The organism is Stenotrophomonas maltophilia group sp. Smal13 (assembly GCF_030236855.1).
In the GTDB taxonomy this organism is placed as follows: Bacteria; Pseudomonadota; Gammaproteobacteria; order Xanthomonadales; family Xanthomonadaceae; genus Stenotrophomonas; species Stenotrophomonas maltophilia_A.
This window is the reverse complement of sequence record NZ_JASJSQ010000004.1, coordinates 55,700-113,370: the sequence shown is the minus strand read 5'-3', so window position 1 is coordinate 113,370 and position 57,671 is coordinate 55,700. Positions and strand designations below refer to the sequence as shown.

47 protein-coding genes (2 of these 47 running past the window's edge) are annotated in these 57,671 nt (G+C 66.1%); 9 read left to right on the top strand and 38 right to left on the bottom strand.

Going from position 1 to position 57,671, the window contains the following annotated elements:
* The 3 genes from QRO95_RS02960 to gap form a co-directional block, all read right to left on the bottom strand.
* Positions 1 to 777, bottom strand: the 5' portion of a protein-coding gene (locus QRO95_RS02960; RefSeq protein ID WP_285301631.1) for a DUF3999 domain-containing protein. Its footprint begins 600 nt before the window's first position; only the first 777 of its 1,377 coding nucleotides appear in the window; the start codon lies at positions 775 to 777; its stop codon lies beyond the left edge, outside the window.
* On the bottom strand, positions 774 to 3,449 hold the full coding sequence (locus QRO95_RS02955; protein ID WP_285301630.1) for a DUF2339 domain-containing protein: 2,676 nt from the start codon (positions 3,447 to 3,449) through the stop codon (positions 774 to 776). The genes QRO95_RS02960 and QRO95_RS02955 overlap by 4 nt, the downstream gene beginning before the upstream one ends.
* Positions 3,450 to 3,574: 125 nt before the next feature.
* Positions 3,575 to 4,579 carry a type I glyceraldehyde-3-phosphate dehydrogenase gene (gap, locus tag QRO95_RS02950; protein WP_032127866.1) on the bottom strand — a complete coding sequence of 335 codons (1,005 nt, stop codon included), beginning with the start codon at positions 4,577 to 4,579 and terminating at the stop codon, positions 3,575 to 3,577.
* A gap of 193 nt (positions 4,580 to 4,772) precedes the next feature.
* On the opposite strand from gap, the gene QRO95_RS02945 reads away from it, so the two are divergent.
* The 3 genes from QRO95_RS02945 to QRO95_RS02935 all read left to right on the top strand — a co-directional run bounded on the left by QRO95_RS02945 (position 4,773) and on the right by QRO95_RS02935 (position 7,253).
* The gene (locus tag QRO95_RS02945; RefSeq protein WP_019338734.1) at positions 4,773 to 5,402 is read left to right on the top strand and encodes an OmpW family protein; all 630 of its coding nucleotides are present in this window, start codon (positions 4,773 to 4,775) and stop codon (positions 5,400 to 5,402) included.
* Positions 5,403 to 5,622: 220 nt separating this feature from the next.
* Positions 5,623 to 6,441, top strand: a complete 819-nt coding sequence (locus QRO95_RS02940) for a S1/P1 nuclease (protein WP_010484081.1) — start codon at positions 5,623 to 5,625, stop codon at positions 6,439 to 6,441.
* Between the two features lie 11 nt (positions 6,442 to 6,452).
* Complete coding sequence (locus QRO95_RS02935; RefSeq protein ID WP_285301629.1) at positions 6,453 to 7,253, top strand: MBL fold metallo-hydrolase; 801 nt, start codon at positions 6,453 to 6,455, stop codon at positions 7,251 to 7,253.
* A 57-nt stretch (positions 7,254 to 7,310) separates the two neighbouring features.
* On the opposite strand, the gene QRO95_RS02930 is transcribed toward QRO95_RS02935, so the two are convergent.
* Genes QRO95_RS02930 through QRO95_RS02920 form a run of 3 tightly spaced genes read right to left on the bottom strand, consistent with a single transcriptional unit; the run spans position 7,311 to position 9,431 of the window.
* Complete coding sequence (locus QRO95_RS02930) at positions 7,311 to 7,874, bottom strand: hypothetical protein (RefSeq protein ID WP_032127863.1); 564 nt, start codon at positions 7,872 to 7,874, stop codon at positions 7,311 to 7,313.
* Positions 7,871 to 9,073 (bottom strand): TonB family protein, encoded by a 1,203-nt coding sequence (locus tag QRO95_RS02925; protein WP_285301628.1) that lies wholly within the window; start codon positions 9,071 to 9,073, stop codon positions 7,871 to 7,873. The genes QRO95_RS02930 and QRO95_RS02925 overlap by 4 nt, the downstream gene beginning before the upstream one ends.
* Complete coding sequence (locus QRO95_RS02920; protein WP_014648244.1) at positions 9,066 to 9,431, bottom strand: BlaI/MecI/CopY family transcriptional regulator; 366 nt, start codon at positions 9,429 to 9,431, stop codon at positions 9,066 to 9,068. The genes QRO95_RS02925 and QRO95_RS02920 overlap by 8 nt, the downstream gene beginning before the upstream one ends.
* A 118-nt stretch (positions 9,432 to 9,549) precedes the next feature.
* Here QRO95_RS02920 and QRO95_RS02915 point away from each other — a divergent pair, with 118 nt between their 5' ends.
* Positions 9,550 to 10,107: a flavin reductase family protein gene (locus QRO95_RS02915; RefSeq protein WP_285301627.1), complete on the top strand. Its 558-nt coding sequence runs from the start codon at positions 9,550 to 9,552 to the stop codon at positions 10,105 to 10,107.
* Positions 10,108 to 10,141: 34 nt separating this feature from the next.
* Complete coding sequence (locus tag QRO95_RS02910) at positions 10,142 to 12,094, top strand: acetyl-CoA hydrolase/transferase C-terminal domain-containing protein (protein ID WP_285301626.1); 1,953 nt, start codon at positions 10,142 to 10,144, stop codon at positions 12,092 to 12,094.
* An 88-nt stretch (positions 12,095 to 12,182) separates the two neighbouring features.
* Here QRO95_RS02910 and QRO95_RS02905 read toward each other — a convergent pair whose 3' ends face one another.
* The 15 genes from QRO95_RS02905 to QRO95_RS02835 all read right to left on the bottom strand — a co-directional run bounded on the left by QRO95_RS02905 (position 12,183) and on the right by QRO95_RS02835 (position 29,092).
* The gene (locus QRO95_RS02905; RefSeq protein ID WP_014038309.1) at positions 12,183 to 12,488 is read right to left on the bottom strand and encodes a HigA family addiction module antitoxin; all 306 of its coding nucleotides are present in this window, start codon (positions 12,486 to 12,488) and stop codon (positions 12,183 to 12,185) included.
* 11 nt (positions 12,489 to 12,499) lie between these two features.
* A complete protein-coding gene (locus tag QRO95_RS02900; RefSeq protein ID WP_049422655.1) occupies positions 12,500 to 12,778 on the bottom strand; it encodes a type II toxin-antitoxin system RelE/ParE family toxin in 279 nt (92 codons plus the stop codon).
* Positions 12,779 to 13,085: 307 nt separating this feature from the next.
* The gene (tkt, locus tag QRO95_RS02895; RefSeq protein WP_049461813.1) at positions 13,086 to 15,083 is read right to left on the bottom strand and encodes a transketolase; all 1,998 of its coding nucleotides are present in this window, start codon (positions 15,081 to 15,083) and stop codon (positions 13,086 to 13,088) included.
* A gap of 336 nt (positions 15,084 to 15,419) precedes the next feature.
* Positions 15,420 to 16,739 carry a dicarboxylate/amino acid:cation symporter gene (locus tag QRO95_RS02890; RefSeq protein WP_032127858.1) on the bottom strand — a complete coding sequence of 440 codons (1,320 nt, stop codon included), beginning with the start codon at positions 16,737 to 16,739 and terminating at the stop codon, positions 15,420 to 15,422.
* Between the two features lie 57 nt (positions 16,740 to 16,796).
* Positions 16,797 to 18,500 (bottom strand): BatD family protein, encoded by a 1,704-nt coding sequence (locus tag QRO95_RS02885; RefSeq protein ID WP_285301625.1) that lies wholly within the window; start codon positions 18,498 to 18,500, stop codon positions 16,797 to 16,799.
* On the bottom strand, positions 18,497 to 20,335 hold the full coding sequence (locus tag QRO95_RS02880; protein ID WP_285301624.1) for a tetratricopeptide repeat protein: 1,839 nt from the start codon (positions 20,333 to 20,335) through the stop codon (positions 18,497 to 18,499). The genes QRO95_RS02885 and QRO95_RS02880 overlap by 4 nt, the downstream gene beginning before the upstream one ends.
* Positions 20,332 to 21,336 carry a VWA domain-containing protein gene (locus QRO95_RS02875; RefSeq protein WP_154264293.1) on the bottom strand — a complete coding sequence of 335 codons (1,005 nt, stop codon included), beginning with the start codon at positions 21,334 to 21,336 and terminating at the stop codon, positions 20,332 to 20,334. Before QRO95_RS02875 ends, QRO95_RS02880 begins: the two co-directional genes overlap by 4 nt.
* Complete coding sequence (locus QRO95_RS02870) at positions 21,333 to 21,782, bottom strand: DUF4381 family protein (RefSeq protein WP_285301623.1); 450 nt, start codon at positions 21,780 to 21,782, stop codon at positions 21,333 to 21,335. The genes QRO95_RS02875 and QRO95_RS02870 overlap by 4 nt, the downstream gene beginning before the upstream one ends.
* A complete protein-coding gene (locus tag QRO95_RS02865) occupies positions 21,779 to 22,708 on the bottom strand; it encodes a DUF58 domain-containing protein (RefSeq protein ID WP_285301622.1) in 930 nt (309 codons plus the stop codon). Before QRO95_RS02865 ends, QRO95_RS02870 begins: the two co-directional genes overlap by 4 nt.
* Before the next feature lie 8 nt (positions 22,709 to 22,716).
* Positions 22,717 to 23,742, bottom strand: coding sequence for a MoxR family ATPase (locus QRO95_RS02860; protein ID WP_285301621.1), 1,026 nt, complete (start codon positions 23,740 to 23,742; stop codon positions 22,717 to 22,719).
* Positions 23,743 to 23,938: 196 nt separating this feature from the next.
* Positions 23,939 to 25,909 carry a type IV pilus secretin PilQ gene (locus QRO95_RS02855; RefSeq protein ID WP_285301620.1) on the bottom strand — a complete coding sequence of 657 codons (1,971 nt, stop codon included), beginning with the start codon at positions 25,907 to 25,909 and terminating at the stop codon, positions 23,939 to 23,941.
* Positions 25,910 to 25,930: 21 nt separating this feature from the next.
* Positions 25,931 to 26,464: a pilus assembly protein PilP gene (locus tag QRO95_RS02850; RefSeq protein WP_019659994.1), complete on the bottom strand. Its 534-nt coding sequence runs from the start codon at positions 26,462 to 26,464 to the stop codon at positions 25,931 to 25,933.
* On the bottom strand, positions 26,464 to 27,141 hold the full coding sequence (locus tag QRO95_RS02845) for a type 4a pilus biogenesis protein PilO (protein ID WP_285301619.1): 678 nt from the start codon (positions 27,139 to 27,141) through the stop codon (positions 26,464 to 26,466). The genes QRO95_RS02850 and QRO95_RS02845 overlap by 1 nt, the downstream gene beginning before the upstream one ends.
* On the bottom strand, positions 27,138 to 28,034 hold the full coding sequence (locus tag QRO95_RS02840; protein ID WP_049422632.1) for a PilN domain-containing protein: 897 nt from the start codon (positions 28,032 to 28,034) through the stop codon (positions 27,138 to 27,140). Before QRO95_RS02840 ends, QRO95_RS02845 begins: the two co-directional genes overlap by 4 nt.
* Positions 28,034 to 29,092, bottom strand: a complete 1,059-nt coding sequence (locus QRO95_RS02835; protein ID WP_010484061.1) for a pilus assembly protein PilM — start codon at positions 29,090 to 29,092, stop codon at positions 28,034 to 28,036. Before QRO95_RS02835 ends, QRO95_RS02840 begins: the two co-directional genes overlap by 1 nt.
* A 219-nt stretch (positions 29,093 to 29,311) precedes the next feature.
* On the opposite strand from QRO95_RS02835, the gene QRO95_RS02830 reads away from it, so the two are divergent.
* Both QRO95_RS02830 and QRO95_RS02825 read left to right on the top strand, forming a co-directional pair.
* A complete protein-coding gene (locus QRO95_RS02830; RefSeq protein ID WP_071229171.1) occupies positions 29,312 to 31,735 on the top strand; it encodes a penicillin-binding protein 1A in 2,424 nt (807 codons plus the stop codon).
* A 295-nt stretch (positions 31,736 to 32,030) separates the two neighbouring features.
* Entirely contained in the window at positions 32,031 to 32,675 is a 645-nt protein-coding gene (locus QRO95_RS02825; RefSeq protein WP_010484059.1) for a hypothetical protein, read from the top strand.
* Between the two features lie 281 nt (positions 32,676 to 32,956).
* Here QRO95_RS02825 and QRO95_RS02820 read toward each other — a convergent pair whose 3' ends face one another.
* The 9 genes from QRO95_RS02820 to QRO95_RS02780 form a co-directional block, all read right to left on the bottom strand.
* Positions 32,957 to 33,700: a hypothetical protein gene (locus tag QRO95_RS02820; protein WP_285301618.1), complete on the bottom strand. Its 744-nt coding sequence runs from the start codon at positions 33,698 to 33,700 to the stop codon at positions 32,957 to 32,959.
* A gap of 69 nt (positions 33,701 to 33,769) precedes the next feature.
* Positions 33,770 to 38,851, bottom strand: coding sequence for an ESPR-type extended signal peptide-containing protein (locus QRO95_RS02815; RefSeq protein ID WP_285301617.1), 5,082 nt, complete (start codon positions 38,849 to 38,851; stop codon positions 33,770 to 33,772).
* Between the two features lie 59 nt (positions 38,852 to 38,910).
* Positions 38,911 to 39,618 (bottom strand): pilus assembly protein, encoded by a 708-nt coding sequence (locus QRO95_RS02810; RefSeq protein ID WP_285301616.1) that lies wholly within the window; start codon positions 39,616 to 39,618, stop codon positions 38,911 to 38,913.
* Positions 39,619 to 39,636: 18 nt separating this feature from the next.
* Positions 39,637 to 40,770, bottom strand: coding sequence for a CfaE/CblD family pilus tip adhesin (locus tag QRO95_RS02805; protein ID WP_285301615.1), 1,134 nt, complete (start codon positions 40,768 to 40,770; stop codon positions 39,637 to 39,639).
* Complete coding sequence (locus QRO95_RS02800) at positions 40,767 to 43,499, bottom strand: TcfC E-set like domain-containing protein (RefSeq protein WP_285301614.1); 2,733 nt, start codon at positions 43,497 to 43,499, stop codon at positions 40,767 to 40,769. The genes QRO95_RS02805 and QRO95_RS02800 overlap by 4 nt, the downstream gene beginning before the upstream one ends.
* A 51-nt stretch (positions 43,500 to 43,550) precedes the next feature.
* Positions 43,551 to 44,060, bottom strand: a complete 510-nt coding sequence (locus tag QRO95_RS02795; protein WP_285301613.1) for a CS1 type fimbrial major subunit — start codon at positions 44,058 to 44,060, stop codon at positions 43,551 to 43,553.
* Positions 44,061 to 44,268: 208 nt separating this feature from the next.
* Complete coding sequence (locus tag QRO95_RS02790) at positions 44,269 to 44,415, bottom strand: hypothetical protein (protein WP_285301612.1); 147 nt, start codon at positions 44,413 to 44,415, stop codon at positions 44,269 to 44,271.
* Between the two features lie 34 nt (positions 44,416 to 44,449).
* Positions 44,450 to 44,812 (bottom strand): NirD/YgiW/YdeI family stress tolerance protein, encoded by a 363-nt coding sequence (locus tag QRO95_RS02785; RefSeq protein ID WP_121504454.1) that lies wholly within the window; start codon positions 44,810 to 44,812, stop codon positions 44,450 to 44,452.
* Between the two features lie 109 nt (positions 44,813 to 44,921).
* On the bottom strand, positions 44,922 to 45,689 hold the full coding sequence (locus QRO95_RS02780) for an alpha/beta fold hydrolase (RefSeq protein WP_285301611.1): 768 nt from the start codon (positions 45,687 to 45,689) through the stop codon (positions 44,922 to 44,924).
* A gap of 93 nt (positions 45,690 to 45,782) precedes the next feature.
* On the opposite strand from QRO95_RS02780, the gene QRO95_RS02775 reads away from it, so the two are divergent.
* On the top strand, positions 45,783 to 46,556 hold the full coding sequence (locus QRO95_RS02775; protein ID WP_285301610.1) for a helix-turn-helix domain-containing protein: 774 nt from the start codon (positions 45,783 to 45,785) through the stop codon (positions 46,554 to 46,556).
* 156 nt (positions 46,557 to 46,712) lie between these two features.
* On the opposite strand, the gene QRO95_RS02770 is transcribed toward QRO95_RS02775, so the two are convergent.
* The 8 genes from QRO95_RS02770 to gmk all read right to left on the bottom strand — a co-directional run bounded on the left by QRO95_RS02770 (position 46,713) and on the right by gmk (position 56,053).
* Positions 46,713 to 47,990, bottom strand: a complete 1,278-nt coding sequence (locus QRO95_RS02770; protein ID WP_285301609.1) for a citrate synthase — start codon at positions 47,988 to 47,990, stop codon at positions 46,713 to 46,715.
* A gap of 296 nt (positions 47,991 to 48,286) precedes the next feature.
* A complete protein-coding gene (locus tag QRO95_RS02765) occupies positions 48,287 to 48,529 on the bottom strand; it encodes a type B 50S ribosomal protein L31 (RefSeq protein WP_005418951.1) in 243 nt (80 codons plus the stop codon).
* A gap of 88 nt (positions 48,530 to 48,617) precedes the next feature.
* Positions 48,618 to 49,556 (bottom strand): nucleoside hydrolase, encoded by a 939-nt coding sequence (locus QRO95_RS02760; RefSeq protein WP_285301608.1) that lies wholly within the window; start codon positions 49,554 to 49,556, stop codon positions 48,618 to 48,620.
* A 469-nt stretch (positions 49,557 to 50,025) separates the two neighbouring features.
* Complete coding sequence (gene recG, locus QRO95_RS02755) at positions 50,026 to 52,137, bottom strand: ATP-dependent DNA helicase RecG (RefSeq protein WP_285301607.1); 2,112 nt, start codon at positions 52,135 to 52,137, stop codon at positions 50,026 to 50,028.
* Between the two features lie 7 nt (positions 52,138 to 52,144).
* Positions 52,145 to 52,531, bottom strand: coding sequence for a RidA family protein (locus QRO95_RS02750; RefSeq protein WP_005410875.1), 387 nt, complete (start codon positions 52,529 to 52,531; stop codon positions 52,145 to 52,147).
* Between the two features lie 177 nt (positions 52,532 to 52,708).
* The gene (locus QRO95_RS02745) at positions 52,709 to 54,871 is read right to left on the bottom strand and encodes a bifunctional (p)ppGpp synthetase/guanosine-3',5'-bis(diphosphate) 3'-pyrophosphohydrolase (RefSeq protein WP_019661980.1); all 2,163 of its coding nucleotides are present in this window, start codon (positions 54,869 to 54,871) and stop codon (positions 52,709 to 52,711) included.
* Positions 54,872 to 54,977: 106 nt separating this feature from the next.
* Positions 54,978 to 55,277: a DNA-directed RNA polymerase subunit omega gene (gene rpoZ / locus QRO95_RS02740; RefSeq protein WP_005410877.1), complete on the bottom strand. Its 300-nt coding sequence runs from the start codon at positions 55,275 to 55,277 to the stop codon at positions 54,978 to 54,980.
* A gap of 110 nt (positions 55,278 to 55,387) precedes the next feature.
* Complete coding sequence (gmk, locus tag QRO95_RS02735) at positions 55,388 to 56,053, bottom strand: guanylate kinase (protein ID WP_014038334.1); 666 nt, start codon at positions 56,051 to 56,053, stop codon at positions 55,388 to 55,390.
* A 290-nt stretch (positions 56,054 to 56,343) separates the two neighbouring features.
* Between gmk and fdnG the strand changes: the two genes are divergently transcribed.
* On the top strand, positions 56,344 to 57,671 hold the 5' end (the start) of the coding sequence (gene fdnG / locus QRO95_RS02730) for a formate dehydrogenase-N subunit alpha (RefSeq protein WP_152593489.1). The gene runs 1,741 nt beyond the window's last position; only the first 1,328 of its 3,069 coding nucleotides appear in the window; its start codon is at positions 56,344 to 56,346; the stop codon falls past the right edge of the window.

Sequence of the window (57,671 nt, the reverse complement as noted above, 5' to 3'; positions counted from 1 at the left end):
GCCCTTGCGCTTCGAGGTCGGTTCCAGCGACAACCACTCCCACGGCAGTGTGGCCGGTGCCGGTGGCAGCTCGGCCAGTACGCTGCGCAACGTTGGCAGACGGGCATCGCCCTGCGCCAGCACACGCAGATAGCGCGCTTCACCATCCACCTGCAGACGGCGCTGCAGCAGGCGCTTGCCGGCGCGCTGCAGATCCACCAGCGGAATGTCGCGGCCAATCGCACGCCAGTGCTGCAGGTCGTCGCTGACGTCCAGCTGCACCTGTGCCTGCAACGGCTGGCCACTGTCCGCCCAATCCAGCACCAGTGCCGCCAATGGTTGCTGGCCGAGCACGCTGGCATCGATCAGCCAACCGCCCTGCCCGTTCGCTACCGCACCACCACCCACACGCGCCTCGACCCGGCGTACGCGACCATCGGTATCGCGCTCGGTCAGCAACTGCAGGTCGTTGCGCTGCGCTTCGGCCAGCGGCGGCAACGCGAACCACGGCAGCTCACGCTGCACCGGCGGCTGTGCCAGCGGCTGGTCCGGCGCCAGCAACGCCGACGGCAACGATTGGCCGGCGGCATTGAACACCTGCACATCGCCCAGGTCCGCACTACCGGCGCGACGGTAGATCGCCGGTTCCAGCACGACACGGTAGGCACCCGATTGTGCGCTGGACAACGTCAGCGGCCACTGCTCGGCGTACTGGGTACGGTAATCGGCGGCCTGTGCGGTGACGGCGGCCAGCATGCCGAACATCGCCGGCAGCAGCGCCCTGCTCCACGTCTTCATTGTTTTTCCTCCACGGTCGGCGCCGCGCTCGGCGGTGCCGGCGCCAGATAACCCACGACCGTGCACAGCAGGCCGTAAGCGATGAACGATGCGATGCCCAGCAGGTTGCCCAGGTGCTGGCGATCTACGATGACCAACTTGGCCAGCACCACGCCCATCAGCACGGCACCGACCATCCACAACACGCGCTGGCCGCGGCGCGAGCCCCACACCCAGGCAATCACGCCGAGCACGCTCCACAGCACGGTCAGGCTGGTCTGCGCCAGGCTGAAGCGCATCATCGACGCGTTCCAGGACAGGCCGCCCCACTGATGCACGCCATGCAGCACAACGCTGGTCAACGCGACGAAGGTTGCCAGTGACAGCAGCGGCATGCGGATACCCAGCAGCGCCTGCGGCGCCTGATCGCTGTACAGCCAACGCGCCAGCAGCAGCAGGCTCAGCCACTGCCCGATCTCCGCCGGATTCAGCACCGGCAGCCACAGCAGCGGCGCAGCATCGCCCGGCAGCAGCTGGCCGGACAGCCAGCCGATCGACAACAGGCCGAACAGCACGCACTGCAGCGGCTGGCGCACGCGATCGAACGCTTCACCCAGCGGCCAGCGCAGCGCATTCCAGCGCCACAGCGACAGCGCCGCCATCAGCAGCCACGGCAGGGTCACCAGCAGCGTCGTCCAGCCCTGTGCCAGATCGGCCTCGCCACCGCCCCACAGAGCCAGCAGCGAAAGCAGCGACGGCCACAGCAGCCACCACAGGAACTGCGCGATGCGTGCCACGGTATTGCCGCCTTGGCGCAGGCACAGCAGCGTGCGCACGCCCAGCACCGCGAACACTGCCCAGGCCAGCGCGCCGTAGCCGGCGAACGGCTGATGGTGCGCGTCGCTCTGTATCAGCGCCAGTGGGAAGCCCAGCGCCAGCATCGCGAGTGCGGTCATCCCCAGCGCACGCGCCGGCTGGCGGCGCTGCACCTCGGCGGCCAGCCATGCGGTCACCGCAGCCAGCACCAGCAGTGCATCCACTTCGGTGCGGTACGGGAAGAACCGGGTGATCTCGTGCACCAGGCCACCCAGCCACCACAGCAGGCCCCACAGGTAGTAGACCAGGGCAATCTCGTGGCGCTGCCTGCGCTGGTAGCTCCAGGCCGACGCGAAGCCGGCAACGGCCAGCAGCAGTGCACCGATCGCGGTCGGGTTGAGCAGAAAGCGCAGGTCCTCATGCCAGTGATCGCCACCGGCCACGAAAGCGAACGCCGCGCCCATCTGCAACAACGCACCGGACACCTGCGGCAGCCAGCGTTTCTGGCGAAGGCCCAGCCAGGCCAGGCCTGCACCTTCCAGCGCGAACACCGCGCCGGTGGCACGCGCCGACAAGGCCAGCGGCACCGCCAGCGTGGCGAAGCCCACCGCCAGCACCGCATGCGACTGCGCCAGCACGGTGTACGACGCGCGCGCAATCAGTGCCCGCGCCAGTACGGCGTAGATCGCCGCCAGGCCCAGTGCGCACAGCGCCAGCGTCATCGGCTGCTCGTGCAGCATGCCGGACTGCAGCGAGAAGGCGACCAAGGGCGTACCGAACACCAGGCTGCCGTCGACCAGGTCACGCCGCCCGGCGGGCTCCCGGCGTGCGTACAGCAGCGGGATCAGCAGGTAGAAGGCGAAGAACAGCAGCAGGAACGGCTCGGTGCTGCTGAACTTGTCCGGCGCGTACTGCAGCACGCCCCAGAACGTACCGATACCGAAGGTGAAGGCGAAGCCCAGCAGGTTCAGCGCGCGCCACGGTCGGAACCAGGCAATGGCGAAGATGCCGGCGTTGAGCACCGCGTAGTAGCTGAACAACCCCACGTGGTTGCCGCTGCCGGTGGACAGCCACAGCGGTGCCATGAAGCCTGCGAGGATGCCCAGCACCGCCAGCGTGCGCGAGTTCTGCACCACCGCCAGCACGCACAGCCCGGCCACCAGCGCGATCGAACTGGCGAAGGCAAACCCGGGGTTGAGCAGCTCGAACCGCTTGAATGCGGCGAAGATGGTCAGCAGCAGCACGCCGATGGCACCGCCCTGCAGCGCCAGTGCGAACAAGCGCCGGCGCTCGCGCTGATGCCAACCGAACGCCAGCAGGCCCAGCGCACCCACGGTGACACCGGCCAGGCGCAGCTCGATCGGCAGCACCAGCCAGCCCTGGTCACTGACGTACTTCAACAGCGCGGCAACACCGGCCAGCAGCACCAGCATGCCGATCTTGACCGGCACGTTGCCCTCGGTGAACCAGCGCTTGACCGCTCCGATGCCGCGCTCGATGAAGTTCGGCAGCGTCGGTTCTGAAGGCAACGGCGGCTGCACTGGCACGGAAGGCACCGGCGGTGGTGCGACCGGGCGCAGCGCCTCCGCTGCCGCAGGCACCGGTTCGTGCACCGGCGGCGGCGTTGGCTGGGGGGGAGGCGGCGCGGCAGCCGCCACCGGCCGCAGGAACGGTGGATCGGCACTGGCCGCAGGCATGGGCGCAGCCCGTTCCGGCGCAGGCTCGGCTGCAACCGGGCGGGCGGCCGGCGCGGCGGCCAAGGCACCTTCCAGCGCGGCCACACGGCGGCGCAGGCCGGCAATCATCACCAGCGCTACCACCAGCAGCAGCGGGATGGCCAGCAGAACCAGTACCACCAGGGCTATCAATGCTTCCATTGCATGCTTCCATTGCAATCCCGCGCCCCAGCGGCAGCGGTCGACCGCCCCATGCTACGACAGGGCTGGCCCCATAAACGACGAACCCCGGCCAGGCCGGGGTCCGCGTGCGATCTTGGCCAGCCTTACTTGGCGGCGACGACCTTGGCCATTTCCAGGCACTTGTTCGAGTAGCCCCACTCGTTGTCGTACCAGGTGACCAGCTTGACGAAGGTGCCGTCCAGGGCGATACCGGCTTCGGCGTCGAACACCGAGGTGCAGGTCTCGCCGCGGAAATCGGTGGCCACGACCTTGTCTTCGGTGTAGCCCAGGATGCCCTTCAGCGGGCCTTCGCTCTGTGCCTTCACTTCGGCGCAGATCTCGGCGTAGGTGGCTTCCTTTTCCAGCTCGACGGTCAGGTCGACCACCGACACGTCCGAGGTCGGGACACGGAAGCTCATGCCGGTCAGCTTCTTGTTCAGTTCCGGGATGACCACGCCGACGGCCTTGGCCGCACCGGTGGACGACGGAATGATGTTCTCCAGGATCCCGCGGCCACCACGCCAGTCCTTGTTGGACGGGCCATCGACGGTCTTCTGGGTAGCGGTAGCCGCATGCACGGTGGTCATCAGGCCACGCTTGATGCCCCACTTGTCATTGATGACCTTGGCCAGCGGGGCCAGGCAGTTGGTGGTGCACGACGCGTTGGAGACGATCGCCTGGCCGGCGTAGGTCTTGTCGTTCACGCCGTAGACGAACATCGGCGTGTCGTCCTTCGACGGAGCCGACATGATGACCTTCTTGGCGCCGGCATCGATGTGCTTCTGCGCGGTTTCCTTGGTCAGGAACAGGCCGGTGGATTCGATCACCACGTCCACGTCCACTTCGTTCCACTTCAGGTTGGCCGGGTCGCGTTCCTGGGTCAGGCGGATCTTCTTGCCGTTGACCAGCAGGTCGTTGCCCTGCACCGCCACGTCAGCCTTGAAACGGCCGTGCACGGAGTCGTACTTGAGCATGTACGCCAGATAGTCCGGCTCCAGCAGATCGTTGATGGCCACGATTTCGATGTCGTCGCCGAAGTTCAGCACCGCCGAGCGCAGGACGTTACGCCCGATGCGACCGAAACCGTTGATACCAACCTTGATTGCCATGTTCTCAAGCTCCTGCGGCCGCGACGGGTGCGGCGGGATGGATAGGGCCCACAAGTCTAGCAAACCGGGGCTGGCCACCGCCGGCCAGCCCCGGCAGGCAGCAGGCCGGCGGACAGGATTTGATCCGGATCAAAGCGTTAGCGCGATGTGAGGCCGAGACTGGCCGCATCCACCCAGCAACGAGATCACCCCCATGCGCAAGACCTCCCCCCTGATCGTGGCCAGCCTGGCCGCCGCCCTGTCCCTCGCCGCCGCCCCGGCCATGGCCCAGTCCAAGGGCGACTGGACCCTCTCCGCCGGCGTGCACCAGGTGGCCCCGAAGTCGAACAACGGCTGGCTGGCCAACCACACCCTGAAGGTCGACGTCGACAACGACGTCAAGCCGACCATCACCGGTGAGTACTTCATCGCCGACAACCTGGGCATCGAAGTGCTGGCCGCGCTGCCGTTCAAGCACGACATCAACATCAACGGCCTGGGCCGCGTAGGCAGCACCAAGCAGCTGCCGCCGGTGGTGACCGTGCAGTACCACTTCAACAGCAAGGGCAAGGTGTCGCCGTTCATCGGTGCGGGCGTGAACTACACGACCTTCTTCAGCGAAGACACCACCGGTGCGCTGAAGGACAGCCGCCTGAAGCTGCAGGATTCGTGGGGCCTGGCCGCGCATGCGGGCGTGGACTTCGCGATCGGCGAGAAGGGCGCACTGCGCGTGGACATGCGCTGGATCGACATCGACAGCAAGGTGAAGTTGAATGGCGAGAAGATCGGCACGGTCAACATCGATCCGCTGGTCTACGGCGCTTCGTACGTCTTCAAGTTCTAAAGCGGTGTGTTGAGCGCGGGGGCTTCGCCCCCGCTCCCCCGCTACACGCAAAACCCTCGCAGCATGTTGCCCCGGTGATTGCCGGGGCTTTTTTGCTCCTGGGACTGAAGCGGTTTCGGAGCTGGGGCGAGGCGGGGAGCGGAGCCCCTCCCGCTGCGCTCCCACTTCGGAACAGGAACGCGCCGCTCTTCAATCCACCTGCCCCCGCTAGAATGTGCGCATGAAAGCCCTGCACTCCCTGTTCCTCGCCGCCGCCCTGGCGCCGGCCCTGCTGTCCGTCTCCGCCCCCGCCCATGCCTGGGGCGCGCAAGGCCACCGTCTGGTCGCCGAAGTCGCCGACGCCCGCCTCAACCCCACCGCCCGCGCCGAAGTGGACCGCCTGCTGGCCACCGAACCGGATGCCACGCTGGCCAGCATCGCGCCGTGGGCCGACCAGCTGCGCGCCAAAGACCCGGGCCTGGGCCGTCGCTCGGCCGGCTGGCACTACGTCAACATCGCCGAAGACAACTGCCACTACGAAGCACCGAAGCACTGCAAGAACGGCAACTGCATCGTCGAGGCCCTGAAGGCACAGAGCGCCATCCTCGGCGACCGAAGCCTGACCGACGGCGAGCGCCTGCAGGCGCTGAAGTTCGTCGTGCACCTGGTCGGCGACATCCACCAGCCGATGCACGCCGGTTACGCCCACGACAAGGGCGGCAACGACTTCCAGCTGCAGTTCGGCAACCGCGGTACCAACCTGCACTCGCTGTGGGACAGCGGCATGCTCAACACCCGCAAGCTGGACGACGCAGGCTATCTCCCGCTGCTGCAGAGCCAGCGCGCGCCGAAGCTGGCGCGCCAGTCCAACCCGCAGCGCGACCCGCAGACGTGGGCCGAGGCCAGCTGCCGCATTTCCATGCAAGCTGGCGTTTATCCGGCCACGCGTAAAATCGGTGACGAATACACCGAGCGCTACCGGCCGCTGGCCGAAGCGCAGCTGCGACTGGCCGGTGAGAACCTGGCGCAGTTGCTGAACCGCGTGCTCGGCACGCGCTGAGGAGAGTTCCGATGCCGGTCCAGGTGCAGTCGTTCTTCCACCGTGACAGCAACACCTTCAGCTATCTGGTCAGCGACCCGGCCAGCGGCGAGGCAGCGCTGATCGACCCGGTCCTGGACTACGACCCGGATACCGACGCCAGCAGTGAAGCGCCGCTGCATGCCGCGTTGCAGGCCATCGAACAACAGGACCTGCAGCTGCGCTGGCTGCTGGAAACCCACGCCCACGCCGACCATGTGTCGGCCGGGCGCCGCCTGAAGGAGCGCTTCCCGCAGGCCACGCTGGCCATCGGCGAAGGCATCCGCGCGGTGCAGGCCACCTTCGCGCCGCGCTACGGCCTGCAGCTTCCTGCGGCGGATGACATCTTCGATCACCTGTTCAGCGATGGCGAAACCTTTGCTCTGGGCGAACTGCGCTGTCAGGTGATCGCCGTGCCCGGCCATACCAGCGACAGCATCGCCTACCTGATCGACGATGCGCTGTTCACCGGTGACTCGCTGTTCATGCCCGACGGCGGTACCGCCCGCTGCGATTTCCCGGGTGGCGATGCCGCGCAGCTGTACCGTTCGATCCAGCGCCTGCTGGCCCTGCCCGATGCGACCCGCGTGTTCGTCTGCCACGACTACGGTCCGGGTGGTCGTGCATTCGCCAACGAAACCACCATCGGCGAACAGCGCGCACACAACATCCACGTGCATGACGGCGTGGCCGAGGCGGAGTTCGTCAGCGTGCGCCAGGCACGCGATGCGACGCTGGAAGAACCCAAGCTGATGCAGCCCGCGGTGAAGGCCAACATCCAGGGCGGGGCCTGACCCACGCCGCTGCGCTCGCCGGGCATGGCCCGGCGCTGCCCCGGTCATCGCAAGCGGTCATTTTCCCTGCGTACGCACCACGTGCTGTCCCTTCACGATCTCGAAGGTGAAGGCATACTGCAGGGTGACCGCCACCGGCTCGACGCGCTCGGCGCCGCGACAGTCGCCACGGTCGGCAGGCACCTTGCCAGCCGCGAAGTGGCAGACCGCTGCGGACGAGTACTTCCACATCGCCACGGCTTCCTGCGCCGCCTGCAGCAGGGGCGCATTCTCGCCTGCAGCACCTGCCGCGCACTCAGGGCGATCGGTCAGCGGCACGCTGCGTTCGACACTGCCCTGTGCATCAACCACCACCTGCAGGCAGATGGTGGTCGGTGCCAGCTCCGCACGCGGGTCACGATCACCGACCTCCGGATCCGGCGCCGCGTACAACTGCGGCATCCGGTAGCCCTCGCTCGCGCCCAGCGAGTACGTCTGCACTTGCCCGCTGCCGCCACCGGCCTGCGGCTGCAGGCGCTGATGGCCGACATTCTCGCTGCGGGTATCAACGGTGGTCAGGCGATCCTGGGTCGCGCATCCTGCCAACAGCGCCGCCATCATCAACAGCGGCGCGGTCTTCACTGGGAGTCCTCGGTGTTGTCCATGGCATAGGTGATCGGAATCTTCACAGCCCCTGCAACGGGCTTTCCGTTCTTTATCGCCGGACGATAGGTCCAGCTTCGCGCAGCGGCGATCGACACCGCATCGAACACACCCGGATTGGTTGCGCTGAGCACCTGGACGTCAGTCGGATGGCCCTTGGCATCCACTTCCACGCGCAGGTTCACCACGCCCACCTGGCGCTGTTCGAACGCGGACTTCGGATAGGACGGCGGCGGCATCTTCTCGACCTCTATCTCGCGATCCATGGCGGCCCCTGCCTGGCCGTCTGCGGCTGCACCGCCCTGGCTGGCCCACGCCACCGCGCCCATTCCCAGACACAACCCGACCACCAGCACCTGCCCCGACACCCACGGCAATGCCTTCCGCTTGGACTGCTTCAACATGGCGATACGCTCCTTCAACACGGGTTGGCTGCGCCAATGGCAGACCGCTGGCGCAACCGGATGGACCAGCTGCGCCTTCAGCAGCGTGCTGGCGTAGAGACCGCGCAGCGCAGGCTGCGGGGCAATGGTGCGGGCATCGCAGGCCAGTTCCTGGTCCCGCAGGAAGCGGCGTGCAGCCCATGGCAGAAGCGGATGGAACCAGAACACCGCGCGTGCCATCAGCAGCGCCCCATTGGCCCAGTGATCGCCATTGCGACGGTGGCTGCGCTCGTGCTGCAGGATCAGGCCCTGCTCCTGTGCGGTGAACTGCTGGTCGAAATCCGGGCCTACCACGATGCGCGGACGCCACAGGCCGACCAGCGCGGGCAGGCCCGGGTCGGCGCTGGCCTGCCAGCTGCCATCGGCGCGTGCACACAGTTGGCCCATGCCACGTTCAAAGCGCCGCTGCGCACGTAGATCGCGTAGCAGACAAAGGACCGCTCCCACCATCCATGCCAGCAGCAACAGCCCGGCCCACGGCAACGACTGCCCTGCCATGCCTTCGACGGCGCCGGGTACCACTTTCAGCGGCAGCGTTGGCACATGCTCCAGAAGTGCCACCTGCGGCAACGGCAGCATCAGTGCCAGCAGCAGCAACGGCAGCAGCCACCAGCTGCGGTAGGCCAACGCCACGCCCCCCAGCCGCACCAGCAAGGGTCGCAGCACCGCCAGCACGACCACGCCCACCGCCAACCACAAGCTGGCCTGCCACAGCCCATCGAGCAGCTCAGTCATGGTCCAGCTCCTGGATCAGTTTCTTCAGTTCGGCGATGTCCTGCGCACTCAACTGGCCGCGTTCGCTGAAGTGCGCAACCAACGGCGCAACGCGCCCTTCGAAGACACGACCAATGAAGTCCTGGCTCTGCGCCTCCACCCAGGCCTGCCGCTGCAGCAGCGGCCGGTACAGGTAGCGCCGGCCATCGCGCTCGGCAGTAATCGCGCCCTTGGTCAGCAGGCGGTTGAGCAGGGTCTTGATGGTCGGCTCGGCCCAGTCGCGGTGGGCCAGTGCGGCGACCACGTCATCGGCGCTGCGCGGTGCCTGCTGCCATAGCACCTCCATCACAACGGCTTCGGCTTCGCTGATCGGGGTCATGGTTTACATCCGTAATCGACGACCTGATTACGCGCGTAATCGAATCGTCTGTCAAGCCCCTCGACTCCAGGTTCATCCCGGCTGCGCCAGCATCGATTCCTCCCGCCCCAGGCCCCGGATGAAAGCGCTGCCCAAGAAGGAATTCCCGGTCGAGCAGGCCCGCCGCTTCCTCGAACCCGGGCCGGTCGTGCTGGTCAGCACCGCCTGGCGCGGCCAGCGCAACCTGATGACGATGGGCTGGCACATGGTGATGGGCTTCTCGCCTTCGCTGGTCGCCACCTACCTGTGGGACGCAAACCACAGCCATGCGCTGGCGCGTGGCAGCGGCGAGTGCGTGATCAATGTGCCGGGTGTGGAACTGCTCGATACCGTGGTGGACATCGGCAACTGCAGCGGCCGCGAGGTCGACAAGTTCACCCGTTTCGAGCTTGATGCGCTGCCCGCGCGCGAGGTCGGCGCGCCGCTGGTCGGGCAATGCCATTCGTGCTTCGAATGCCGCTTGTACGACGACAGCCAGGTGGCGTCGAACAACCTGTTCATCTGGGAAATCGTACGCGCCCATGTTGCGCCCCGGCCGAAACTACCGCGCACGATGCATTACCGGGGCGATGGGCAGTTCATGGTGTCTGGCGCCGAAGTCTCCCGTCGACGGCGGTTCAAGCCCGACATGCTGTAATGCCCGCACTCCCCCACACGCAGGACCGCCGCGCATGACCGAACACCTCACCGACCTGGACGCCGCCGTCGACTGGTTGTTTGCGCGCGTGGACGGGCCGCTGCGGATCGGGGCACCGCTGGCACTGGGCAAGCCGCATCGGCTGCTCAATGCCCTTTACGCACGCGTCGAGCACGATCCGTCGCGGCCGCTGCAGCTGTATACCGCGCTGTCGCTGAACCCGCCGAAGGCGCGCGGCAACGGCCTGGAAGCGCGCTTCATGGCGCCGTTCGCGCAGCGCCATTTCGGCGACGATTTCCCGCGCCTGGCCTATGCCGATGCGATCGCGCGCGACGCGCTGCCGGCACATGTGCAGGTGGAAGAGTTCTACATGCAGTCCGGCGCCCTGCTCGGCTCGCGGCAGGCGCAGTCCAGCTATACCAGCCTGAACTACACCCACGCCGCCGATGCGGTGGCGCAGCGCGCGCCGCAGGTGATCGTGCAGAAGGTGGCGATGCGGCCGAACGACCGCCGGCTCTCGCTGTCGTGCAACAACGACATCACCCAGGACACGCTGGATGCGATGACCGCTCGCGGGCTGCCTCGCCCGCTGCTGATCGCCGAGATCGATCCGCAGCTACCCTACCTGGGTGGCTCGGCCACGGTCGATGTGTCGTTCTTCGATCTGGTGATCACCCCGCCACCACCGTACCCGGCGTTGTTCGGGCTGCCGCGGCAGCCGGTCGGCGATGCCGACTACGCGATCGGCCTGTATGCCAGCACACTGGTGCGCGACGGCGGCACCCTGCAGATTGGCATCGGCACGCTGGCCGACGCGCTCAGCCATGCGCTGGTGCTGCGCCACACCGACAACGCCCGCTACCGCCGCGTGCTGCACGCGCTGGATCCGCAGCTGGCCAGCCACCCGCTGGTGCAGGAAATCGGCGGACTGGATCCGTTCGAGGTCGGCCTGTATGGCTGCAGCGAAATGCTCAACGAGGGCTTCCGCCGGCTGGTGCAGACCGGCGTGATCAAGCGCAAGGTGCACGATGACCTGGCGCTGATGCAACGCATCGAGAACGGCAGCACGCTGTCCATCGACCACGCCACCCTGGCTGCCGAGGGCGAGTATCTGCATGGCGCCTTCTACCTGGGCTCGCCGGAGTTCTACGAGTGGTTGCGCACGCTGCCGGAAGACGAATGCCGTGCGATCGGCATGCGCCGCATCAGCGAGATCAACCAGCTGTACGGTGGCAACGAGACACTGGAACGCCTGCAGCGCCGGCACGCGCGCTTCTTCAACTCCTGCATGATGGCCACCGCGCTGGGCGCGGCGGTGTCGGATGCGCTGGATGATGGACGTGTGGTGTCCGGCGTGGGTGGTCAGTACAACTTCGTGGCGATGGCACATGCGCTGCCGGAAGCGCGCAGCGTGCTGATGTTCCGCGCCGCGCGCGATGACAAGGGCCAGCGCGAATCCAACGTGCGCTGGAACTACGGGCACACCACCATCCCACGCCACCTGCGCGACATCTACCTCAACGAATACGGCATCGCCGACCTGCGCGGCCTGACCGACGAGGACTGCGTGCATGCGATGACCGCAATCACCGAGGCCCCGTTCCAGGGCGGCCTGCTGCAGCAGGCACACGCCGCGCGCAAGCTGCTGGCGGCCACGCAACCGGATCCGGAGCGCCAGCAGCGCAACACGCCGCAGGCACTGGCCGCGGCACTGGCACCGTTCCGCGTCGATGGCAGCCTGCCCGACTATCCGTTGGGCAGCGACTTCAACGAGATCGAGCAGGTGCTGGTGAAAGCGCTGGGCTGGCTGAAGGCCAACACGCAGACCCGCGGCGACAAGCTGCGCACGGTCTGGGCGGCGCTGCGGCAACCGGCTGGCGACGGCGATGCGGTGTACCTGCAGCGCATGGGCCTGCAGGCACCCAAGGATTTCGGCGAACGCCTGGACGCGCGACTGCTGCGCCTCGCACTGGCACGCACCGCCTGAAAAAAGGGGACGGAGGGGATTAAGTCGTTTGTGCATAAACGACTTAATCCCCTCCGTCCCCTTTTTCTCATCCACGCATGGCGTAGATCTACCGCTCTATCCTCACTGCATCCTCAAGATACAGACGGGCAATCGGTGGATGCGCTCGATGCTCGACCTGCCACAGGTCGTATGCCGCCTGCATCGCCAGCCACATGCGGGCATTGCCCAGACCTGCAAGCTCAAGGCGGAATGCAAGTTCCGCGGAGATGCCAGCGTGCCCGTTGATGATGGTCGACAGCTGTCCGCGCGAATAGCCAAGATGCTGCGCCAGCGCACTGATCGACATGCTTATCGCCGGCAGGATGTCTTCGCGCAGCGACTCTCCGGGATGCGGTGGATCATGCAACGGCATCGAGCAGACTCCTAGTGGTAATCAAGGTAATCGACCAGTTCGACGTCCAGCCCACGAAAGCGGAACACCAATCGCCAACTCGCCGAGACACTTACAGCCCAGTAGCCGCTATAGCTCCCGCGCAGGGGGTGCAGGCGATTTCCGGGCAGCCCCATGTCTCCAGGCAGCCGGGCTTGATCCAGCTGCAGAAGCAAACGCCGCAACCGAGCCACATGATCGGCACGGACTCCGGACATGTCGCCCCGCTCATAGAGCGCCTTCAGGCCCTTGTGCCTGAAGCTGACGATCATGCGGCGCCAGTGTAAGGCATCACCTTACACCCCGCAAATCCACCATGGGTTTCTGCGCCGCTCTTCTTGTCCATGACTACTTCCGGGGGTACCTCGGCAGGCCCTCCTTTTCGCAAGGAATGCAGGCTAGATGAAGAGGCCAACGCGACACTGGTGCCGCAGGGCGCAACATGCCGGACGAAAAAAAGGGACGGAGGGGATCAAGTCGTTTGTGCACAAACGACTTGATCCCCTCCGTCCCCTTTTCTCTCGAGCAAAGAAAAGGCCGGCGTGCGCCGGCCTTTCCCTTCCTGCTTCGCGAGGCTGCTTACAGCGCCTTGGCCGCTTCCACCACGTGGGCGGTGGTGATGCCGAAGTGCTTGTACAGCTGGTCGGCGGGGGCCGAGGCACCGAAGGTGTCGATACCAATCACCGCACCGTCCAGGCCGACGAACTGGCGCCAGAAACCGGTGACACCGGCTTCCACCGCAACGCGCTTGCGCACGGCGTTCGGCAGTACCGATTCACGGTAGGCCGCATCCTGGCGCAGGAACACGTCGGTGGACGGCATCGAGACCACGCGGGTCTTGAGGCCAGCCGCGTCCAGCTGGGCCTTGGCTTCGGTCGCCAGCGAAACTTCCGAACCGGTGGCGATCAGGATCACGTCCGGGGTACCGGCGGCATCGGCCAGCACGTAGCCACCGCGCTCGATCTGGGCGATCTGCTCGGCGTCGCGCGGCTGGTGCGGCAGGTTCTGGCGGCTGAACACCAGGCAGCTCGGACCATCCTGACGGGTGATCGCAGCCTTCCAGCTCACCGCCGACTCGACCGCATCGCACGGACGCCACACGTCGTTGTTCGGGATGTAACGCAGCGAAGCCAGGTGCTCCACCGGCTGGTGGGTCGGGCCGTCTTCGCCCAGGCCGATCGAGTCGTGGGTGTAGACGTGGATGGCGTGCGCCGGAATCAGTGCGCTCATGCGCACGCCGTTGCGGGCGTAATCGCTGAACACCAGGAAGGTGGCGTCGAACGGAATGAAACCACCGTGCAGGGCCAGGCCGTTGGCAATGGCGGTCATGCCGAACTCGCGCACGCCGTAGTACACGTAGTTGGCGTTGGCGTCGTCGCTGGCAACCGACTTGCTGCCCTTCCACAGGGTCAGGTTGGAGTGCGCCAGGTCGGCCGAGCCACCGACGATTTCCGGCAGCAGCGGGGCGTAGGCTTCGATGGCCAGCTGCGAGGCCTTGCGCGAAGCGATCGTCGGGCCTTCAGCGGCCACCTGGGCGATGTAGGCATCGGCCTTGGCAACGAAGTCGGCCGGCAGCTCGCCGTGCGAACGGCGGGTCAGCTCGGACGCTTCAGCCGGGTACTGGCTGGCGTACTTGTCGAACAGCTGTTCCCACTCGGCCTGGCGCAGGGTGCCAGCGCCATTGGCGCGCCAGCCGTCGTAGATCGCCTGCGGGATCTCGAACGGACCGTATTCCCAGCCCAGCTGCTTGCGGGTGGCTTCCAGCTCGTCCTTGCCCAGCGGAGCGCCGTGGCTGGATTCCTTGCCCGCCTTGTTCGGCGAACCGAAACCAATGGTGGTGCGGCAGCAGATCAGGGTCGGCTTGTCGCTCTGCGACAGCGCGGCCTCGATGCCGGCCTTGATGCTTTCCGGGTCGTGGCCATCGACATCGCGCACGACGTTCCAGCCATAGGCCTCGAAACGCTCCGGGGTATTGTCGGTGAACCAGCCCTCGACGTTGCCGTCGATGGAGATGTGGTTGTTGTCCCAGAAGCAGACCAGCTTGTGCAGGCCCCAGGTACCGGCCAGCGAAGCGGCTTCATGCGACACGCCTTCCATCAGGCAGCCATCGCCCATGAACACCCAGGTGCGGTGGTCGACCACTTCCAGTTCCGGGCGGTTGAAGCGCTGTGCCAGCAGCTTCTCGGCCAGGGCGAAGCCCACGGCATTGGCGAAACCCTGGCCCAGCGGGCCGGTGGTGGTTTCCACGCCCGGGGTCTCGTGGCGTTCCGGGTGGCCGGCGGTGTGGCTGCCCAGCTGGCGGAACAGCTTCAGCTGCTCGATCGGCAGGTCGTAACCGCTCAGGTGCAGCAGCGCGTACTGCAGCATCGAACCGTGGCCGTTGGACAGCACGAAACGGTCGCGGTTGAACCAGTGCGGGTTGCTCGGGTTATGGCGGAGATAGTCGTTCCAGAGGACTTCGGCGATGTCGGCCATGCCCATGGGCATGCCGGGGTGGCCGGACTTTGCGGTTTCAACCGCATCGGCGGCAAGGAAGCGGATGGCGTTGGCCAACTGGCGACGGGTAGGCTGCGTCATGGTTCTGTCGGAATCGGGAGGCGGCCGCGGACGTGCGGGCGGCCTATTGTCCCATAGTCGCCGGGCAGGGGGTCGGTTCACCTTGCCGGGTCGTGCCGGCCGCTGGCCGGCAGTTGCGCAGAATTCAATGAAGATCATGAAGTTGCCGGCCAGCGGCCGGCACTACCCGCCCCCGGAGTTCGGGGGCTGCGCCATAGGCGCCGGGGTGTGGAGGCCGGTAAGGGGGGCCCGCGATTCGCATCGCGAAACGTGGGAGCGGCAGCGCGCATGCGATGACGCGTACCCGGCCAGCGGCCGGCACTACCGCCCCGGAGTCCGGGTGACGGGAATCCGGTCTCAGTCCTGCTGCGGGCCCAGCGCCGGGCCGTCGTGGGACTCGCCCTTGGCCACCAGCGTGGTCAGGGCCAGGTCGCCGGTCACGTTCAGCGCGGTGCGGCACATGTCCAGGAAGTGGTTCACGCCCAGGATCAGGCCGATGCCCAGCGGGTTCACGCCGACCATCGCGCAGATCATCGCGACCACCGGCAGCGAGCCCGACGGCACACCGGCAGTGCCGATGCCACCGAGGATGCAGACCGCCATCACCATGATCTGCTGGCCGATGCTCAGGTCCACGCCGAAGAACTGGGCCAGGAAGATCACCGTCACGCCCTCGAACAGCGCGGTGCCGTTCTGGTTGGCGGTGGCGCCCACGGTCAGCACGAAGCGCGACACGCGCTGCGGCAGGCCCATCTGGTCGGCCACGCGCAGCGCGGTCGGCAGGGTGGCGTTGCTGGAGGCGGTGGAGAACGCCATCACCGTCGCTTCCTGGGTATCGCGGAAGAACGACAGCGGCGAACGACCGGACAGCCATACGGCCGTACCGTAGCTCACCACCATGTGCAGGCCGAGTGCCAGCACCACCACGCCCACGTAGGCACCGAGGCGGATGATCAGCTCGAAGCCGAACAGCGCGGCCAGGTTGAACATGAAGCAGGCCACCGCATACGGGGCCAGGCGGATGACCAGGTTGATCAGGGTCATCGAAATTTCGAACACGCCTTCGATGGCGCGGCGCAGCGGCGCGACCTTCTCGTTGTCGGTCAGCACCATGCCGATGCCGAACATCAGCGCGAAGAACATCAGCGACAGGATCGCGCCGTTGTCAGACGCGGCCTGCAGCACGTTGCTCGGCACGATCGACAGCAGCATGTCCATGCCCTTCGGCGTGCCGTGGATGCCCGCGACAATCTCCTTGCTGCGCTCGGCGTTCTCCGACAGCATCATCGCAGCGACCTGCGGGTCGACGCCGACACCCGGCTTGAGCAGGTTCACCAGCACCAGCCCGATTCCCACGGCAATGCCGGACAGCAGCACGGTATAGGCCAAGGTCTTCCAGCCGATGCGGCCAAGGGCGCGGATGTCGCCCATCTCCGACACACCCATGATCAGCGCCGAGAAGATCAGCGGCACGATCAGCATGAAGATCAGGTTGAGGAACAGGCCCGACGCCGGGGTGGTGATGTAGTCCATTACCCACTTGGCACCGGCCTGCAGACCATCGACGCTGCCGCCCAGGGCGTGCACGATCAGTCCCAGGATCAGGCCGATCGCAAAGCCGATGCCCATCTTCCAATGCAGGGGCAACTTCTTCTTGTCGGCAGCAGCTGCTGTCATGCGCGGGTTTCCTCGAAAAATGAATGCACTCTAACAAAGCGCGCAAGCGGCGCCGGTTCAGGTTCGCCGCGGCGGATACAGCGGCGCCAGGCCAGTGTCAGCGGTGCCGGCAGCCGCCGACCAGTGCGGTCCGTCACGGAAGGCCTCGCGCAAGCGCGCACGCAGCGACGCCAGGTCGCCCTGCCCACCCCAGCGCGCCTGCTGCAGTTCCTGCAGCACCTGGCGCTGGGCGGCATCCTCAAGCCGCGCGATGACCTGCTCGATACGTTCGACACCGGCCATCGCACACAGCTGCGCTTCCACCTGATCAAACCCTTCACCATCCAGCGCGCGGCGCAGTTCGGCCACGCCGGCACGTCCAGTCGCCACAGCCGGCACAGCGCCCTTGGCCGCCACGCGCGGGCGACGGCCTCGCTGCCAGCCCCACAACAGCGTCAACAGCCACAGCAACGCCAGGCCGATGGCGGCGCCCATCCACGGCCATGGCCGCTCGGACAAACCACTGGCGCGCGGATCGGTCGCCGCGATACAGCTGTCCTGGCCATCGCCATCCGGCAGCGCCGCATCGGTGTCGATCGGCGGCAGCGGTGCAGGTGGCGCACTGCCAGCCCCGTTACCGGCCACCACGGCCAGCGTCAGGTCCGGCAGCTTCGCTTCCTGTGCCTTGCCATTGCGCACGTCCCACCACGGCAGGCGCGGCCCCGGCACCACCAGCGAACCCGGCTGGCGCGGCACGATGGAATAGCGGCGGGTGATCTTCAGCCGCGGCGTACTGCCATTGAAGGTCTCTTCGTACTGCGCAGGTTCGGCGAACACCTGCGCGGCGTTGCCGACGTCGGGCACCGGCAGATCGGTGAACTGCGCGCGGGTGGCGCCTTCGGCAATCGCCTCCACCACCACGTTGGCCGCCTCGCCGGTACGGGCGCTGGTCGGTGCACTGGTGTAGCGCAGCTGCAGGCCCTGCAGCGGCAGCCATGGCTGCGGCGCCTGTGCCGGTTGCGCCTGCACCTGCAACGTGCGGTCCGCGCCAGTGGCATTCATGCGCCCGTCGCCGCCGCCGAAGAAATCGTCGAAGAAGCCACCGGCACTGCGCCCGCTGAAGCGCGCACCGGCCAGCCGAAGTGCACCGCTGCGCTCGGGGATCAGCAGGAAGCGCCGCTCGACCACGTTGTAGCGGCGGCCATTGACCTGGCGCACGTCGGTGCGGTCGTCGCCCACGCGCTGCAACGACGCGCCGGCCGGTGTATCCAGCACCAGTTCGCCGGAGGCCAGCTGCGAAGCGAAATACAACCGCACCACCACGCCTACGCTCTGCTGCACATACGGTGTCTCGTCATCGACAGCGGTTTCGATGAACGCCACCGCATTGCTGTCGGGACCTGCCACGGCAGCGGCATCCACCTGCAGGGTCAACGGAGCGGTACGTACGTTGCCCACCTGCAGGCCCGGCACCACCAGTGCACCGCTACGCCGTGGCGTGAGTGCCACGCCATACAGATTGCGCTGCTGCATGCTGCCATTGCTCCACGCTACCTGGCGGCTGCTGGTCTGCCCGCTGAGGTCGAAGTCGGTGCGCAACGGTGTGAAGTCAGGGGCGCCCTGGTCGCTCTCGACATTGAGCGTGACCGTGTCACCCATCGCGATGCGGTCGCGGTCCAGCCACGCACGCGGCTGCGCCCAGGCCAGCAGCGGCAGCCACAGCAGCAGCGCCGCCAGTACCTGTCGGGGCCAGTGCCCGTGCATGTTGATCGCCCGCGTCATCGCCCTTCCCTCTTCCTGCGTTCGTTTTCCAGCTGGAACTTGGCCCGCAGCAATGCGCCTGGATCATCCGGCACGCGCCGCATCCACGCCTCCACCGCCTGCTGCTCCTCGCGTTGGCGTGGGGTGGTGCCGTCGCTGCCTGGCACGGGCTTGCCATCCTGATCGCCTTTGCCCTCACGTGCCTGCTGCATGGCCTGCTGCATGCGCTGGCGCTGCTGCTCATCAGCCTGGGCCTGCGCCTTGGCATCCTCCACCTGTGGCGGCGCCTGCTGCCCATCGCGGCCGCGCTCGCCGGGCTGCGGGCTCGACTGGTTCTTGTCGTCACCGGGATTGGGCTGGCCCTGCTGACCCGACTGCGGCTGTCCCTGACCGGGATTCTGCTGGCCCTGCTGCGGCTGCTGGCCCTGCGGATTCTGCTGGCCCTGTGAATCGTTCTGCTGCTTCTGCTGCCCGTTCTGCGGTGGCTTCTGCTGATCCTGGCCTTTGCCACCCGACGGCTTGCGCTTGCGCGCGGCATCGACCACGGCACGGTTGGCGACCGCATCGGCCATGCCGGGATGCAGTGCCAGCGCGCGGTCGTAGGCGGCAATGGCTTCGTCGTAGTTGCCCTGGCGGGCCAGCGTATTGGCCAGGTTGTACCAGCCCGCATCGCTGTCGATGCCCTCGAACTGCTTGCGGGCACTGGCGAAATCACCGTTGCGGTAAGCCTGCGCACCTTCGGCCAGACGCTGGTGCTGCACCTGGTCGGCGCGCTTCCACAGCGTGCCCTGCGCCAGCGGTGCGGCAGGCACCGCGGGCGCCTGCGCCTGCACATCACTCATCCATGGCAGCAGGCCCACCGCCAGCACCGCCGCCAGCAGCGCGCGGCGTCGGAAGGCCAACAGCGCCAGCAGCATCACCGGTGGCAGCAACCAGAACCCTTCATCACGCCATTGCTTGCCCTCGCCGGGCCGCTGCGCCGCAGTACCTTCGCGTGCATCAAGTACGCCCAGCGCACGCAGATCACTGTCATCGGTGGCGATGCGGGCATAGCGGCCTCCGCCTGCGGTCGCCACCGCACGCAGGCTGCCTTCATCCAGCGCGGCCTGGCGGATCTGCCCAGTGCCATCCCGGTACGCCGCACCGGCAGATGTGCCCAGCCCCAGTACCGACACCTGCATGCCGAGGCTGCGCGCCTGCGCTGCGGCCAGTGCCGCTTCACCATCCGCCTGATCGCTGACCAGCAGGATCTGCCCCCGCAATGCCCCGATCTGGCGCATCAACCGCGTCGCCCAGTCGATGCCACGGTCGGCGCGTTGTCCGTCGCGCGGCATCACATCCGGCGACAGCGCGTCCAGATACAGCGCGACGTTGCTGCCGTCATCGGTCAGCGGTGCCACGGTGTAGGCATCCTCGGCATAGACCACCAGGCCCACCTGGCCACCCTGGCGGGCACGCAGCAGCTCGCCCACTTTCGCCCGAGCCTGCAGCAGGCGCGACGGCGGCAGATCGGTGGCATTGATCCGGCTGGACAGATCCAGCACGACCAGCAGCGGTGCGCTGGCCTGGAACATCGGTTGTGCCTGCTGCCGCCAACTTGGCCCGGCCATGGCCAGCGCTGCCAGGGTCCAGCCCAGCAGCACGGCCCAGGGCAGGCGTGCACGGCGGCGCGTGCCCGCAGCCAGCAGATGCGGCAACAGGTGGGCATCCACCGCTGTTCGCCACACGTCGCTGCGCCGCTGCCGATACAACGCCACAGCGATGATCAACGGCAGCGCCAGCAACGCCCACAGCCATTCCGGACGCAGGAAGTGCAGCGCGTTCCAGTCGGGAAGATTCGAAGCAAGTGCGATCATCGGCGACGCTCCGGCCACAGCCAGGCCAATGCGCCCAGCAGCAAGGCCAGGCCCAGCGCCCATGCATAGCGTTCCTCGCGCGGTCGCAGGCTTGGTCCCTTCGCAGCGATCGGCTCGAGCCGGTCCAGTTCGGCATAGATGCCGGCCAGCTGTGCAGTGTCGCGGGCGCGGAAGAACTGGCCGCCGGTCATGCTCGCGATCTTCTTCAAGGTAGCCTCGTCGACCGGATCCTGGTCGGCGGAAATGGGAATACCGAACAGGCGCATGCTGCCATCACCGCCAAAGGCGACGGTGTGGATACGCACGCCCTCGGCACGCGCGACTTCGGCGGCACGCAGCGGTTCCAGCACGCCGGCATTGCTGACGCCGTCGGTCAGCAGAATCAGCACGCGCTGGCCTTCAGGCTGGCTGCGCAGGCGCTTCACCGCCAGGCCGATGGCATCACCGATGGCGGTCTCGCGCCCGGCCAGGCCGACCACGCTGTCGCGCAGCTGGTCGCGCACGCTGGCCAGATCGGCCGTAAGCGGCGTCAACGTGTAGGCGCGGTCGCCGAAGATCAGCAGGCCGATGCGATCACCGGCACGACGATCAAGGAAATCGGCCAGCACGGCCTTGGCCGCGGTCAGGCGATCCACCGCCTGCCCGCCCAGCACCATGTCGCCCTCGCCCATGCTGCCGGACACGTCCATCGCCAGCATCATCTGCCGGCCCTCCTGCGGCGGCGTGATCGCTTCACCCAGCTGTTGCGGGCGAGCCAGTGCGACGCACAGCGCGCACCAACCCAGCCACAACAGCAGCGTGCGCAGCCACGACACATCAACGCGGCCGCCACCGGCCAGCGCTTCCAGTTCCGTCGCCGCATAGGGCACCCGCAGCGCAGCACCGGGATCGGCACGACGCTTCCACCAGCGCATCAGCAACGGCAACGGCAGCGCCAGCAGGGCCAACGGCCACGCCAGCTGCAGGTCCGGCCATGGCCAGTAACTTGCCAGCAGGTTCATCGGCGCCGCTCCAGCAGCATGCCCAGGTAGCGCTCGCGCGCCCAGCTGCGCAGCGCCGCCACATCGTTGGCGTCCACCCGTGGGCGATAGGCGCCTTCCGCCAGCAGACTGCGACGTGCCGCGGGCAGCGTGCCTTTCGGATCCACGCGCTGCCACCAGGCGTCATCGCGCAGGGATTCACTGCCGGGCTGCGCCTGGCGTGCGGCGCGACGCAGCAGTCCGGCGATGGCTGCCAGTTCCGCAGCAGCATCGGCGGTGGATCCCAGCTCCTGATCGAACAGCTGCAACCAGCGTTGGCGGCGACGGCGACGTTGCCACCAGAAGAAGGCCGCCACCACCAGCAACAGCAGCACCACGCCGCCGATCATCAGATAGCCCGGTGCCGGCGGCCACCATGATGGAGCGGGTGGCACCTGCACATCGCGCAGCGGCAGGTTCGCGCTCATGCCGGCACCTCGGTCGGGGATGGCGCCAGCCAGGCATCACTGGGCGCGTCGGTGGACAGCACCTGCACATCGACGCGGCGCGCTCCCAGCTGGCGCCGCAGGTCCTGCAGCGGTTCAACGAAATGCGCCTGCCAATGGGCCTGGACCTCGCTGCGGCGCAGGTCGAGGCCGATGCGCTGCTGCAGGGTCTGGAACTGCAGCGCGGCTGACGGAGGCTGCAGTTCCAATGGATCCACCAGCAGCACCAGGCTGAGGTCGTGGTGCTGGGCCAGCGCACTCCAGCGCGCCGGCGGAATACAGATGGCCTGCTGCGGATCGGCCAGCACCAGCACACGTGCACCCGGGCGCAGGACGCGACCGGCATGGTCCAGCGCACGTTCCAGGCCAAGGTCATCGGCCGGGGGCTGCGCATACCAGCGGGTGAGCGCGTCCAGCACGCGCAATACGCCGCGCGGGCCGCCTGCCGGTGCAATCGGTGGTTCACGGTCGCTGCCACGCAGGGCGCCGATGCGATCGCCCCGACGCTGCGCCGACCACGCGGCGACGGCGCCCGCGCGTGCAGCCTGCACCGATTTGAAGCGCACGCGGGTGCCGAAGTACAGGGCCGGCGAGGTATCGGCCACGATCAGGCTGACCCGCTCGCGTTCGGCCTGGAACAGCTTGGTGTGGGCACGACCGGTCCGCGCGGTCACCCGCCAGTCGATATGCCGTGCATCATCACCGGCCACGTACTCGCGTGACTCGGCATATTCCATGCCACGCCCGCGCAGCGGCGACGGCGCCTGCCCGGCGTTGCCGGCACGGCCACGGCGTGGCGGCGGCGGTCGCTGTGCAAGGCGGCGCAGCGCCACCAGTTCGGACAGTTGCGGGCGCAGCCCGTCACCGTCACTGACGGAGGAGGCGTGGTGCAGGGATGGATCGGTCATGCGCAGGCTCAGGGTGCCGGCACCCGGGCCAGCAGCTCCTGCACCAGGCGTTCGCCATCCCAGCCTTCAGCGGTGGCTTCATAGCTGGGCAGCACGCGATGGCGCAGCACGTCGGCGGCAACCGCACGCACGTCATCGGGGGTGACGAAATCGCGGCCGGCCAGCCAGGCGCGCGCGCGCGCACAGCGTTCCAGCGCGATGGAACCGCGCGGGCTGGCGCCCCAGGCAATGCGGCGGCCAAGGCCGGCGTCATAGCGCGACGGATCACGCGAGGCCAGCACCAGCTCGATCAGGTAGCGTTCCAGCGCCGGCGCCATGTGCAGGTCCAGCACTTCGCGGCGGGCATCGAACACATCCTGCATCGGCAGCTTGTCCGGCGCTTGTGCGGCTTCGCCCAACGCACCACGGGCTCGCTCGCGGGCCAGGCGCAGGATCTCCGATTCGGCGGCCTGGTCCGGGTAGCCGATGCGCACATGCATCAGGAAACGGTCCAACTGCGCTTCTGGCAGCGGGAAGGTGCCTTCCTGCTCGATCGGGTTCTGCGTGGCCATCACCAGGAACAGCGGCGGCAGCGCGTAGGTGTGGCGGCCCACGGTGACCTGGCGCTCGCCCATCGCTTCCAGCAGTGCCGACTGCACCTTGGCTGGCGCGCGGTTGATTTCATCGGCCAGCAGGATCGGATGGAAGATCGGGCCGGGTACGAATTCGAAGCGGCCTTCCTGCGGGCGCCAGATCTCGGTGCCGGTCAGGTCGGCCGGCAACAGGTCCGGGGTGAACTGCACGCGTGCGAAGTCGGCTTCCAGGCGCGCGGCCAGCGCGCGGATGGCGGTGGTCTTGGCCAGGCCCGGAGCGCCTTCCACCAGCAGGTGGCCATCGGCCAGCAGCGCGATCAGCAGGCGTTCGACCAGCGCGGCCTGGCCGACGATCTCGGCCGACAATGCGTCGCGCAGCTGGCTGAAAGCGGCATGCAGGCGGGAGGTGGCCGGCGCGGACGGCGGCGAGACGGTTTCGGGCATCGGCGGTGGCAGGTTCATGGGGGCCTTTGACCGGCGCGGGACGGCACGGGTTCCCGACATCATCGCAGGGTGCCCTGCGAATGGCATCAAGAACGGCTGAACGACCCATCCACGCATGGCGTGGATCTACTGGACATGGGCGGCGTGGATCTACGGGCGGAAACGCAGAAGGGCCGCGCAGGGCGGCCCTTCTGCGTTTCGCGGAGGCGCGGGCTCAGTTCTGCTTGGCCACGCGCAGCACCTTCGGGGTCACAAACACCAGCAGCTCGGCCTTGTCCTTGTTGCGGCCGCGCCTCTTGAACAGATTGCCCAGGAACGGCACGTCGCCCAGGAACGGTACCTTGTTGATGCTGCTGCGGTCGGTGAACTCGTACACACCGCCGATGACCACGGTCTGCCCATCCTCGACCAGCACCGCGGTGTTGACCTCACGGCGGTTGATCGACGGCACCGTGCCGTAGCCCTGCAGTTCGATCAGGCGGTCGACTTCGTCCTTCTTCACCTGCATGTTGAGGAACACGCGGTTGTCGTTGGTGATGGTCGGGGTCACCCGCAGTTCCAGAACCACTTCCTTGAACTGCACGTTCGGGGTGGAACCGGCGCCACCGGCAGCACCGGTGCCGCTGATGGTGACGTAGCCGATTTCCTTGCCCTGCTTGATCATCGCCTCGCGCTGGTTGGTGGTGACCACGCGCGGGTTGGAGATCACCTCGCCCCGCGACTCTTCCTGCATGGCCGACAGCTCCACGTCCAGCAGGTAGCCTGCGTTGAGGATCGACAGCGCCAGCGAGCCAGGATTGTTGGCCGCGGCTACCGGCAGGCTCCAGTTCAGGCCACGGGTAATGGCCGATCCCGTCGGTACCGGCGGCGGGCCGACGCGGCCGCCAGTAATCCAGTCACGCTCGGCCTTGGCATTGTCCTGCGCCGCCTTGACCTGGGATTCGCGGGTCAGGCGGTTGGATTCCAGGTTGCCACTGAAATACACGTTGTCGCGGCTACCACTGATGCCGAACTTTGCACCCAATTCGCGGGCGAAGGTATCGGTGGCGATGACGATGCGGCTTTCGATCAGCACCTGGTCGACCGGACGATCGATCACACCGATCAGTTCACGCATGCGCGCGATCTTCTTCGGGATGTCGCTGATCATCAACGTATTGGTGCGCTCGTCGGCCACGATTCGACCACGCGGAGAAAGGAAGCCACTATCCTCCTGCGATGAACTGCCTCCATTACCGCTGTTGTTGTTACTTCCACCGATGCCCTTGGCTTCGGTCAGCGCTTTGAAGATCTGCGTGGCGCTGTGGTAGTTGATCTGGACGTAATCGGTGACCAGGTCTTCGCGGTTCTCGATGGCGATGCGCGCGTCTTCCTTCTCCTGCTCGAACTTGGCCAGCTCAGCCTGCGGAGCAACCCAGATCACGCTGCCATCGCGACGCTTGTCCAGGCCCTTGGCACGCAGCACGATGTCCAGCGCCTGGTCCCACGGCACGTTGACCAGGCGCAGGGTCACGTTGCCCTGCACCGAATCGGAGGCCACCACGTTGAGATTGGATTCCTCGGCGATCAACTGCAGCACGGTGCGCACCGGCACGTCCTGGAAGTTGAAGGTCACCGGCTTGCCGGTGAAACCGCGCTGGCCGACGGCCTTGGCAGCCTGGGTGACGCTGCCAGCGGTCACTGCACCGACGGCGGCTGGCGCCTGCCGCGGGCTGATCTCCACCACGTACTCGTTGCCGCTCTGGTAGGCCAGTGATTCGACTGCACCGCCGGTGCTCAGCACCAGCTGGGTACCGGCACCGGACGGCTTGGCGTCGATGCGCTGCACCGGCGTAGCGAAGTCGATGACGTTCATCGGCTTCTGCAGGTTGGCCGGCAGTCGGGCATTACCGACATCGACCACCACGCTGTTGCCCTGCGTACGCAGGTCCGGAACCGCGCCCTGGCCGTCAAACTGGACGATCAGGCGCCCGGCGCCATCATCGCCGCGCTTGAAATCGATCTTGGCCACCGACAGGCCGGCCGGCGCTGCCGCCGGTGCCACGGTGGCGCCCACCGGCTTTTCCGCCGGTGCGGCGGCCAGCGCCGGAGCGCAGGCCAGCATCAGCGCGACTCCCAACGCGCTGACACGGTTCAAGGTAAAGCGCCGGATGGGACGCAGCCCCTTGGCTTGGTGAAAGGTCATCGTGCTATCCCCAGTAAACGATCATTGATCTTCAAGCGAGAGCGTTGCCGGCCGTTCCAGCCAGCCACCCGCGCCATCCGGCACCAGTTCGATCAGCTCCACGTGGTCTTCGAAGACCGCCGTGACCCGCCCGTCGCTCTGCCCCAGGTAGCCGCCCGGGCGTACCCGGTAGGTCACCTTGTCCGGCCCCATCACCAGCGCCACGGTGGCGGCTCCGGTGCCGATGGTGCCGACCATGTCCAGTGCGTCCAGCGGGAAGCCCTCCAGCGGCTCCTTGCGCCGGTTCGGATCCGGACGCAATCCGCCATTCCCCTGCTGCGGATTGGTCCAGGCATCGGTGAACGGGTCGCGCAGACCCTGTGCGGAGTATTCGAAGGTTTCGAACTGCTGCATCACCGGCAGCGGCTCCAGCGGCTGTGCCGGTCGCGCACGCTCGCCTTCCACCCACTTTTCAAGGTTCGGTGCATCACCTGGCGTGCTGGTCACGCCGCGGCCACAGGCGGCCAGCAACAGGACCGCCAACGCCACTGCACTGCGTGCGATGTACGTGCGCATCACTTCTTGCCCCCCTTGCCGTTCTTCTTTTTCGCTTCGGCATCGGCGACAGCCTGCTGTGCCTGCACTTCGGTCTCATCCAGATAGCGATAGGTCTTGACCGTGCCGGACAGCTCCAGCGCACCGCTGCGGGCGTTGCCGCTGGTCTTGTCCTTGGGCTTGAGGTTGATGTCGTGCATGGTCAGGATGACCACGCGCGGCAGCGACGCCACGCCACTGACGAAGGCACCGAACTGGTGGTAACTGCCCACCATGCGCAGCTTTATCGGCTTTTCGGCGTAGAACTCCTTGACCTGCTCCTGCTCCGGCTCGAACAGCTCGTTGGTCAGGCCGCTGGACAGCGCAGTCTGCGAGATGTCGATGATCAGGTCCGGCATTTCGGTCTTGCTGGGCAGCTGCCGCAGCATCTGCTGCAGCACCTGTTCCATCTGTGCCAGCTGCTGCTTCAGCGGCGCCAGGTTCACCGCACGCTCCTGCTGCTTGGTGAACTCCGAACGCAGCTCGACTTCCTTCGATTCCAAGCCGGCCAGTTCCTCGCGCTTGCCACTGATCAGCAGCATCCACGCCACGAACATGATCACCAGCGCCAACAGCGAGCAGAAGACGATCTTGGCCTTCTGCGGCCAGTTGCCGATGTCGTTGAAATCCAGGTTCTTCAGATCGATTTTCTGGCTCATGCGCGATCCCCCTGCAGCGGGGCGTTGAAGGCCTGCGGCGGCTGCGCCAGGCGGCTGCCCTCGGGCTTCGGCGCAGGCTTTGCAGCCGGGGCTGCCGGCTGGTTCGGCGTAGCCGGGGCCGGGGTGGCAGCAGGTGCGTTGACCGGCGCGGCGGCGGGAGCGGGGGCAGCCGGTGCAGCAGCAGGCTGGCCGGCGGCCGGTGCAGCAGGTGCCGCTGCATCCGGGCCGGCTGCAAGCGGTGCCACTGCGGGCGGAGCCGGCGTTGCCACCGAACCATCGGCGTTGAGGCCTGGCGTACCGGCCACTTCCTCACTCTGTGCCGGCAGCTTCACCTTGACCACGAACACATAGGGCAGCGCCTTGATGTCGGCCAGCGGGCCCACCTTGCCGTCCTTGTCCTTCTCGGGATCACGCGCTTCGATGATCGACAGTTCCGGGTTGGTCATCCAACCGGAGGTCTCCAGGTTGCGCATGTACGCCGAAACACGGGCATTGGACTGGGTACGGCCTTCCAGGGTCAGCACGTCGCCTTCCTGCTTCAGCGCGGTCAGCACCAGGCCATCGGGAATCGTGCGCACCAGCGCATCGAACAGGTGCACCATCTGCGAGCGCTTGGCCTGCAGTTCCTCGATCACCTTCTTGCGGGCCAGCAGGCGTTCCTTCTGCGCGTCGAGGCGGTCGATCTCCTTGTTCTGTTCCTTGACCTTCTCGATCTCGGCTTCCAGATAGGCGTTGCGGTCCATCTGGCCGCTCACCTGGCGGTCGTAGTAGAACCAGATCACCAGCGACAGCAGCAGGCCACCGATCGCGGCCATGCCCAGCATTGCGTAGAACTCGCGCTGGCGTTGCTTGCGCCGCTCGGCGCGCCAGGGCAATAGATTGATGCGTGCCATCAGTCGAAGCTCCTCAGCGCCAGACCGGTTGCGATCATCAGCGCGGGGGCATCCTGGGCCAGCGCATGCGCGTTCACCTTCGGCCCCAGGGTCATCTGCGCCAGCGGGTTGGCGACCACGGTCGGCACGCCCAGCTGTTCCTCGACCATTTCCGGCAGACCGCCCAGCACAGCGCAGCCGCCGGCCAGCACGATGTGATCAACGCGGTTGAACTCGCTGCCTGCGTAGAAGAACTGCAGCAGGCGGCTGATCTGCTGGACCGTGGCTTCCTTGAACGGCTCCAGCACTTCCATCTCGTAGCTTTCCGGCAGCCCGCCCTGGCGCTTGGCCAGTCCGGCTTCCTCGTAGCTCAGGCCGTAGCGGCGCATGATCTCGTCGGTCAGCTGCTTGCCACCGAACACCTGTTCGCGGCTGTACAGGCTGCGGCCGCCGCGCAGGACATTGAGGGTGGTCATGGTGGCACCGATGTCGACCAGCGCGACCACACCCTCGATGGATACCGGCAGCTCGCTGGCGACCAGGGCATAGGCGTTCTCGACCGCGAAGGCCTCCACGTCCATCACCTTGGCCTGCAGGCCACCCAGCTCCAGCGCCGACTGGCGCAGTTCCACGTTCTCCGAACGCGACGCGGCCAGCAGCACCTGGACCATCTCCGGGTTGTTCGGGATCGCCCCGATCACCTCGAAGTCCAGGTTCACTTCCTCGATCGGGTACGGAATGTAGTTGACCGCTTCCAGCTCGATCTGGGCTTCCATGTCGTTCTCGTCGAGCTCGGCCGGCATCGGGATCACCTTGGTGATCACCGCCGACCCAGCGACGGCGGCAGCGGCCAGCTTGGCCTTGCTCCCCGAGCGGTTCATCGCGCGGCGGATGGCCTCACCCACGGCCTCCACTTCCACGATGTTCTTCTCCACCACCGCATTCGGCGGAAGAGGTTCCACAGCGTAATGTTCCACACGAAAACGATTGCCACTGCGGGACAGCTGCAAAAGCTTTACCGCAGTCGAACTGATGTCGACGCCTACAAGCGGCGACTGACTTTTTGGGATGAGCCCCACGGTTTCTCCCCTGCCGACGGGCACTTGGACGCAAGACCTGCGCCCGAGCATTAATAACGTATTCTTAGCAAATGGCAACGGCCCTGCTGTGAAGTCCCTCACGGATTCACCATGCAGCCCCTGACTGTTCCCCTTGCGCTCCCCGGTGCCGACCCCAGCCGCCACCTTGCGTAATCTATACTCTGCGACCACGAAATTCGCAATCGGAATCTGAACCCGATGACTCGACTCCGCCGCTGGCTGCGCTGGATCTTCCTGATTGTCCTGGTCCTGGCGCTGATCGGCGCGGCCGCCGTGGGCGGTCTGTACTACGCCGTGTCCTCCAAGCTTCCCGACGTGCAGACCCTGCGCGACGTGGAAATGCAGGAGCCCATGTACGTCTATGCCGCCGACGGCAAGCTGATGGCGGTGTTCGGCGAGACCCGCCGTACCCCCATCACCATGAAGGACGTGCCCGAGCGCCTGAAGCAGGCGTTCCTGGCCACCGAGGATGCCCGCTTCTACGAGCATGGCGGTGTGGACTACATGGGCATCGGCCGTGCAGTGTGGCTGCTGGCCACCACCAACGACAAGCGCGTGCCGGGTGGCTCCACCATCACCCAGCAGGTGGCCCGCCAGTTCTTCCTCAGCTCCGAGTACAGCTACACCCGCAAGCTGGCCGAGATCCTGCTGGCGCGGAAGATCGAGTCCGAGCTGAGCAAGGACGAGATCTTCGAGCTGTACCTGAACAAGAGTTTCTTCGGCAACCGTGCCTACGGCGTGGCCGCCGCCGCCGAGTTCTACTACGGCAAGAAGCTGAACGAGCTGGACCTGGATGAAATGGCCTCGCTGGCCGGCATCCCCAAGTTCCCGTCTTCGGGCAACCCGATCTCCAACCCGGAACGTGCCCGCCAGCGCCGCGACAACTATGTGCTGCAGCGCATGGCCGACCTGAAGTTCGTCAGCCAGGCCGAGGCCGACGCGGCCAAGGCCGTGCCGATGCACGCCACCGCGCATGAACCGCCGGTGCAGGTCGATGCCCCCTACGTGGCCGAGCTGGTGCGCCAGGAAATGATCGCCCGCTTCGGCGGCGATGTGGTCAACAAGGGTTACCACGTCACCACCACCATCGATGCCACCCTGCAGACCGCCGCCAACCAGTCGGTGCGCGACGGCCTGCTGCTGTACGACCACCGCCACGGCTGGCACGGCGTGGAGAAGCAGGTGCAGGTGGGTGCCGGCGAAGACGCCGCTGCCCTGGCCGAGCACCTGCGTGGCATGTACGGCCAGGCCGGCCTGCTGCCGGCCATCGTCGCCAGCACCGGTGCCGATGGCAGCGCAACGGTGGTGCTGGCAAACCGCAGCGAGATCGTGCTGCCGGCCGGCGCCGCCAAGTGGACCAACAAGACCCCGGGCAAGCTGGTGCAGCGTGGCGACATCGTGCGCGTGCGCGCCGGTGCCAAGGAAGGTGAGTGGCTGCTGGACCAGATCCCGCGCGGCCAGTCCGCGCTGGTCTCGCTGGATGCCCACAACGGCGCGCTGAAGGCGCTGGTGGGTGGCTTCAGCTTCTCCGGCAACAAGTTCAACCGCGCCACTCAGGCCCGTCGCCAGCCGGGTTCGAGCTTCAAGCCGTTCGTCTACGCGGCTGCCTTCGACAAGGGTTACAACCCGGCCTCGATCGTGCTCGACGCCCCGGTCGTGTTCCGCGACCGCCGCGGCAAGACCTGGGCCCCGCAGAACGACGGTGGCGGCTTCCGCGGCCCGATGCGCCTGCGTGAAGCGCTGGTGCAGTCGCGCAACCTGGTCTCGGTACGCCTGCTTGATGGCATGGGCGTGGACTATGCGCGCAAGTACATCAGCGAGTTTGGTTTCGCCGAATCGGAACTGCCGCCCAACCTGTCGATGTCGCTGGGTACCGCCTCGCTGACCCCGCTGTCGGTGGCCCGTGGCTATGCGGTGTTCGCCAACGGCGGCTCGCGCGTGGATACGTGGCTGATCGACCAGGTCAATGACCGCGACGGCAACCTGGTGTTCAAGGAAAACCCGGCACTGGCCTGCCGCGACTGCGCCGGCAGCAGCGACCAGCCGGTCAACCAGGTGGTGGACGGCTTCAACTTCGGTGCCCCGGCCCCGAAGGTGGACCCGGCTGCTGCGGCCAAGGCCGAAGCCAAGACCGAAACCCCGGCCGCGCCGGTCAACCCGGATGCCCGCACCGCCCCGCGCGCGATCGACGCCCGCACCGCCTACCAGCTGGTGTCGATGATGCGCGACGTGGTCCAGCGCGGTACCGGTGCCCAGGCCAAGGTGCTCGGCCGCGAGGACGTGGGTGGCAAGACCGGCTCTACCAACGACCACCGTGACGCCTGGTTCTCCGGCTTCGGCGGCCCGTACGTGACCACCGTGTGGGTGGGCCGCGACGACTTCCGCTCGCTGGGTTACCGCGAATACGGTGGCAAGGCCGCGCTGCCGATCTGGATCGACTACATGCGCACCGCGCTGAAGGACACCCCGATCGCGCAGAACGAACCGCCCAGCGGCATGGTCCAGGCCACCCTCAACGGCGCCACCGAGTGGGTGAAAGTGGAAGACATGGACCGCCTGACCGACTACGACCTGAACCTCAATACCCCGCAGGCCGACGCCGCCGCGTTCGATATCTTCTGAGGAAGGGTTCGGTAGGTGCCGCTCTGGTAGATGCCAACCTTGGTTGGCGCCGATGCCGCCCCGGTAGTTGCCAACCTTGGTTGGCGCCCTGTGCCGACCAAGGTCGGCACCTACCAAAGCCTTGGTGGGTGCCAACCTCGGTTGGCACCGATGCTGCCCTGGTAGACGCCAACCTCGGTTGGCGCCCCGTGCCGACCAAGGTCGGCACCCACCAAAGCGGTTGCATCCGCCATACCCACGCAGATGTCACATCCGTGCGCTAGTCTGTAGCCAGGTCGCAACAGGGAGTCATCGCATGCATCGCGCCCGTCAGCATGCTGCCAGCCAGACCCGCGAGCGGCGCCACCGCCTCGCCCACGAAGCCGCCCGCCTGATGGCCGAAGGCGGCATCCGCGACTACCACCAGGCCAAGTTGAAGGCCGCCAGCCGGCTCGGCATCCACGACGATGCCTCCCTGCCCCGCAATACCGAGATCGAAGACGCCCTGCGCGAGTACCAGCGGCTGTTCTCCGGGCCCCAGCACGGCAACGAACTGCAGCGCCGCCGTGAAGCCGCCATGCGTGCTCTGGAGTTCCTGCACGGCTTCTCCCCGCGCCTGGCCGGCCCCGTACTGGACGGCACCGCCGACGCCAACAGCCCCGTGCAGCTGCACCTGCACAGTGACGACCCGGAAGCCGTGCATCGCTTCCTGGACGAACACGGCATTCCCGCCGAATCGCGAACACGCCGCCTGCGCATGGACCGCGAGCGCTGCCTGGACGTGCCGGTGTGGGTGTTCAGTGCCGAAGAGCTGACCTTCGACCTGGCCGTGCTGCCCTACGACGCCCTGCGCCAGGCACCACTGTCACCGGTGGATGAGAAGCCGATGCGACGCGCGTCGGTGGCACAGTTGCGGCAGGTGCTGGCCGAAGCGGAGATCACCGCGTATATCGGCGGGTAACGGTAGCGCCGGTCCATGGCCGGCGAGCGCAGCGGTGCCTGCCTTGGGTGGGTGCGGACCGTTGGTCCGCACTGTGCTTCGGGCATTTCGATGGCTGACCGGAGAGCAGTCGAGCATGGCTCGACTCTACAGGGGCGCTGCACCCGTGTTTGGTAGGTGCGGACCGCTGGTCCGCACTGTGCTTCGTGCATTTCGATGGCTGAGCGGAGAGCAGTCGAGCAAGCTCGACTCTACAAAAGCGGTGTTACCTGCTCTGGCAGATGATGCCCATCTTGCTCCCGCTACCAGACAAAACGGGTATCGCGCAGCGGGTCGCTGAGCAGCCGCGGCAACCACGGTGCGGGGGCACGCTGCGGATACTCCCGCATCATCTGTGCGTGCATTGCCTGCAGGTCCCGCAACACCCAGGACTGGTAGTAGATGTCGTTGAACCCATCCGACCAACCACTCTTCACCCGCTCATGCTCGTCTGCCTCCAACGACGGCATCTGGTCCAACGACACCTCCAGGATCGTCGACAGCGCCGCGTTGATCTGCGCATTCTCAACACCCGCCTTGCGCACGTAGTCCAATCGATCGAGGACCCGCCGGCAATCGTAGGGGAAGCACCCGCCTGTGGCGGTGATGTAGTCAGCGATGTCCGCCAGCATGTCGGCTTTCAGCCGCCACACCACTTCGCTGTCCATCACCTGCCGTACCCGCATCGTGCGCAGCGTGCTTGCCCGCACCTCCTCCGGCGTAGTGAACGGAGCACCCGGCGTGCTGCCCGCGTGGCGTACCAGCACGATGCGATGGATCGCCTCCCTGGTGACACCTTCGATGCGCAGCGCCGCTGTCTCCGGGTGCACGCGCGGCGTCGGCACGCTCAGCATCCGCCACATGTACCACAGCACCAGCAACAGTCCGGCGATGCACAGCCCGCTCATCAGCGTCCACAGATCCAGGTTCCGTGTGTAGTAGCGATAGCGCGCCCGCCAGATGTAGAACGTGCGATAGCTGATGATTCCCTTTACCCATCTGTACATTGCCATCTCCTGGGCGAGGACCCCGGCGCGGCGGGGTGGAGTACGCGCGTCACGCCGGGGCTCCATGGCTTACCAGCCGATGCCCACACCCACGCCCATGCTGCGCTCACCGCTGTTGGTGAACGCCCCATTGAGGCTGAAGGTGGCTGAGCCCTTCTCGTTGAGCACGCGCTGGTAACCCACCGCCATCGCCGACTCACCCTCGCTGTAACCCACGCCCGCACCGAGGCGGTTGTAGGTAGCCAGGCCGGCGGTGTTCATCGCCATCGCGCTCTGTGCACTGCTCATCGCGGCCATGCGGTTGAAGCGCTTGTCCATCTTGTCCAGGCGGCGCTCGAAGTTGCTGATCGCCCCATCGGTGTACTCGTTGGCGCGGGCCAGCATCTTCTCCAGCTCGGCGGTGTCGACCTGCGGCTTCGGCGTGTCGTCCTGCTTGGCCTTCGGCTGCGGCGTGGGCTTGTCGCCCTCGCCCAGCGAAGCGACCAGCTGGGAGTCCTTGCCTTCCGGCACCACAGGAGCTTCCTCAGTCTGCGGCTTCGGCACCGAGGACGACGCCAGCGCACGCGGTGCCGGGGCATCGTCGATGCGCTGCTCCAGACCGTCCATGCGGCCGTTGAGCTGCTGCTGCATCGAATGCAGCTGGCCACCGTTGACCGCATCACGGCTGCCGGCCGCGATCAGGCCGTTGGCCACGTTGGAGATGACCATGCCGTTGGCGCCGGCGAGGGTGAGCTGGTTGGTTCCGTCGGCGCGGACCGAGGGAGTGTCCTGGAAGACGGAGCGGAGCTGGGTTTCGACCTTGTCCACGCGCGAGGTGTTGGTGACGACCGCGCCATCCAGTGCCTCCAGTGCACCATTCAACGTGGACTGTGTCTGGCCTTGGACGTTGAAGCTCGGGCCGACGATGTTGCCGTTGGCATCCACCTCTCCGCCGAGGGTGGAGAGCGCACCGCGCAGCTGGCCGACGGTGGCGGCGTTGTGGTTGGCGGTGCCGTTGGCGATGTTTACGAGGCGGCGCTTCGTTCCAACATTACCAAACGATACAACACCTGCCTCGGTCGCATGAGAGCTGGTTCCGAACGCGATAGAACCGTGGGCTCCGGGTTCGACCCTTGATCCAACGCCGAACGCAATGGCTCCGATTGCACCCGGCTCGCCAGCCCTACCAACCTCAGCTCCAGTCCCGATGGCAAAGCTGGAATCTGAGCCTTCGTAGACAGTAGATGCTCGTCCGAGGGCAATTGAGTTTCTTCCCATTGCTTTGGCGAATGTTCCAATCGCCGTGCCACCCTCAATGCCCGTCTTTGCCAAGTTTCCAATGGCGAGACCAGCCGGACCAGCCTGAGCCTGACCATATTCAGGAGCCGTGCCCACGCTGAGGTATTGACCGATGCCTTCCAAGGCCGACACACGGCTATTGGTCTTATAGAGCTGACTGCCGCGCACTACGTCCGAGCTATCAGCCGAGAGCTTCCCCTCGGCCACACCAGTCAAACGCGCACCACCGAAGTCGATCGGGCCGTTTGCATCCATCTCTCGCATCGCCTGCTGCCCCATCTCCCGCTCCTTGCGCATCGCCTCCAGATCATTCCGATTCTGCGAGATCTTCTGCTCTGCGGCGTAGAGCTGGTTGCCCGTTACGGCATCACGGCTTCCTGGCGCCACTCGGCCATCGGCAAGATTGGTCAGCACCATGCCGTTCACGCCATTCAGCGCGATTTGGCTCATGCCGTCGGCACGGCCCGAAGGTGAACCCTGGAAGATCGAACTGAGCTGGCCTTCTACCTTGTCCGCGCGACGGCCTGCGGTGATGACGGCACCATCGAGTGCCATCAGCGCATCCTCGACGGTGTTCTGCGTTCCGCCTTGCACCGTATAGGTCGGGGTGATGATTTTTCCGCTGGCGTTCATGCCTGCTCCGCCACCGAGGGTGGCGAGGGAATCCTTGAGTTGGGAGACGGTGGTGGCGTTGTGGTCGCCGGTGCCAGGGGCGATGTTTACAAGGCGGCGCTGGATGCCAACACCCCCAAATGACGCAACCCCTTCTTCATCTGCTAGCGAGCTATTTCCAAGTGCTAGCGAGCCGTGAGCCCCGCTTCCAACTCTTGCGCCAGCACCAATCGCGATACCTTCATTCGCGCCGCCCGCGCCTCCACCGACCTGTGCACCGACTCCCATTGCGAATCCATTCTCGGAATCCACAGAGACACTCGCCGCTCTACCGATTGCGGTGGAGTTCCTTCCCATCGCCTCCGCAAACGTGCCCACCGCGGTTCCTCCTTCTAGTCCAGTCTTTGCTGAATTTCCGACCGCAACGCCTGCCACACCGGCTGCTGCGCGCTCACTGATGGGCGCTGAGCCTATACTCACAAACTGCGCGACATCCTCAAGATCTGAGACGCGTGAATTGGTTGAATGCAGCTGCTTACCAGACACAGCCTCGGCACTACTTGCGCTCAAAAGCCCATCCGCCACACCACTGATCTTACGATTGGCATTGGCGCTATTGCGCACGTCCAAGGTCGTGCCACTGTTCTTCTCGCCCAAACGCACATTGCCAGTCGCTGATGCCTGCGCCACCAGCCCGCCCAGCGCTGCTGTCTCGGCCAGCGCCTTGGCTGCATCTGTCTTTGCCGCGGCAGCTTCCGTGCCCGCAGACCTGGCAATGCCCTCCACCGTCGCCACCTTGTCATTGGTGGCATTGAGCTGCCTGCCGTTGACGGCCTCGTAGCTGCTGGCGCCGACTACACCATCGGCAATGCCGGTCAGCGTCCTATTCGCGTTCGCGCCGTTGCGCACATCCAGCACGGTGCCGCTGTTCCTCTCACCGACTCGGACGTCGCCGCTGGCACTGGCCTGGCTCAGCAGCCCGTTGAGCGTCCCCACCTGAGTCAGGGCAGAGTTCGCGGTGGTCTTGGCCGCGCTGGCGTCACTCAGTGCGGTGCTGACGTTGCTGTTGGTGGCGTTGAGCTGCCGGCCGGTCACCGCATCGGTGCTGGTAGAGGACAACGCTGCATCCGTAACACCGGTGATCTTACGACTCGCATTGGCGCTGTTCCGCACGTCCAGTACGGTGCCGCTGTTGGCTGCGCCCAGGCGGACATTGCCCGACGCAGAGTTCTGGCTCAGAAGCCCGGAGAGGGTATTGGCCTTGGTCAGCGCACTGTCTGCATTGGTCTTCGCGGTGTCAGCAACGGATCGTGCGGCCGTGACATTGCTGTTGGTGGCATTCAGCTGCTTTCCAGACACAGCGTCAGTGCTCGTCGTACTCAGCGTGGCATCCGCCACGCCGGTGATCCTGCGGTTGGCGTTTGCGCTGTTGCGGACATCCAGAGCCGTACCACTGTTGCCTCCACCCAGTCGCACACTTCCTGAAGCAGATGCCTGTGCCACCAGGCCGCCCAGCGCTTCGGTTTCCATCAGCGCCTTGGTCGCGCTCACCGTTGCAGCTTCAGCTTTCGACTGCGCGGTGCTGGCCAAGCTGTGTACCGAGGCAACCCGCTCGTTGGTGTAGTTCAGCTGGTTGCCTGTCACCGCATCGGTACTGCCTTCGGCGATGGTGCCATCGGCAATCCTCTGGATTTTCCGCAGCAACGAATCACTGCCTACAGAAACCGAGTCAGCGGTATAGGTAACCGACCCTGCCCCCAGGGCGACAGCGTTTCTATGATTGGCCAACGCCCGATCTCCCATCGCCACGGAGCTGGCGCTGAGCGCTCTGGCACCGTAGCCGAGTGCGGCGGCGTACTGTGCATCGGCCTCGCTGGAGGTCCCCAACGCCATCGCGTGGGCAGCCTTGGCCTTGCTCGAATAGCCGAAGGCCATGCTGTACTCGGACTGCGCCTGGGCACCAGTGCCTACCACCACCGCAAAACCACCAGATGCATTGGCGTTGAATCCCACTGCCACGGCACCGTTGCCACTCCAGGCATCTGCACCGAGTGAGACACCTGCGTTCGACCCGGAGAGCTTGTTGCCTGCCGCATCCACGCCGGTACGGGCGCCGTGGCCCACCGCTACGCCGCGTCCGTTGTAGGCCACCGCATTGCTGCCAATGGCCGTACTTGGGCCGTAGCTGCCAGCCTCCGCAATGGAACCTTTTCCCACAGCAAGGTTTGTGGCATCAATCCTGTTGCTGGCGTTCTGCGCCAGGGTGCGTACGGCGGCTACATCGGATTTGACGGTGCCAATCGCACTTTCGGCCGTTTCCAGCTTCTTGTTGGTAGCGTGAAGCTGCTTGCCCGCTACCGCATCCGTGCTGGAATCGTTAACGCGGGCGTCAGCGACATTAACGATGCGACGCTTGATGGACGCACTTCCAACGGAGACCGTCGCCTCCTCGGTCGCAACCGAGCCCCGCCCAAGCGCAGTTGCGTTTGCAGCATATGCCTTCGCCTCATAGCCAATGGCGACGCTGTCATAACTTGCCCAGGTCTGCCCACCGAGCGCGATTGCGCCGGTCCATCCATTCGTGCCAGCGGATGCATTTCCACCAATTGCAATCTTGGAGATGCCAGCTCCCGAGTTGGTCTTCGCTCCACTACCAACGGCAATCGAGTTCAGCGTAAGTGCGCGCGCATCGTGCCCCACCGCGACAGATCCGATTCCATCAGCCAAGGAGTCTGCACCAAAGGCTGAAGCATGGCCGCCCTTCGCAGTAGCCCTGTACCCCATTGCCGAACTCAGTACGCCGTCAATGCGCGCTCTTGGGCCAAATGCAGCGCTCTTCTCCCCGGCAACAGTTGTTGTATACCCGAATGCGGCGCTGTAGTCGCCCTGAGCTTTTGCTGCAAAGCCAAAGGCACCGCTGTAGCGACCTGGCGCGTCAGCGGCGTCGCCGTACGTAGTTGACCACTGTCCCGCCCCCATAATCCCAGAGCCCGCAGAGAGAAATTCGTTGGTTGGCTTTGCCGCAAGAAAGATCAGCACATCGTTACCATCGAGCTCGCACTTTGGATCGCTGCTGTGCGCTGAGCAACTCATGGCATCGGCGTTCACTGCCGGCACAACAGTAACCATCGACAGCACCAATGAACCACGTACAAGGCGAGCTACGCGTGCATTCTTACGACCTCTGGCCGAGGTGATCTCGCTTGCCACCACCCAACACTGTTTGGCTCTATTCCAGATACGACGGTAGATGTGATTCATGCTCATTCCTTAACAAGACAAGGGAAATGAAGCCCCGCACTTACCCGGGGCTATAGAGGTCAGGCGCTCGGCGCCAGGGTCGTTACGTGATCGCGATAGCTGTCGTTCGACAGTCGGTACTGCAGCTGCAGAGTGCTGCCCGGCTGGAGCTGGAACGGCAGGGTCAGCGCAGCGTCGGGGTAGAGACTTCTGGACAGCTCAAGCGGCGTGCACATGCCACCGGTGTTGCACTCGGCAGCACCGGTGATGCCCACACGCAGCGTGCCGGTGTTGCGCAGGGTGTTGCCCTGCAGTTGCAGATCCACACTGCCTTTGGCGGGCACTACGTTCACCAGCGCGCCCCAGACCAGGCTGACTCCGACATTGGCCTGCGCTGCCTGTTCGTCGCCTTCCAGGATCGTGCCGTCGGGGCCCTTCACGCCCTCGAAGTAGATGCGGTAGGCCGCCTCCTTCTCGACCGTCTGCAGTGGAATCACCCGGATCAGGCGATTGCCACCACCGCTGAGTGCGAACTTGCCAGGCGTGATGGCAATCGCCGCATCGGCAGCTTCCACTTCAATCTCTTCCTCACCCACCTGTGCCGGGTTGGTGATGCGCAGTAGACGTGCCTGCACGTACTGGGGCTGGGTGGATTGCGAGTACACGCGGATCTTCGTGCCATGCTTTGCATCCACCGCTGCACGCATCGGATGAATGGACAGATTGGCCTGTGCCGGTGGGGCCAGCAGTGCGCTCAACGGCAACAGGCAGAACAGCAGTTTCTTCATGATGAGCCTCCGTGGGGATCAGGGTTTGGCGGTCGGCACGCGCAGCTCTACCGTCAGCTCGCCTTCGTAGAGACCGGGGCGTTTGCTGGCGATGGGCGTGGGCGGTGTTTCCAGCGTCAGGGGCGTGGGCACGCAGTACACGGGTTGGCTGATGCCCGGCAGCAGCACCATGCGCAGTTGCGCGCTGTCGATATCGCGCAACAGCTGCTCCTCGCCGTGCTTCATCGCCAGGCGATTGCCGCCATAGTTCAGACCGACTTGATAGTCGAGGCGCTGGGTGTCATCGCTGCCGCCGTCCTGATGCCAGACCGCAAAGTCCCGACCTGGTGGTGGCCGCGGCCCGCTGTCGCGCACGGTGACGCCGAGGAACTCGCTCTGCGAACCCAAGCCGTCGTACAGGCACATGTCCACGTCCTTGCGCCCGGCGACGACCTTGCGGATGGGGTCGTAGCGCAGGTCCATGTTGACCAGGGGGGCTACTCCATTGAAGCCGGGGAAATAGATCGAGATCGCGTCGTAGTCGGTGACGGTGAAGTCGAAGTTGAAGACGGCTGTGGCTACCGGTGCTGCGGCTGGGTCGGCTTTGATGTTCAGGCGCATCGTGGCCTTCCAGTGGCCGGCCACGAGCCTTGCAAGCTCATATGCTGGAATAGTCAGAGCAGCACCTGTGCCGACTGGTTCGTCCGATACGCATTGGTACCAGAACGCTTCATTCAGAATGCGCTTCTGACTGTCCCAGTAATCGATGTTGCAGCGAGGACCCGACATAACCCGCTGCAGACTTCCTACCGCGCGAAGCTCTGTACGCAGGCCAGTCCTCAGATCAGCGAGACGCAACGTTATCTCTGTTGTCCCCCCTGACATGATCGGCTCACTTTCCGTTGGGCATCGCCCAAACTCACTATCAGAAGCAGATCCACAAACCACATGGATCTGCCCATACTTCATCGCCAAGTCGTGACTGAACCCCAACACCGTCCGCGGCGCCCACAGCTCCACATCACCCGGCACGGCCGACCGATCCCAGGTCATCACGATGTCCCTGCTCTGATCCGCCGGGTGCGTCTCCGGCGGCCACTGCGCCCACGCCCTCGGCGCCAGCACCACCAGCGCACACACCAGCATCAACACCAACAACACACGCCGGTTCATGGCGTTCCTCCTGCAGCAGCGGTCTGGGGCGTGGCGGCAATCAACGCGCGTTCCTGCAGCAGGCGGGTCACGCGGGCCTGCTGGCGGATCTCTGCCGGCAGCTGGGCCACGGCCAGCGGCTCGCAGTGCACGGCGCCGACCAGCAGCACCACCTGGCGGCGCTCGCGCACCTGCAGCGGGCAGTGCAGCAGGCGGTCGTCCTGCAGCAGGTACAGCGTTGTCTCGCGACGCGGGAAATCGGCAACGAAGCCGCCGTTGGCGCTGGTGCCGGGCACCGGCGCGTTGAGGATGCGGGCGCCACCCAGCGGCGCTCCGGCAAGATCCTTGGCATTGCCGATGAAGGTGTAGGTCACCTCGATCGGCACCGGCATGCGCATCAGCCGCCCGGGGCTGAGGAACATCGGCCGCGCGCCACCCACGCCGGTCACGCGGATGGCGGCAATGCTGTCCAGCGTGCTGGCGTCCTGTACTTCGGCGCGGTGTGACTGGTACGACGACAACGGCAGCAGGCGGCGTTCGCCGATCTGCAGGCGTTGCCGGCGCAGGCCGCCCACCTGCAGTTCGGCCGCCACGCCACGCAGGTCGATGTCGTCGGTGTCGGCCACCTGCACGGCCAGGCCGGCGTCGGCACCGTTGCTGCCGCTCCAGTAGAAGCCGCGCTTGCCCAGTGCGAAGCCGGAGCTGTGCATGCCGCTGTAGGCGGTCTCGCTGCGACCGCGCTGCTGGTAGTGCGCCAGCGTGGCGCCGCTCTGGCCCAGGCTGTTCTGCAGCTGGCCGCTGAGCGTGGCGCTGTAACGGTCGCTGTTGTTGGCGCGCAGCTCGGCCGACAGCTCGCGGTACTGCGCGTCCACCTCCTGGCGCAGGCTGTGGCCGACGCTGTAGTTGATGTCCGGGCGCTGATGCTGCGGTTGGCGCACGTCAACGCTGTAACGGCGCTGGCCGCTGCCGGCGGTGCCGCGCAGCAGGCGGGTCAGGCTCAGATTGAAGTAGATGCCTCGGTCGCGCTGGTCACTGCCGCGCAGGCTGTCGCTGGCGCGCTGCTGCCACACACCCACGCGGGTGGAGACGCTGAAATCCTGCCAGCGATGGCTGCGGCTGAAGCTGGCCTGCCAGGTACGGCTGAGTTGCGGCTCGCGACGCGGTTGCCATGGCGGCGGCGGTGGCAGCAGCGGGTCCAACCCAGCCAGCGGATCGCCCTCCGCACCGGGAAGCTCGCGCCCGGCGCGCCAGGTCTGGCGCCGCGTGTAGCCCACATAGGCACTGCCACCGGCCAGCGGCAGCGCCATCGATGCACTGAGCGAGTTGGTGCAGCCCAGCTGGTCGCGGGCGTCGGCCTCGAACTGGCAGGCCTTGCCGCGCATGCGCTGCTGGTAGATGTTCCAGGATGCGGTGCGGCGGTACGACAGCTGGTGCTGCTGGCCGGTGCTGCCATCGTTGCCGCGCATGCCGCCAAAGCTGGCGCGCAGTTCCTGGGTGGCGTACAGGCGGCGCAGGTCCACGCGCAGCTCGCCGTAGCGGAAGCCGCCCAGGTCGGCGGCGCCGGCCACCATCGCCACGTCGCGGCCCAGCGGCACGCGCATGCCGGCCACGGCCACGCGTTCGCCATCGAAGCGGTCACTGCGACGCTCGTTGCGCTTGCCGCCCTGCACGAACCACTGCCACTGGCTGTTGGTCCAGTCGCCGCCCTTGTCGAACGGCGCATCTTCGCTGCGCACCAGTACGCCGTCTTCGTAGATGCGCAGGGTGACGTTGTAGTTGCCGAACGGGAAGTTGCGGGTGTCGATCTGGTTGATGCCGGCCTGCAGGTAGGAGGTCTGCAGCAGGCGCGTGCCGTCGTAGGCATCCACGCGTGCGTCGCGCGCCAGCAGCACGGTCAGCGGCGTGGCCTGCACGGCGGCATCGGCATCCACATAGGCCTGGGTGGTGCCCACGCGCAGGCCTTGCAGGCGGTCCAGCGGCAGCATGCTGAAACTGAAAGTGCCGCCCTGTGGGCTGGACAGGTTGCGGCGGTCCATGCGCCCGGCCTGCAGGTAGTGCGCCTGCCCCAGGTCATGGCGGTAGTAGACGTTGTCGAACTGGAACTCACTGTTACTACCACGGCTGCGGTAGCGCTGCTGGTTGAAGTTCCATTCGGCGGAGACATGCCCGCGATCGAACAGGCCCAGCACGCCGGTGCCGCGCGCGGACAGCGTCTGGTAGTCGCGGCTGCCACTCACATTGATCACCTGCTGGTGCAGGAAGGCGTTCTCGGCGTTGGCGCTGACGGTGTGGAAGCGTTCGGCGGCCGGTTTGCCGGGAATCCACTGGCGGGCAACGAACAGGCGCACCGCGCCCTCGCCTTTGTCGTACAGCGCGCGCACGGCAGCGGGGTCTTCTGGAGGATCGAGATAGCCACAGCCGGCGGTGGCCCCACCGAAGCGGCAGGCCAGATGGCTGTTGCGCGGCATCGGCTGGGACAACGCGGGCAGCAGCGTGGCCTGCGCCTCAGCGGGCAGGTCGAGCGCCTGCAGCACGCTTGCGGGATCTTCCAGCTGCACGTGTTCCAGGGTCACGCGCACCGGCGACAGCCCGGCCGAGCGGCCGAACAGTTGGATGTCGAGTTGTTCGGTCTGGCCTTCGACCAGATCCTCGAAGCCGGGCGGGACGCCGCGCGCCGCCACCAGCGGCGTTGCCAGCGCCAGGGCGAGCGCGACCGCCAGCCGGGTGATGGCGGGGGCGTGTGGGGTCATGGGGGTACCGCTGGAAAGGCAGCCAGCCCGGCGTGCGGGCCGGCGCGGGGATTACGGCGTGGTGGCCTTCTGGTTCAGCACGATGTTGACGATGCCGGTGTAGGCACCCTTGGTGGCGATCGGGGCCGGCGTGGTCTGGGCGATGACCAGCGGCATCGAGATCGACGCGCCCGGGGTGGAGCCGGCACCGGTGAACAGATCGGCGGCCTTGAACTCGACCGGAGTCACTGCCAGCGCGCGGTTGTTGAGGCTGACCGTCATCGGCACAGTAACCTTGCCATCACCATTGGCGAGCACGAAGGCGCTACCAATCTTGGCCTCGATATCGGCGCTTTCATCATTGGAGTGGATGCGCACATGCTGGGTGCTCGGCACCAGGCCGCGTAGCGGATCGTGGGTCAGGGTGACGGCGTCCGGCAGTGCGCTGCCGTCGTCGCGCAGCAGGGCCAGGGTCGGGTCGACGTCGGCATAGACGGAGATCTTGGTTTCCACGGCGTGCGCGGACAGCGAAGCCGTGGCCAGCGCTGCAGCGAGCGCGGCCTTCTTGAAAATGGCGTGCATGGGTTGTCTCTCTCGGACAAGGGGGAATGAGAAAGCCCCCCTCCCCTAAGGAGAAAGGGAGGGAGGCGCCGCCCGCAGAGGTGGTTGCGGGCGACGGAGAGAATGTTAGAAACCCATTGTCCTGCAGGCCATTCAAGCATTCCTAAAACGTTGAACGTTAAGAAGAATCTTTGAATTAGTTCAACGTTCCAGGCTTATGCAATTTCCCTCATTCGGTAAATGCAAAAAATCTCATTGCTTCGCCTTTGTAGAGTCGAGCCATGCTCGACTGCTGTTCGCGCTGTTCGCGCTGTTCGCGCTGTTCGCGCTGTGCGTGCTGTGCGTGCTGTGCGTGCTGTGCGTGCGAGTCGAGCATGGCTCGACTCTACATATTGCAACCCGCGCGAGCCTCAGCCTGCGGGTACCACGGTCACGCGATCAACATCGATGTCGGTCGGTTTGAACCGATGCGTGTCGACCTTGCCATGCAGTTCCACCACGGTATCCGCACCAATGGCCTGCTGCGGCAGGTCTTCGTCATCGATCTCCACTTCGATCTGGCCACTGGCATCGCGGAACTGGTAACGCTCGTGGCCAAGCTTGGCGACCAGGGTGCCACGCAGCACCACCGGGTGGTCGTCGCGCTGGGCGCGCGCATCGGCCACGGAGCTGGCAGCGGTGCCCGCACCCGGGCCGGTGTACTGCGCGGATGCGTGCGGGCTCAACAGGGCCAGCGGCGTGGCGATGAGGGCAATGGCAAGCAGTCGATTCATGGCGTTCTCCATGGCTGAGTAAGTGCCCTCAGGTTCTATCGCCCCGGATGTGATGCCTATGCAATAGATCCGAAAAGATGTGAAAGCGACATTCAGTGTCAGAAATCATTCATGCCGGATGAGCCTCTGCTCTCAGGAGCGATTCCATGGCCGTGACCAGGGCCAAGGGTGTCTCATTCATCGGGTAGTGTCCTGCATCTTCCAGAACCTCCAGCGTGGCCTGCCGGTAGCGGCGCAGATAGGTGCGCTCCATCAGTGATCGGTTGAAGGTGGGATCATTCCCACCCACCACCACCTTCAACCTGTGCTCGCCGACGATCTCATTGCTGAAGTCCGTATCTGCCCACGCGGCTAGATAGGCGGCAAACGCGTCGGGCGCGGAGTGCTGCATTGAATAACGGGCCTTCCAATCCAGCCAGGCTGCGGGCAGCCGCCCGCCGGTACTGCGATCGATGATGGCCCTTCGGCTGGCCACGCTGCCGGCAGCGCTCTCCAGAAGTCCTCGCGTGGATGCGTCATAGGCCATGCCGCCGCAGGGAACGGGCGCGATGGCCAGCATGGACCGCACCCGCTGGGGGGCGAGCACGGCGATGCGCTCGATCGCCATGCCTCCCATGGAATGCCCCGCTACGCTGAACGTTTCCAGCTGAAGTGCATCGGCGAGCGAGAGTGCGTCACGGGCGATTTCGTCGATGCTGTACTGCCCCGCCACATCGCGCATGCCGCCGTAGCCACGGCAGTCCATGAAGATGTAGCTGAAGTGGTCGCGTGACAGCCACGGCTCGATCGGTTCGAACGCGTGTGCGTCGCCGAACCAGCCATGCAGGACCAGGACGGAGTGAGGCCCCTGCCCCACGCGATGAAAAGTGTTGGCCATGAAGAATTGCCGCAGTGAGGAGGAGTGTTGATGCTAGGCAGCGCAGGCCCAGCCCACCGTCGATGACAGGTCAACCGCTATAGAATCCGGGCCATGCGCAATTCGCTGCTCGATCCCTATGAAGACCTGCCGCGCGATGTCGTGGTCACCTCGAACGATTACGCAGCATCGTCCACCTTTCCCCGCCATGCCCATCGACGTGGGCAGTTCGCGTTCGCCGCGCGCGGCACCATCAGCGTGACGACACCGCAGGGGCGCTGGCTGGTGCCGCCACAGCGCGCCTGCTGGGTTCCCGCCGGGCTGGCCCACGAGATGACGATGCGCGGGCCGGTGACGATGCTCAACGCCTTCCTTTCCATCGAGGCCGCTGCTGCGGTGACGATGCCGGCGCAGTGCCACGTGTATGCCGTTTCGCCGTTGCTGCGGCAGCTGCTGGAAGGCGCCGTGGACCTGCCCGCGCTGTACGACGAGGACGGGCGTGCGGGCAAGCTGATGCAGTTGCTGGTCGCGGAGATCGCGTCGATGCCGATGCTTTCCCTGCATGCGCCGTTGCCTGCCGATGCACGCCTCGCGCGCGTCTGCCGGGCGCTGTTCGATGCGCCCTCGCTCGCCATCGGGCTTGATGAGGTGGCTGCGGATGCAGGCATGAGCCGGCGCACCTTCACGCGGACGTTCCGCGCAGGTACCGGGGTGAGTTTCGCCGAGTGGCGGCAGCAGGTATGCCTGCTGGCAGCCATCGAACGGCTGGGCCAGGGGCAGGCGGTGACACGCGTGGCATTGGACCTGGGGTATGCGAGCCCCAGCGCGTTTTCTGCCGCGTTCCGGCGTGAGCTGGGGTGTTCGCCGAGCCGGTATTCAGAGGTGTAATGCCGGGTAGGTGTCTGGTTGCCGTGCGGACCAACGGTCCGCACCTACCACATGCCGGGAATCGTGCGTGCCAACCAAGGTTGGCAGCTACCAGAGCCGAAGCAAAAAAAACGCCCCGCGGATGCGGGGCGTTCTCGGCACAATCTACACGGGCGATCAGCCCTGGTAGTCGCGCACGTCGCTGCCGGTGTAGACCTGGCGCGGACGGCCGATCTTCATTTCCGGATCAACCTGCTGTTCCAGCCAATGCGAGACCCAGCCGGAAGTACGGCCCAGGGCGAACATGACGGTGAACATCTCGGTCGGGATCTGCAGCGCCTTGTAGATGATGCCGCTGTAGAAATCGACGTTCGGGTACAGCTTGCGGGCGACGAAGTACTCGTCCTGCAGCGCAGCCTGTTCCAGCTTCACGGCCACGTCCAGCAGCGGATCCTGCACGCCCAGCTGCTTGAGCACCTTGCTGGTCATCTCACCGATGACCTTGGCGCGCGGGTCGAAGTTCTTGTAGACGCGGTGGCCGAAGCCCATCAGGCGGAAGCCGGAGGTCTTGTCCTTGGCCTTGAGCACGGCGGACTCGACATTGTCGGCAGTGCCGATCTCTTCCAGCATCTTCAGCACGGCTTCGTTGGCACCGCCGTGGGCAGGACCCCACAGCGCGGTGACGCCAGCGGCAACCGACGCGTACGGGTTGGCACCGGTCGAGCCGACCAGGCGCACGGTCGAGGTCGAGGCGTTCTGCTCGTGGTCGGCGTGCAGGATGAACAGCAGGTCCAGCGCCTTGACCACGTCCGGGTTCAGATCGTACTGGCCATCAGCCGACTCGAAGGTCTGCTTCAGGAAGCGGCTGACGTAGTCCAGCGAGGTGTCCGGCTTGTTGGCCGGCAGGCCCTTGCCGTGGCGGTAGATCAGCGCCGACAGGGTCGGCACCTTGGCGATCAGGCGCACAGCGGCCTGGCGGCGCTGTTCGGCGTCGGACAGGTCCAGCGAGGCGTGGTAGATGCCCGACAGCTGCGCGATGGCGGCGGTCAGGATGGCCATCGGATGTGCATCCTTGGCGAAGCTGCCGATCAGGGTGTTGATCGACTCATCGACGTTGGCTTCAGCCGCCAGCTCGTCGGTGAAGGCCTTCAGCTGCTCGGCGCTCGGGCGCTCGCCGTTGATCAGCAGGTAGGCCACTTCGACGTAGCTCGACTTTTCCGACAGCTGTTCGATCGGGTAGCCGCGGTACAGCAGCACGCCCTTGTCGCCGTCGATGTAGGTAATGGCGGACTTGCAGCTGGCCGTCGCGGTGAAGCCGGAATCGTAGGTGAAATACCCCGTTTCCTTGGTCAGCTTCGCGATGTCGACGCAGTCGTTGCCAAGGGTGGGTTTGATGACGGGCAGAACGACCGACTTATCGCCGGCGTTGAGCGTGACCTGATCAAGATCGGACACTGTGTGCGCTCCTTCATGGGAAGGCGCCTGCCCAAGCGCATTGGTCAGGCACGTGAATGACGTCCTCGGCCTGTGCCGGGGATCAGGTCATTATCGCACAGCAGCATTTGCCCGGCGCTAGACAGAAGTCGTATACGACAGGCGGCCAGACGCCGGCCGTTGAGCGGCCCGGATCGGCAAAAGTGTTGTCACACGAACGCAGTGTTCCGTCCATCCAAACGCCCGTTGGGTTGGCGTTGGGGAAAAACAAACGGCCGCGCAGAGCGCGGCCGTCGGTTCGAAGCTGGATCGACAGATCAGCGCGCGTAGCGCTTCTGGAACTTGTCGATACGGCCCGAGGTGTCGATGACCTTGTGCTTGCCCGTGTAGAACGGGTGCGAAGCAGAGGAAATTTCAACCTTGACCAGCGGGTATTCGTTGCCGTCTTCCCACTGGATGGTTTCCTTCGTGCCCATGGTCGAGCGGGTCAGGAACTTGAAATCGGAGGTGACGTCATGGAAGACGACGTCGCGGTAGTTCGGATGGATATCGGCCTTCATGGGCTCACACCGTAAATGGGCTGGTGGTCAAGAGCGGCATTATAAGCACCGGTTGCCGCTCGGGGCAACCGGTGCGGGTCAACAGACTTCAGTCCGCGCCCAGGGCCTGGCGCACCAGGGCCTCGAAACGCTGCTGGTCGTAGGCCATCAGCAGATCGCAGTTGTCCGGCTGGCCGGTCTGGCGGTTCCAGTCGACGATGGTGGCGCCGCGGCTGAACGTACCGTTCAGCTCCACGTTCAGCGGCCGCGATTCGACCTGCAGCTGCCCTTCCGGGTTCAGCGCCCAGGCCATGGCGACCGCATCGGCGGTATACCAGCGGCCGCCCTTGCTGTCTTCGGACAGGCCACGGGTCTTGCGCGAGATCAGCTCGTAGAAACGGGCGCGATCGGAATCGGCCTGCAGCCACTTTTCAGCTTCCTGCAGCGGCAGACCATGGGCAACGGTGGCCTCCCAGTCCGACACCAGCAGGTGCTTGAACGAGGTGAACACCACGTGCGCCGCTTCCGGATCGAAGGCGATGTTGAATTCGGCGGCCGGGGTGATGTTGCCGTGGCAGGTGACCGCGCCGCCCATCACCACGATGCGCTTGATGCGCTCGGGAAGGGTCGGGTCCAGCTTCAGTGCCAGGGCCAGGTTGGTCAGCGGGCCAAGCATCACCAGCATCAGTTCACCGGCGTGCTCGTGCGACAGGCGCAGGATGGCCAGTGCGGCGTGTTCGGCTTCAGCCTGGCGGCTCGGCGGCGGCAGGTCCACGTCGCCGTAGCCGTCACGGCCATGCACGTGGGCGGCGTCAACGGAGGGATGCAGCAGCGGATCCGGGCTGCCGGCAAACACCGGTACGTCGGCGCGGCCGACGATGTCGCAGAGCTTGAGGGCGTTGCGGACGGTGTACTGCAGGCCGACATTGCCGGCGGCGATGGTCAGGGCGACCACGTCATGCCGTTCATCGGCAAAGGCCATCAGCAGGGCCAGGGCGTCGTCCACACCGGGGTCGGTGTCGATCAACAGGGGGATCTTGTGGGTCATCGTTGCCGTCTTCAGATCGGCAACGAAGTGTGGACCGGGATGATGACCGTTGCAAGTACGGGGGGTTGGGGTTCGGCAGGGCTGCGCCCTGCACCCGCCGAATCAGCGGCAAACGCCAGAGCAACAGCAAAAGCTGGTTTCCTGGGGGATGGCGGGGTGGGTCCGGTTGCGGGGGACGCTGCAAGTACGTCCATGTAAGCTCGGTCGCCGCATCCATGCGGCTCACGCCCCCGCAACCGGACCCACCCCGCCTTCGACAGATTTCTGCAGTCTGTCGGAACGGCGTTCTGCTCTGGTAGGTGTCGACCTTGGTCGACATATCCACGGATTCATCGAAAAGGCTGTCTGTAGAGTCGAGCCATGCTCGACTCCCGCGCGCAGCGAGCGGTAGATCCACGCCATGCGTGGATGAGCGTCCCGGGGATGGAATCAGAGCCCTTTGCTGTGCAAAGGGCTCAGACCCCGCAACTTACGCCGAGGCGTAACGCACGGCGGTGCCGATCCAGCGCTGCACCACGCGATCGGCCAGCGCGGGTTGCTGGGCCAGCAGGCGTTCGGCCAGGTCATGCACGCCGGGCAGCAGGCTGGCATCGCGGGCCAGATCGGCGATGCGGAAGCCAGCCAGGCCGGTCTGGCGGGTACCGAGCAGTTCGCCCGGGCCACGCAGCTCCAGATCCTTCTCGGCGATGACGAAGCCATCGTTGGTTTCGCGCATGGTCTGCAAACGCTCGCGCGCCATCTGCGAAAGCGGCGCCTGGTACAGCAGCACGCAGCGCGACACCGCCGAACCACGACCGACGCGGCCGCGCAGCTGGTGCAGCTGGGCCAGGCCGAGGCGCTCGGCGTTCTCGATCACCATCAGCGAGGCATTCGGTACGTCCACGCCCACTTCAATCACGGTGGTCGCCACCAGCAGGTCGATCTCACCGGCCTTGAACGCCACCATCGTCGCCAGCTTCTCGGCGGCCTTCAGGCGGCCATGCACCAGCCCCACGCGTACGCCCGGCAGCAGCGCCTGCAGCGATTCGTAAGTGGCCTGCGCCGGGGTGGCGTCGAGCTCTTCGCTTTCCTCGATGAGCGTGCACACCCAGTACACCTGCCGCCCTTCCTGGCAGGCCAGCGCGATGCGCTCGATCAGTTCGGGACGGCGGTCGTTGTTGAGTGCCACGGTCTGCACCGGGGTGCGGCCCGGCGGCAGTTCGTCGATGGCCGAGACATCCAGATCCGCGTATTCGGACATCGCCAGCGTGCGTGGAATCGGCGTGGCGGTCATCACCAGCTGGTGCGGCACGCTGTTGCCACCCGCGCCCTTGTCGCGCAGGGCCAGCCGCTGGTGCACGCCGAAGCGGTGCTGTTCGTCGACGATCGCCAGGGCCAGGTCCTGGAACACCACCGCCTCCTGCATCAGCGCGTGGGTGCCGACCACCACCTGCGCTTCGCCGTTGGCGACCTGCTCCATCACCTTGGCGCGCGCCTTGCCGGTGACCTTGCCGGCCAGCCAGGCGATACGCACGCCGAGCGGTTCCAGCCAGCCGCGCAGGTTGTTGAGATGCTGCTCGGCCAGCAGTTCGGTGGGCGCCGCCAATGCGACCTGCTTACCCTGCTCGACTGCCAGCATCGCGGCCAGTGCGGCGACCACGGTCTTGCCGGAGCCGACGTCGCCCTGCACAAGCCTCAGCATCGGGCTGGGCCGCGCGAGGTCTTCGCGGATCTGCTTGAACACGCGCGCCTGGGCGCCGGTCAGCGCGAACGGCAGCTGTTTCAGCAGCGCCTTGGCCAGCTTGCCGGGGCCGGCCAGCGGCGGCGCATGGTGCGCCTGCAAGGCGATGCGCTGGCGACGCAGGCTGAGGTGATGGGCCAGCAGTTCTTCCATCGCCAGGCGACGCTGCGCCGGATGGGTGCCTGCGGCCAGCGCGGCCAGATCGGCATCCGGCGGCGGCCGGTGCACAGTGAGCAGCGCGCTGCGCAGTGACGGCAGGCCGAGGCCATCCAGCCAGCCGCTGGGCAGCAGTTCCAGCGTGCTTTCCTCGGGCAGGCGGTCCAGCGCCTGGCCGATCAGCTTGCGCATCGTCATCGGGCCAACGCCTTCCACGGTGGGATACACCGGGTCGAGGCGGTCGCCGAGTTCGGGATCGTCATTGCGGCCCAGCACCTGGTAGCTGGGGTGGACGATTTCCAGGCCGAGGTGGCCGGGTTTGGGGGTGCCGAAGCAGCGCAGCCGGTTGCCGACCGCGAACTGGCCGACCTGCTGCTGGCGGAAATGGAAGAAGCGCAGCACCAGGGTGCCCTGCCCTTCATCCTCCACGGCGACCTTCAGCATCGGCCGGTAGCGCATGCCGCGCTCGACCGCGACCACCCGCCCTTCCACCTGCGCCGGCACGCCGTTGCGCAGGTCTTCGATGCGGGTCAGCCGGGTCCGGTCTTCATAGCGCAGCGGCAGATGAAGCCAGAGATCCTGCAGGGTGGCCAGGCCACGCGCCTGCAGTTTGGCGGCCACGGCCGGACCGACGCCGGCGAGCATCGCCAGGGATGCTTCGCCGGACGGTGACAGGACCAGGGTGACCGCCGCCTTGCGTGCCACGTGGCGGTCAGTCGATGACCATCACCGCGTCGACCTCGAAGTTGGCGCCCTTCGGCAGGCCGGAGACTTCGATGGTGGAACGGGCCGGGTACGGGGCCTGGAAGTAGTCCTGCATGACCGCATTGACCTTGGCGAACTCGCCCAGGTCGGTCAGGTACAGGCCCAGGCGCACGACCTTGTCCAGCGAGCCGCCAGCGGCTTCGGCCACGGCCTTGAGGTTGTCGAAGGCGCGGCGGGCCTGTGCTTCGACGTCACCGGCGCCGACGATGTCGCCGGTAGCCGGATCGAGCGGGATCTGGCCGGAGAAATACACGGTGTTGCCGGCGCGCACGGCCTGCGAGTACGGGCCGATGGCGGCGGGAGCCTTTTCGGTGTTGATGATCTGGCGGGACATGGGTCGCTCCGGTGCTTGGGGGAAAACAGAGCGGTGATTGTACCGGGTGGGGGCGCATCCACGCATGGCGTGGATCTACCGCGCCGCTTCGGTAGTGCCGGCCGCTGGCCGGCAAACCCATGAACGTCGGAAGCACCGCGAAGTTGCCGGCCAGCGGCCGGCACTACCGGGTTCTCGTTACTGGCGGCGTACCGACTGCACGACCGACAGGCGGCGCAGGCGGCGCATCACTTCGGCCAGGTGGTTGCGGTCGCGTACCTGGATGTTGAACGCCAGCACGGCGGCGTTGAAGTCGCGGTCCAGGTAGTCCACGCGCTCGATGTTGGAATGGCTCTGCGCGATGGCGGCGGCCAGCTGCGCCAGCACGCCGGTGCCGTTCTCCACTTCCACCACCAGCGAGGTGTCGTAGTCGCCGGAGACGGTAGTGTCCCAGCCGATCGGCACCCAGCGCTCGGGCGACTTGCGCAGCTCGGCCAGGTTCGGGCAGTCCATGCGGTGCACCACGATGCCCTTGCCGGCGGTGTGGTAGCCCATGATCTCGTCGCCCGGAATCGGCTGGCAACAACCGGCGAAGGTGACCACGCCGCGCTCGCTGCCGTTGATCAGGATCTTTTCCTGCGAGTGGTGGCGCGAATGCGGGCCGCCACGCAGTTCGGCGTAGGCCATTAGTGCCTGTGCGGCCTGGGTCGGCATCCAGTTGCCCAGTGCGACCTCGGCCAGCAGCGCCTCCAGGCGCGGGAAGCGGTGCTCGGCCAGGAACGCATCCAGGCGCCCCTTCGGCAGCCGCTCCAGCGACGAATCCATCGCTTCCAGCGCACGGTCCAGCATGCGGTGGCCGAGCTGCACGGCGTCTTCGTGCTCCAGCTGCTTGAGCTGGTGGCGGATGGCGGTGCGCGCCTTGCTGGTGACCACGAATTCCAGCCACTGCGGTTTCGGCGTGGCCGAGCGTGCGGTGATGATCTCCACCGACTGGCCCGACACCAGCTTGGTGCGCAACGGCACCAGCTTCTTGTCCACGCGCGAGGCCACGGCCATGTTGCCGACGTCGGTATGCACGGCGTAGGCGAAGTCCAGCGCGGTGGAATTGCGCGGCAGGGCCAGGATCTTGCCCTTCGGGGTGAACAGGTAGACCTCGTCCGGGAACAGGTCGACCTTGACGTTGTCGAGGAACTCCAGCGAGGAACCGGCGGCACGCTGCGAGTCGATCAGCTCAACGATCCAGGCGTGTGCGCGGCTCTGCGCGCTGTTCGGTGAATCGCCGCCGAACTTGTAGGTCCAGTGCGCGGCCACGCCACGTTCGGCGATCAGGTCCATCTCTTCGGTGCGGATCTGCACTTCGATGGGCGAACCATACGGCCCGAACAGCACCGTATGCAGCGACTGGTAACCGTTGGCCTTGGGAATGGCGATGAAATCGCGGAAACGCCCATCCAGCGGCTTGAACGTGGCATGCACCGAACCCAGCGCGTGGTAGCAGCTGGGCACGCTGCGCACCACCAGGCGGAAGCCGAACACGTCCATCACCTGGTCGAAGGTTTTGTTCTCGTCGCGCATCTTGTTGTAGATGCTCCACGGGGTCTTGATGCGGCTGACCAGGCGGTGCTCGATGCCTTCCTTCGCCAACCGCTGCGACAGCTGCACTTCCACCTGCGCCAGCGCTTCGCGGCGGACCACCGGCTGGCTGCGGATGTGCTTTTCCAGGATCGCGTGGCGCCACGGATACAGCGCCTTGAAACCGAGGTTCTGCAGCTCGCTCTTGACCAGGCTCATGCCCAGGCGCTGGGCGATGGGCGCGTAGATCTCCAGCGTCTCGCGGGCGATGCGGCCGCGCGCTTCGCGGCTCTGCGCGCCCAGCGTGCGCATGTTGTGCAGACGGTCGGCCAGCTTGATCATGATCACGCGCAGGTCGCGCGACATCGCCAGCAGCATCTTGCGGAAGCTCTCAGCGGCCGCTTCCTGGCGGTCGCGGAACTTCAGCTTGTCCAGCTTGGTCACGCCGTCGACCAGTTCGGCCACGGCTTCGCCGAACTCGGCGGCCAGCGCTTCACGGGTCAGCGGGGTGTCTTCGATGGTGTCGTGCAGGATCGCGGCGATCAGCGCCTCCACGTCCAGGCCGAGCTCGGCCAGCACCTGGGCCACGGCCACCGGATGGGTGATATAGGGCTCGCCCGACTTGCGCGTCTGCCCGGCGTGTGCGGCGGCTCCGACTTCCCAGGCACGGCGCAACAGCGGCAGCTGTTCCGGCGGCAGGTAATGGGCGGCGCGTTCAAGCTGGAGGACGTAGTCGGGTACGGCGGCAGCGGGGGCTGCGGCGACCTTGGCAGTGGGGCCTGGGTTCATGCCCGAAGCCTATTCCAGCGCGACGTTTACGGCAAATCCTGAATGCGAAACAGCCCGCACGGGGCGGGCTGTTCGGCACATCCAACGATTACGTTGATCGATGCGATCAATCGTCGTTCTTGGACATGTCTTCGTCGGCGACCACTTCGGCGGCGGCCCACTCCAGCGCTTCGCGCTCGGCGCGCTCACGCTCGGCCTTCTCGACTTCGTCGATCAGCGCGTTGTCGATCTTGCGGGCAGCGATTTCGCGCAGCGCCAGCACGGTCGGCTTGTCCTCGGTCTCGCTGTTGTCCAGCGTGGCCTGCACGCCGTTGGCGAGCTGGCGGGCACGCTTGGAAGCCATCATGACCAGTTCGAAACGGTTGTTAACGACTTCCAGGCAATCTTCTACGGTGATGCGGGCCATACGGGCTCCCGGCGACCGGTCGGCCGCTCAGTCGAATGAGGGAAAGGGGACGGAGTGTACTGGCAGGGGCTGGACAAAATCAAGCCAGCCCCTACCCGATTCTTTTGGAATCAGTCAGTTGCGCCCGGATCGGGGGTCAACAAGGCTTGGATCAGGCCTGCGTGGCGGACCTTCTGGGCCTCCCGGCGCAGGCGGCTGGCGGTGAAGATGGCGCACAGTTCGTCCACGGCGGTGTCGAACACCTCGTTGACGATGACGTAGTCGAACTCGTTGAAGTGCAGCATCTCGTCACGGGCGGCGCCCAGGCGCTGGGCGATGACCGCCTCGCTGTCCTGGCCGCGCTTGCGCATGCGGTCCTGCAGGGCCTGCTTGGACGGCGGCAGGATGAACACGGTGACCGTGCCCGGCACCAGCTGGCGTACCTGCTGCGCGCCCTGCCAGTCGATTTCCAGCAGCACGTCCTGGCCGGCGGCCAGCTGCGGCTCCACCGACTGGCGGGCGGTGCCCTTCCAGTCACCGTGCACCCAGGCATGCTCGAAGAAGTCGCCGGCGGCGATCATTTCCTCGAACTTCTCCGCAGAGACGAAATGGTAGTGCTGGCCATTCACTTCACCCGGGCGCATCGCGCGCGAGGTGAAGGAGATCGACAGGGCGATCTGCGGGTCACGCGCCAGGGTGGCATTGACGATGCTGCTCTTGCCGGCGCCGGACGGGGCGGCAACGATGTACAGCGTGCCGCGCGCAACGGCGTCCGACGGCTTCGACGGGGCGCTCATGCGCGGAACCCAACTGGTTGATTTCGCAAAATTTTTCCTCGGTGTTCCAGATCCGGCGCGGAGGATCGCGCCAGGACGGCGGGGGCTGCGCGGAACATCCTGGAACCAGGCCCGGCAGACGCTTCCCCGGGGGGCGGGCACGCAACTTTACCAGAGCGGCCGCGTTGCGCGCCCGTCCGGCAGGCGCCGGGCCTTGTGCCACATGGGCGTGCGGGGGCCTGTGCTATAACCGGGCCGTACCCAACGACAGCCCGGAGGCCTGCGCCTCCCCGCCATCCCAGGAGAACGGCATGCCATCGATGAGCCGCCGCCAGTTCCTGAAAGTGACCGGGACAACCCTGGTCGGCTCCAGCCTGGCATTGATGGGCTTCGCGCCCGGCATCGCGCTCGCGGAGGTCAGGCAGTACAAGCTGACCCGCGCGACCGAGACCCGCAACACCTGTACGTATTGTTCGGTGGCCTGCGGCATCCTGATGTACAGCCTCGGCGATGGCGCCAAGAACGCCGAGCCGAGCATCTTCCATATCGAGGGTGACCCGGACCATCCGGTCAACCGCGGCACGCTGTGCCCGAAGGGTGCCGGCCTGGCCGACATCATCCACAGCAAGTCACGCCTGCTCTACCCCGAGTACCGCGCACCGGGCTCGAACGAGTGGAAGCGGCTGAGCTGGGACGATGCGCTGGATCGCATCGCGCGGCTGATGAAGGAAGACCGCGATGCGAACTTCGTGCAGAAGAACGAGGCCGGGCAGACGGTCAACCGCTGGCTGACCACCGGCATGCTCGCCGCCTCGGCGACCAGCAATGAAACCGCGGTGCTGACCCACAAGGTCGTGCGCTCCCTTGGCATGCTGGCATTCGACAACCAGGCACGTGTCTGACACGGCCCGACGGTGGCAGGTCTTGCCCCGACGCTAGGCCGTGGTGCGATGACGAATCACTGGGTCGACATCAAGAATGCCGACCTGATCCTGATCATGGGTGGCAATGCCGCCGAGGCACACCCGTGCGGGTTCAAATGGGTGACCGAGGCCAAGGCACACAACAAGGCCCGGCTGATCGTGGTCGATCCGCGCTTCAACCGCTCGGCCGCGGTGGCCGACGTGTATGCGCCGATCCGTACCGGCACCGACATCGTGTTCCTGGGCGGCCTGATCAACTACCTGTTGACCGAGGACCGCATCCAGCACGAGTACGTGCTGAACTACACCGACATGTCGTTCCTGGTGAAGGACGAGTTCGCCTTCAAGGACGGCCTGTATTCGGGCTACAACGAAGAGAAGCGCAGCTACGACCGCTCCAGCTGGGACTACGCCTACGGTGACGATGGCTTCGTGCGCAGCGACCCGACGCTGAAGGACCCGCGCTGCGTCTACAACCTGCTCAAGCAGCACTACGCGCGCTACACCGTGGAGATGGTCGAACGCATCTGCGGCACGCCCGCCGACAGCATCCGCCAGGTCTGGGACATGATCGCGTCCACCGCCGGCAAGGACAAGGCGATGACCATCCTGTACGCGCTGGGCTGGACGCAGCATTCGATCGGTGCGCAGAACGTGCGTGCCGGCACCATGGTGCAGCTGCTGCTGGGCAACATCGGCGTGGCCGGTGGTGGCAT

Excerpts from the sequence above, each read along its gene's own strand:
- QRO95_RS02955 (WP_285301630.1), bottom strand. The coding sequence starts at position 3,449 with ATGGAAGCATTGATAGCCCTGGTGGTACTGGTTCTGCTGGCCATCCCG.
- gap (WP_032127866.1), bottom strand. The coding sequence starts at position 4,579 with ATGGCAATCAAGGTTGGTATCAACGGTTTCGGTCGCATCGGGCGTAAC.
- QRO95_RS02945 (WP_019338734.1), top strand. The coding sequence starts at position 4,773 with ATGCGCAAGACCTCCCCCCTGATCGTGGCCAGCCTGGCCGCCGCCCTG.
- QRO95_RS02940 (WP_010484081.1), top strand. The coding sequence starts at position 5,623 with ATGAAAGCCCTGCACTCCCTGTTCCTCGCCGCCGCCCTGGCGCCGGCC.
- QRO95_RS02935 (WP_285301629.1), top strand. The coding sequence starts at position 6,453 with ATGCCGGTCCAGGTGCAGTCGTTCTTCCACCGTGACAGCAACACCTTC.
- QRO95_RS02925 (WP_285301628.1), bottom strand. The coding sequence starts at position 9,073 with ATGACTGAGCTGCTCGATGGGCTGTGGCAGGCCAGCTTGTGGTTGGCG.
- QRO95_RS02920 (WP_014648244.1), bottom strand. The coding sequence starts at position 9,431 with ATGACCCCGATCAGCGAAGCCGAAGCCGTTGTGATGGAGGTGCTATGG.
- QRO95_RS02915 (WP_285301627.1), top strand. The coding sequence starts at position 9,550 with ATGAAAGCGCTGCCCAAGAAGGAATTCCCGGTCGAGCAGGCCCGCCGC.
- QRO95_RS02910 (WP_285301626.1), top strand. The coding sequence starts at position 10,142 with ATGACCGAACACCTCACCGACCTGGACGCCGCCGTCGACTGGTTGTTT.
- QRO95_RS02905 (WP_014038309.1), bottom strand. The coding sequence starts at position 12,488 with ATGCCGTTGCATGATCCACCGCATCCCGGAGAGTCGCTGCGCGAAGAC.
- QRO95_RS02900 (WP_049422655.1), bottom strand. The coding sequence starts at position 12,778 with ATGATCGTCAGCTTCAGGCACAAGGGCCTGAAGGCGCTCTATGAGCGG.
- tkt (WP_049461813.1), bottom strand. The coding sequence starts at position 15,083 with ATGACGCAGCCTACCCGTCGCCAGTTGGCCAACGCCATCCGCTTCCTT.
- QRO95_RS02890 (WP_032127858.1), bottom strand. The coding sequence starts at position 16,739 with ATGACAGCAGCTGCTGCCGACAAGAAGAAGTTGCCCCTGCATTGGAAG.
- QRO95_RS02885 (WP_285301625.1), bottom strand. The coding sequence starts at position 18,500 with ATGACGCGGGCGATCAACATGCACGGGCACTGGCCCCGACAGGTACTG.
- QRO95_RS02880 (WP_285301624.1), bottom strand. The coding sequence starts at position 20,335 with ATGATCGCACTTGCTTCGAATCTTCCCGACTGGAACGCGCTGCACTTC.
- QRO95_RS02875 (WP_154264293.1), bottom strand. The coding sequence starts at position 21,336 with ATGAACCTGCTGGCAAGTTACTGGCCATGGCCGGACCTGCAGCTGGCG.
- QRO95_RS02870 (WP_285301623.1), bottom strand. The coding sequence starts at position 21,782 with ATGAGCGCGAACCTGCCGCTGCGCGATGTGCAGGTGCCACCCGCTCCA.
- QRO95_RS02865 (WP_285301622.1), bottom strand. The coding sequence starts at position 22,708 with ATGACCGATCCATCCCTGCACCACGCCTCCTCCGTCAGTGACGGTGAC.
- QRO95_RS02860 (WP_285301621.1), bottom strand. The coding sequence starts at position 23,742 with ATGAACCTGCCACCGCCGATGCCCGAAACCGTCTCGCCGCCGTCCGCG.
- QRO95_RS02855 (WP_285301620.1), bottom strand. The coding sequence starts at position 25,909 with ATGACCTTTCACCAAGCCAAGGGGCTGCGTCCCATCCGGCGCTTTACC.
- QRO95_RS02850 (WP_019659994.1), bottom strand. The coding sequence starts at position 26,464 with ATGCGCACGTACATCGCACGCAGTGCAGTGGCGTTGGCGGTCCTGTTG.
- QRO95_RS02845 (WP_285301619.1), bottom strand. The coding sequence starts at position 27,141 with ATGAGCCAGAAAATCGATCTGAAGAACCTGGATTTCAACGACATCGGC.
- QRO95_RS02840 (WP_049422632.1), bottom strand. The coding sequence starts at position 28,034 with ATGGCACGCATCAATCTATTGCCCTGGCGCGCCGAGCGGCGCAAGCAA.
- QRO95_RS02830 (WP_071229171.1), top strand. The coding sequence starts at position 29,312 with ATGACTCGACTCCGCCGCTGGCTGCGCTGGATCTTCCTGATTGTCCTG.
- QRO95_RS02825 (WP_010484059.1), top strand. The coding sequence starts at position 32,031 with ATGCATCGCGCCCGTCAGCATGCTGCCAGCCAGACCCGCGAGCGGCGC.
- QRO95_RS02820 (WP_285301618.1), bottom strand. The coding sequence starts at position 33,700 with ATGTACAGATGGGTAAAGGGAATCATCAGCTATCGCACGTTCTACATC.
- QRO95_RS02815 (WP_285301617.1), bottom strand. The coding sequence starts at position 38,851 with ATGAATCACATCTACCGTCGTATCTGGAATAGAGCCAAACAGTGTTGG.
- QRO95_RS02810 (WP_285301616.1), bottom strand. The coding sequence starts at position 39,618 with ATGAAGAAACTGCTGTTCTGCCTGTTGCCGTTGAGCGCACTGCTGGCC.
- QRO95_RS02805 (WP_285301615.1), bottom strand. The coding sequence starts at position 40,770 with ATGAACCGGCGTGTGTTGTTGGTGTTGATGCTGGTGTGTGCGCTGGTG.
- QRO95_RS02800 (WP_285301614.1), bottom strand. The coding sequence starts at position 43,499 with ATGACCCCACACGCCCCCGCCATCACCCGGCTGGCGGTCGCGCTCGCC.
- QRO95_RS02795 (WP_285301613.1), bottom strand. The coding sequence starts at position 44,060 with ATGCACGCCATTTTCAAGAAGGCCGCGCTCGCTGCAGCGCTGGCCACG.
- QRO95_RS02790 (WP_285301612.1), bottom strand. The coding sequence starts at position 44,415 with ATGCTCGACTCGCACGCACAGCACGCACAGCACGCACAGCACGCACAG.
- QRO95_RS02785 (WP_121504454.1), bottom strand. The coding sequence starts at position 44,812 with ATGAATCGACTGCTTGCCATTGCCCTCATCGCCACGCCGCTGGCCCTG.
- QRO95_RS02780 (WP_285301611.1), bottom strand. The coding sequence starts at position 45,689 with ATGGCCAACACTTTTCATCGCGTGGGGCAGGGGCCTCACTCCGTCCTG.
- QRO95_RS02775 (WP_285301610.1), top strand. The coding sequence starts at position 45,783 with ATGCGCAATTCGCTGCTCGATCCCTATGAAGACCTGCCGCGCGATGTC.
- QRO95_RS02765 (WP_005418951.1), bottom strand. The coding sequence starts at position 48,529 with ATGAAGGCCGATATCCATCCGAACTACCGCGACGTCGTCTTCCATGAC.
- QRO95_RS02760 (WP_285301608.1), bottom strand. The coding sequence starts at position 49,556 with ATGACCCACAAGATCCCCCTGTTGATCGACACCGACCCCGGTGTGGAC.
- QRO95_RS02750 (WP_005410875.1), bottom strand. The coding sequence starts at position 52,531 with ATGTCCCGCCAGATCATCAACACCGAAAAGGCTCCCGCCGCCATCGGC.
- QRO95_RS02745 (WP_019661980.1), bottom strand. The coding sequence starts at position 54,871 with ATGAACCCAGGCCCCACTGCCAAGGTCGCCGCAGCCCCCGCTGCCGCC.
- rpoZ (WP_005410877.1), bottom strand. The coding sequence starts at position 55,277 with ATGGCCCGCATCACCGTAGAAGATTGCCTGGAAGTCGTTAACAACCGT.
- gmk (WP_014038334.1), bottom strand. The coding sequence starts at position 56,053 with ATGAGCGCCCCGTCGAAGCCGTCGGACGCCGTTGCGCGCGGCACGCTG.